The following is a 56441-nucleotide window of genomic DNA, read 5'->3' as shown; positions in this document are numbered from 1 at the left end:
CCGATACGGCTTCGCGCTCGATTCCAACGGCAGCATCGGCGACATCGCGGTGGCCGCGCCTTCGCAGGCGAAAATCGCAATCGCGATCAAAGGCAGGTCCGCGCACGCCGGCGTCAATCCGGAGGACGGCATCAGCGCCATCCAGGTCGCGTCCAAAGCCGTCTCCCGCATGCCGCTCGGCAGAATCGACGCGGAGACGACCGCCAATATCGGCCGTTTTGCCGGCGGCGGTCCGACCAATATCGTGTGCGATTACGTCACGCTGGAAGCGGAAGCGCGGAGCCTCGTGACCGAAAAGCTTCACCGGCAGATCGCCGCGATGCGCGAGGCGGTGGAATCGGCGGCGCGCGAGTTCGGGGCGGAAGCGGAATTCACGAGCGAAATCGTGTATCCGTCGTTTAGGTTCGCGGAGGACGACGAAGTGGTGCAGATCGCCAAGTCGGCGATCTCCCGCATTGGGGCGACGCCGAGAACGTTCAAATCCGGCGGCGGCAGCGACGCAAACATTTTCAACGGCAAGGGCGTGCCGACCTTGAACCTCGCGGTAGGGTACGAGCGCATTCATACGACGGAGGAACGGATCAAGGCGGACAATCTTGTCAAGACGGCCGAGCTTGTTCTCGCCCTTGCCGAAGAGGTTCTGAGCCGTAACCGGAATTGAACTGGGTGAGGGTTTCACAGAGTTTAGGCAGGTTTGCGTAGGTTTAGCCAGGTTTCGCCGGGTTTCGCCCGTGTGACGCGTTTGCACCACAATGACCCGGCGGTCCTGCGAGTTTGCGCAACTACAGCCCCGTCCCGTGCGGCTATACGAGTTACCGGGGCTTCCAATTGCCACAAAAGCAACTGCATGCGCGAAAAAAGGGAATTGAGCCGTACAATTGCTTTTTTTGCAACTACAGCCCCGTTTCGGCCGGCCCTCCGAGTTGCCGGACATTCTAATTGCCACAAAAGCAACTGCATGCGCGAAAAAGGGGGAAGGGGGCCAAGCAGTTGCTTTTTGCGCAACTAATTTCCCCAACAATCCTCGCAACCCCTGGAACGTATCCGGCACGCATAAACGTAATGGGCGATCCGGCATGCGAAAGGCGAGGACGAGTTTGCGGCCAGGCAAAGTCAAAAAGTACGCGTCGGTTGCCGACAGAGTCAAGCAGAAGCCGGAAAACGAATCGGACCGGATCTCGAGTTGGAGCCGTAAAGGACACGGACAAGGCACGAACGGGAACTAGAGGTGCAACCGAGAAACAACGGAGAGGAAACGGACGAATTTAGACAGGAGCCGGATCGGACCCCGGTCGGAACTGGATGGGACACGGACAGAACACGAACTAGACAGAACCGGGCAAAACGAAACGGAACCGAACAGGACGATCCTGCGCAACAGACGAGCCTGAGCGGACGGGATACCGGGAAAAAGGCGGATGGCGCCCGATACGGGGGAGTTAAGGTAAAATCCCGGACGAAAGAACGGATGCCGCTTGAGCGACCGCGCGCCACATGTTCCGGCGGCTTGCGAGGCGGCGGCAGAGAAGGGACAAGGGGCGGTCCTTCTTAATAGTGAACCTCCAATCTCACTTTTACGGTGATGGTTGGAGGTTCATTGTTCTTATATGGGGACAGGTTTTCCGGGTCAAACCGAATGCCCGGCGCTTGCGCCGCTCTCCGTCCGGGCGGTCAACTCCGACAAGGCGAACAGCAGCACGAGGAAAGAGGCGATGCCGAACGGCAGGTTGACGTAGAAGCACCAGCGCCAGCTTAAATCGTCGGCAATCAGCGTGCCGATCTGAGGCCCGGCGACGGACGACAGGCCGAAGACCGCGCCCATGACGCCGGACAGCTTGGCGGCATGCTTCGGATCGGCGAACAGGGTGAAAATAATCGAAAAGGCGATCGGCATGATCGAACCGGAGCCGATGCCCTGAACGACCCGGAACGCGATATATCGAGTCAATATATGGTTTTTGGGCTGGCAAAAACGGTTTTTGCGGACGGGCGATAGGCGTTTTGTTGTTTTGAAGCGCAATAAGCCATAAAAAAACCGCCTTCCGCCGCGAAGGGCGGGAGGCGGTTTTGCGCCTTTTGGCTCGAAGGACGAAATGCGGTTTGCGCCTTTCGGCTTTGCCGCACGGACATCAGGACCGGGAACGAATCTCCTGCCGCATGAACGTAACGTAGGAAGCGGCGAACACCAGCGCCGTTTCGGCGACGATCGCCGTCACCTGGGGCCAGATGAGCAGAAGGCTCTGCCCGAACGAGAGCGGCGCGTTGACGGCCAGGTACGCCTGATCCTGGGTGATGAACGGGTTCAGCGTTCTGACGTCGGGCAGCAGCAGCGTCGACGCCGCTTCCTGGAACAGGTACGCCGGCGACAGCCGCGACAGGAGCAGCAGGTTGTTTTGCTGGTCGATGTAGGCCTTCGAGTCCGTCAAATCGCCGGGCAGCGTCAAGTTGCCGATCAGGTTGACGATCATGCCGTAAAAGACCAGAAAGAAAATCCAGACCGCGATCCCGGACAGAGCGGACGTCGCCGACTGGCGGAAGCGGACCGAGAAGAAAATCGACAGGTTCAGCCACATGCCGACGTAGATGGTCGTGATGACCAAGGCGACGAAGACGCGCCAGAATTCCTCGGGCGTCGGCGGGAAGCCGATCGTGAACAGTCCCATCCCCATCACCAGAAAGCCCAGCGAGAAGATGACGACGGCGATCAGCAGCAAGCCCGCGACAAACTTGGCGACGAGGAAATCGTCGCGGTAGATCGGCTGCGACATCAGGCGGCTGAGCGTCCCTTTGTTGCGTTCGGAGTTGACCGCATCGAAGCCGAGCGCGATTCCGATCAGCGGCGCCAGAAACGACAAGAACGTCAGGAAGTTGGGCAGCGAGCCGTCCGATTCGGTAAACATGCGGAGAAACAGGAACGTCTCGCCGATGGACGAGTTGTTCGAGTTGTTCGCGCTGTTCGTGCCGTTTTTGAGCGCGGTAACCGCCGCATAGATGGAGCCGATGCAGGCGAGCGTGACGATCGACAGCAAGATGATAAAACGCCAGCTGCGGATATGGTCGCCGAATTCCTTCTGGACCATGACCCAAAACGGCGAAAGCGTTCGGGAGCCGGACTGCGTTTCGGCTTTGGCCGGACTGCGGCCGTCCGATCGCGAACGGAGCAGGCCGGTCCAAGAGGTGCGAAGCTTCTCAATCCACGCGCTCACGGCTTTCCCCTCCTTCGAAATAGCGGTGGTAAATATCGTCGAGTCCGTAGCGAACCGGCCTCAGTCCGTACAGCGAGGCGCCGTGCCCGACAACGGTTGAGGCCAGCTGCGGCGTAACGTCCGAGCCGCTGATGACGCGCACGGTAACGTATTTGCCTCCCGCCGCGGACGCGTTTGCGGGCGCAGCGCCGCCGGTCAAGGCGTCGGATTCGGTCAGGCCGACCTCCATGACCGTGTCGATCCGCTTCAGCGCTTCCTCCAATTCGGGGCTCCAGCCCGCCAGATCCATCTCGACTTTGTAGTTCGCCTTCGTCTCCAACTGGCGGGTCAGCTCGTCAAGATCGCCGACCGCGATGAGCTGGCCTCTGACGAAGATGCCGACCCGGTCGCAAATTTGCTGCACCTGATGCAGATGGTGCGAAGACAGCAGCACGGTCAGCCCTTCGTTGCGGCTCAAATCCCGGATCAGCACGAGCAGCTCCCGCACCCCTTCGGGGTCGATGCCGAGCGTCGGTTCGTCGAGGATAATGACTTCCGGCTTCTTGATCAGGACGTCGGCAAGGCCGAGCCGCTGCCGCATCCCGCGGGAATAGGCGCCAACCTTTTTGTGGGCGGCCGCCTCCAGTCCGACCCGCTTCAACAGCTCGAGCGCGCGCTCGCGCGCTTCCTTCTCCGGAATGAGGTTGAGCCGGGCCGTATAGATCAGGTTGTCAAGCCCGGAGCGGTCCTCGTAAAAGCCGACGTCGTCGGGCATATAACCGACGCGGCGCTTGACCTGTATCGGGTTGCGCGTGGCGTCGACGCCGCAGACGGTCGCCGTTCCCGAATCGGGCTCCGTCAGCCCGAGCATCATCAGGATCGTCGTCGTCTTGCCGGCGCCGTTCGGTCCGAGCAGACCGAAGATCTCTCCCGGGCGAATCGAGAGATCAAGCTTGTTTACGGCCGTAAAATCGCCGTATTTTTTCGTGAGCTGCGCCAGTTCGATGACGGGTTCCACCACCGGTTATCTCCTCCCGTATTTGCGGAACAGGGCGTAAATGCCCGCGAATACCGCAATGATAATGACGACGCCAATCCAGCCCCACAGGACGGACGTCTTGACCGTTACGCGAATGGCGGCTTCGGCCGTTTTCTCCGTGGACTGGGCGGTCATGCCGACCACGTAGTCGCCGGTAATCGAGCTTTTGGCGGATTTGATCGTGGCGGTAACCGGAACGGATTGGCCCGCTTTCAGCGAAGCGATGGTTTTCGGCTCGAACGTCACTTCCCAATCGGTCGGCGTCGTCGCCGTCAGGCTGACGTTGCTGAGGTCGGACGTGCCGGTGTTCTTCACGACCAGTTCCAGGTTGCGCGTGCCGCCGGCCGTAAGGCTCGTGCTGAGGCGCTCGTCGGAAGTCGTCAGTTGCAAGTCGTACGTGCCGGTAATGACCGCTTCCAGCGTCGCTTCGGCCGTCGTGCTGTTGTTCGTGGCGCGTACCGGGATTTTGTAGGTATCGGCTTTCGCGCTTTGCGCAGGCGTGATTTCAAGGGTGATGGATGTCGACGAGTTGGCGTCGACTTCGACGGCCGTCACGCTGTTGCCGCCGACCTTGAACGTCGCGGACCAGCCGGCGGGCGTTTCCGCCGAGAGCGCGTAGTTTTGCTTGTTTGCCGTCCGGTTGTTCAGCGTCAGGCTGTAGGTGAACGTCGAATCGGTATGGCCTTGCATGTTCACCTGATCGGTCGTCAGCTCGGATTTGTACGTGCCCTGCTCCGTTACGTTGATTTTCAAGCTGACCGAACCGAACGTTCCGGCGTTTACTTTGAAGAGATAGTCGCCTTTGTTCACTTCGTACGGGACGGTGATGGACAGGTTGACCGACTGCTCGTCCTGCGGCTTCACCGCGATTTGGCGAATCGGATGGCCGCCCGCGGTCAGCTCCGCCGTCCAGTCCGTGCCGCCCTTGTCGACCGAAAGGTCCGCGATTTGGATCGAATCGGTACCGTTCAGCAAATCGATGTCGTAGCTGATCGTTTCCCCCGGCGCGGCGGACAGGCTCGTATAAGGCGTGTAAATCTTGACCCCGCTTACGGCGAAGGCGGGCGCGGAGAAAGCGAGCAGGCTGATGCACAGCAGCACGGCGATCCCCGCCATCCGTTTGGTTCCGGTTTTGAACAAGTTGATCATGGCATTCGACCCCTCCCGAGGCTGTAATATTTTTTCATTGGGTATACGCGCCGAAACGGCGATCGGATTTAAGTCGGCCCTTGGCCGGCAGATAAAAATTTGATTAAAAACAGCTTAAAGGGAGGTAAAAATAGATCGGGCGACATTTTCAAAAAAAATCGTTTCTGCTATGAATGAAGTAGCGAACAGAAATAACGGGGGAGCGAAATGGAAACGATCGGGAATGCATCGGCTTCCGGGCTGGCGCAGTGCCTGCGGGAGATGAGCGAAGGCTCGCTGGAGGCGTTTGACCGTTTTTACGCTTCGGCCGTGCCTCTGATCCTGCCGATCGCGCTGAAGCTGCTCGGGGACCGGATGGAAGCGGAAGACGTGTGCCACGACGTGCTGCTTGCGGTCATCTCGCATCCGGACAAGTACGATCCGGCCCGGGGTTCGGTCGAGGCGTGGCTCGGCGTGCAGACCAAAAGCCGCAGTCTGGACCGGCTGCGCCGCAAAAAGAAGGTTCTGCTGCAGGAGCGGGTCGGCATGGAGGAAAAAAGCGAAAGCGCGCGCAACCGTTCGCCCGAAGAGACGGTGCTGTCCAAGCTGGAAGGAGAGGCGCTGCGCCGAGCGCTGCAGGACTTGCCCGGCATGCAGCGGAGAACGCTGGCCGAGGCGTATTTCGCCTCGCGCAGCCAGAGCGAACTGGCCGAAGCGTGGCAGGTGCCGCTCGGCACGGTCAAGTCGCGGATGCGCTACGGGCTCAACCATCTGAAACGGTCGCTGATCAAAATGGGCTGGGCGGAATCGGAGGGGAGGGCTTGCGATGGACAACCGGAAATGCGGAGTGCCGGAGGAAAGCTGGATTGATTATCATCTCGGGCGGTTGGCGCCGGCGCATAAGGCGGCGCTGGAGAGCCATCGCGAGACTTGTCCGGATTGCGCCGCCTGCTGCGAGGAATGGAGCCGGCTGCTCAGCCGGACGCCCGGACCCGAGCCGTCGCTGCGTCCGTGGCAAAGGCGCCTCTTGCGGACGGCCGTGCGGTGGCGCGGCCTAAAGGCGAAGCTGAAGCCCGGCTTCCGGCTGAAGCGGCCCGTCGGCGTGACGGCGATGCTGGGCGCCGCGATCCTGACCTGTGCGGTCTTGCTGCTGCATTTGCCGAAACAGGACCCAAAACTGCTCGACTCCCAGCGCTATGCGCAGCAACACGTGCCAAGCGGCGAAGCGGTGATGAACCGGCCGGATACGGTGATGTACAGATCGGGAACGGGAATCGGGGCGGCGCATGCGCCCTTGACGGGAGGAACGACGCAGACGGTATGGATTAACGTGCGGACCCGGGAGGTGTTCCTGCTGCTGGACGGCATGTTGCCGTCGGATAAGCTGGACGTGCAGGCCTGGGCCCTGATTCAGGGGCGGAAAGCGAATTTGGGCGTGCTGGAATTCAACGAGAACCACGCGCATCTGTACAGCAGGGGCGTTCGGCCCGAGCTGTGGGAGGCGATCGCGCTCACGATCGAGCCCAAGGGCGGAAGCGAATCCCCTACGGCGCCGGATGCGGCGGTGGTCGCTTATTTGCCGATGCCGTAACCTTTTGCCGCCTCACGGTTGCGGGCGGGAGAAGCGGATGCCGACAGCCAGTCGGCGAGCCGGGTTTCCCGGCCGTTTTGCCGCTTGGCCTGGCGGAGGGCATGCCGCACCTCCCACGCTTTGCCTACCCAATGAACGCGGTCCTGCGCCGTGTAACGCTTCAGCATAGCCATTCCTCCTGTACTTTGCCCGAACGGGAATAGGGGGCCAAAGGCAAATCGGCTTGCATTCCGTCGGACATGCCTTTATGTTGAAACTATGACGTTTTGCGCATTTTCATGACAGGAGGATATGGACAAATGGATCGAACGGATGCGAAGCGACATCCTTTTTATGAGGAAACGATAGAAACAAAGCCGATCTTCGAAGGACGAATGATCTCGCTGCAGGTGGATACGGTGCGGCTGCCGAACGGCGAAACCGCGACAAGGGAAATCGTCCGCCATCCGGGAGCGGTTGCCGTGTTCGCCTTGCTGGAGGGCAAGATGCTCGTCGTGGAGCAGTTCCGCAAGCCGCTTGAGCGGGTCGAGGTGGAAATTCCCGCCGGCAAGCTGGAACCGGGCGAGGATCCGGAGCAGGCCGCGCTGCGCGAGCTGGAGGAGGAGACCGGCTACCGGGCGAAGTCCATCCGGCATCTGCAGTCGTTTGCGACCGCGCCGGGCTTTACGGAAGAGGTCATCCATTTGTACTACACGGACGAGCTTACGCCCGGTAAAGTTCATCTGGATGCGGAAGAATTTTTGACCTGCGAAGCGATTACGCTGGAGCAGGCCGAAGCCTACATCCGCGAAGGCCGGATTTACGACGCCAAAACGCTGCTTGCCGTGCAGATGTGGCGCCTCAAGTCGCTGACGGGAGCGTTCTGAAGTGGCGGGATTAAGACGCGTCTTTGCCGATCTGCACGTGCACATCGGCAGCAGCGAGTCCGGCGACGCCGTCAAAATCAGCGCCAGCCGGAACCTGACGTTCCGCTCGATCGCGCAGGAAGCGTCGGAGCGCAAGGGAATCGAGCTGGTGGGCGTGATCGACTGCCATTCTCCGCCGGTGCAGGAGGATATCGCCCGCTGTCTCGACAGCGGCGAAATGGAGGAGCTTGAAGGCGGAGGCATCCGCTACCGCCGGACGGTCATTCTGCTCGGCTGCGAGCTCGAGATTCGGGAGCCCGGGGGCGGTCCGTTTCACCTGCTGGCGTTTTTGCCGACTTTCCGGGCGATGAAGGAATGGACCGAATGGCTGCGGCCGCGCACGGCCAACGTCAGGCTCAGCTCCCAGCGCGTTCGCGCGAGCGCGCGGGAAGTGCAGGCCGAGCTGATCGCGCGGGGCGGGAAGCTGGTTCCGGCGCATGTGTTTACGCCGCACCGGGGGCTGCTCGGCTGCGCGGCCGACCGGCTCGGCGCAAGGCTCGATCCCGGCGGCATCGCCGCCGTCGAGCTGGGCCTGAGCGCCGACAGCGACATGGCGGGCAGGCTGTCCGAGCTGGACCGCTATGCCTTCCTGACCAATTCCGACGCCCATTCCACCCGGATGATCGGCCGGGAATGCAACGAGCTGATGCTCAAGGAGCCTTCGTTCGCCGAATGGGCCATGGCGCTTTCCGGCGAGGGAGGGCGCCGCATTGCGGCCAATATCGGCCTGCATCCGCTGCTCGGCAAGTACCACGGTACGCAGTGCGCCTCCTGCCGAAGGCCGCTGCGGAAGGAGGAGGAGTCCGCCGACGCCTGCCCCGGCTGCGGAAGCAAACGGCTGATCCGGGGCGTAGCCGGCCGCATCGACCGGCTCGCCGACAGGGAAGCGGCGGTCCATCCGCCGCACCGCCCTCCGTACCGCCGCCAGGTTCCGCTCTCCTTCTTTCCGGGGCTCGGTCCCCGCACGTTGGACAAGCTGCTGGACGCTTTCGGCACCGAGATGAACATTTTGCATCTGGTCCCCGAGCATCGTCTTGCCGCCGTTGCGGGCGAAGCGATCGCCTCGCGCATCGTGCGGGCCCGAAGCGGCGACATCGACCTTGCCCCGGGCGCCGGAGGAACCTACGGCAAAGTCCGCGACGCATAAACCTTCCTTGTCCGACATACACATTAACAACAGCAAGGGTCGTCCAGGATGGGGAGGGAGCTTGGGTGAGCGTTCGTCCGTGGAGCCTGTCGGCGCGCGACAACCTGAACTTGTATGTGTTTATCGGCGTGCTGATGCTGACCGGCGCCGTATTCGGCGCGCTGCTTGTCAACGCGCTGACGTTCGAGCAGCAGCAGGGACTGGCGGACGAGCTGAACGCGTATTTGGCGAAAGTGGGAGATCCTTTGTCCTTGCAGGCCGGCGCGGCTTTTTGGGACCGGTTCGGCCTTTATTTCAAATGGCTCGGCTTGATCTGGCTGCTCGGGCTTTCCGTCATCGGGCTGCCGCTTGTGCTTGCGCTCGACTTTATGAAGGGCATGCTGATCGGCTTCACGGTCGGGTCGATCGTCCGGCAGCTGGAATGGAAGGGCGTCGCGGTCTCGCTTGCCGCCATAGCGCCGCAAAACGCGATCGTCGTCCCCGCGCTCATGATCGCCAGCGTTTCGGCTTCGCGCTTCGCCTACTACATCGTTCGCGAACGGCTGTTCCGGAAAAAAGGCAAGCTGCTTCCTCCGTTTCTGCAGCATACGGCCGTCGCGCTGACCATGCTGCTGCTGCTCGGCTGCGCGGCGCTGTACGAAGCGTACCTGTCCCCGATGCTGCTCGAACGCCTGACGGCAATCGTTCCGTCCGGAGCGGAAAGCGTTCCGCGTTAGCGCGAAAGATGCGGAAGACGGGCGATTCGTGCGGAATCCGCGCGAGGAAAGTTTGACTTCGCCAAGGGCCTCCCCCTATAATGGTAGCAAGTGCGCCGTTCGGCTGTAGGGGGAGAGACGATGGAAGCCCGAATTGAGAAAGTGAAACAACAACTGCAAGCGCAGGGCTACAAATTGACTCCGCAGCGGGAAGCGACTGTCCGGGTGCTCCTAGAGAACGAAGAAGACCATCTCAGCGCGGAAGACGTTTTTATGCTTGTAAAGGAAATTGCGCCCGAGATCGGCCTTGCCACGGTATATCGCACGCTGGAACTGTTGAGCGAAATGCATATCGTGGAAAAGCTGAATTTTGGCGACGGGGTTGCCCGTTACGATTTGCGCGCGGAGACGAACAAGCACCATCATCACCACTTGATTTGCGTGCAGTGCGGTTCCATGTCGGAGATTATGGACGACTGGCTGACCCCCCTGGAGGAACGGCTGGAGAAGGAGTACGGTTTTACGGTTCTCGACCACCGTCTCGATTTTCAGGGCATCTGCGCCAAGTGCAACGAAAAGCTGAAAGAACAGGAGGCTGGCGGCAGCTCGGAGGACAAGGTTTCTTCCGAGGTGTGAGCGGCCGGGGGATGCGGCAAAAGCGCCGAAAGCGCGATGCGGCATCCCTTTTAAATTTTACAGCAGCTTTCGGATGTCGCGCTCGATCCGCTCGGGCTTGACGATCGGGGAGTACCGCTTGACGATCCGGCCTTGCCGGTCGACGAGAAACTTCGTGAAATTCCATTTGATCGGCTTGGACCCGAGGAAACCCGGGGCCTGTTCCTTCAAATACCGGTAAAGCGGATGGGCGTCCGGGCCGTTGACGTCGATTTTCGCGAACAAAGGAAACGTCACGCCGTGGTTGATTTGGCACGTTTCCAAAATCTGCGCATTGTTCCCGGGCTCCTGGTTTTTGAACTGGTTGCACGGAAAGCCCAGCACGGCAAGCCCTTTGTCCGCGTACTGCTCGTGAAGCTTCTGCAGGCCTTGAAATTGCGGCGCGAATCCGCATTGCGTGGCGGTGTTGACGATCAGAAGCACTTGGCCTTCGTATTTCGCCAGCTTTTCCGGTTCGCCGCGAATCGTCCGGACTTCGAAGTCGTAAATCGACATGGTTTCCCTCCCCTAAAGAATATGATACAATAAAATTGTATAAAATTAAATTGGAAAGTCAAGAGCCGCCGGCGGGGACCGCCGAGGCTCCGCCATGCGGCTTTGTCATGCGTTCGGGAGGCAGAAATGAAACAGGATGAGCTTCTGAAGCTGGACAACCAGCTTTGTTTTGCGGTTTACGCGTGCACGAGGGAAATCACGAAGCTGTATACCCCTTTGCTGAAAGAACTGGGCCTCACGTATACCCAATACGTAACGCTGTTGGCTTTGTGGGAAAAGGACCGGGTCAGCGTAAAGGAGCTCGGTCAGCGCCTGTACCTGGATTCGGGGACGCTCACCCCGCTGCTCAAAAAGCTGGAATCCCAAGGCTTGGTCGCGAGAACGCGCGATAGCCGGGATGAGCGCAACGTGCTCATCTCCTTGACGGACGAAGGCAGGAAGCTGAAAGAGAAGGCCTGCGGCATTCCCATGGCGATCGTCCGCCAATTGGGCCTTTCGGCGGAGGAGGCGGAGAAGCTTCGGGATGATTTGGCGGATTTGTTGAACAAAATCCAGCTTCGCCATCAGCCGACCTGAAGCCCGCTGCCGCAAACCGGCCCGGCTCCGGCCGGCGGGCCAAGCGGCTGCACGAGAGCGGGTTCGGGCCTTTGAACAGGCGCCTCCATGACGCTTTTAGGCGTCGGAGGCGTTTTTGCTGCGCGCCGGCTTGGCGAAACGACGGCCCAGCTGCTCCGACATCGCCGAAGTCTTCCGCTTGAAGCGCGTTGAGCGCGGACGCTTGGTCTAGTCTTTCTCCCGCTTACATACGGTTGTACTAAAGCAAACCGGAGGGGAGGCGGACAGGTTGAAGGGAATTTCAAGCAGATGGGCGGAACGTCTGCAATTTACGCTCCTTTTTCTCGTCTTGACCGTGCTTATGCATCATTTGTTCGGTTGGATTCACACTTGGCTTTCGCCGGTCGATCCGTACAAAATTCCCGAAGGCGGGGCGGCCAAAGTTTTCCGGGCGGGAGGCGAAGAGGCCGGAACGTCGCCGGCGGATCGCCTCAAGCTGTTTTTTTGGCTGGGGGAATAGAGGGGGAAGGATTCCGCCTTCGGATGTGGAATAAAACACATTGCCGTCATGAACAACGGAAAGGATAACGGGGGATGCAAAACGAAATCGAAGCCTTTATCGGGGATTTGCAGGGAAGGGGATTGGCGGCCAATACGCTCGACGGGTACGGGAGGGATTTGCGCGATCTCGCCGGCGCGCTCAAGGCGCAAGGGATCGCCGACATTCGGGAGGTTCGTCCTTACCACTTGGCGGGCTATTTGCAAAAGCTTCGCGGACAAGCCCGCTCCAATGCGACGCTCTCGAGAAGAGTCGTGTCGATCCGGGCTTTTTTCCATTATCTGCAGTTGACAAAACGAATCGGGGAAAATCCCGCCCTGTCGCTGGAAGCGCCGAAGACGGAGCGGAAAGCGCCGCAGGTGCTCCCGGTGCATGAGGTGGAGAAGCTTCTCGAAGCGCCCCGGACGGACCATCCGGGCGGCATTCGCGACCGGGCGATGCTCGAGCTGCTGTATGCGTGCGGGTTGAGGGTGTCCGAACTGCTTGCGCTGAACGTGGAACATATCCGTCTTGACCTCGGATTTATCGTATGCGTCGGTCCGGGAGGCCGGGAGCGCATGGTGCCGATCGGTCCTGTCTGCGCGGAGTGGATGGCCAAATACTTGACGGAGGCGCGCCCGCAGCTGGTGCGGGAAGGCTCCGCCGAAACGGCTTTGTTCCTGAACCGTCTCGGCGGCCGAATGACGCGGCAGGGCTGCTGGAAGCTGATCAAGAAGATGGCGCGGGAAGCCGGCATTCAATCGGAGTTTACTCCGCATACGCTTCGGCATTCGTTTGCCGCGCATCTGCTTGCGGGCGGTGCGGATTTGCGCGCGGTGCAGGAGATGATGGGGCATGCCGATCCGGCCACTACGCAGCTTTATCAGCCGGCGGCCCGAATCCGGATCAAGGAAGAATACGAGCGTGCCCATCCTAGGGGCGCCGGATCTAAACAAGGGGGTAGAAACAGATGACGTTTCGACGCGTTGCCGTCATCGTGCTGGACAGCGTCGGCATCGGGGCGCTGCCCGACGCGGGCGCCTACGGGGATGCCGGAGCCAATACGCTCGGGCATATCGCGGAGCGGGTGCGCGACCTGCAGCTTCCGAATCTTCGCCGGCTGGGCCTGGCGAACATCGCCCCGATCGCCGATTGGGAGCCGGAGGCGCAGCCGGCCGCCTGCTACGGCAAAATGGCCGAAATCTCGGCCGGCAAAGATACGATGACCGGACACTGGGAACTGATGGGGCTGAAAATCGAGACGCCGTTCCGGACGTTTCCGAACGGATTTCCGGACGCGCTGATCGCGAAGTTCGAAGCCGAAACGGGCCGTTCGGTCATCGGCAACAAGGCGGCTTCGGGCACGGAAATTCTGGAAGAGCTCGGGGAGGAGCAGATGCGCAGCGGCTCCTGGATCGTCTATACGTCCGCGGACAGCGTGTTCCAGATCGCCGCGCACGAGGACATCATCCCGCTGGACGAGCTGTACAGCGCCTGCCGCACGGCGCGCAGGCTGACGATGCACGAGCCCTACACGGTCGGCCGGGTCATCGCCAGGCCCTTCGTGGGCAAGCGGGGCGCGTTCGTCCGGACGCCGAACCGGCACGACTACGCGATCAAGCCGCCGCAGCCGACGGTTCTAAACGCGCTCCAAAAGGGCGGCTACGACGTGATTGCGGTCGGCAAAATCAACGATATTTTCAGCGGAGAAGGCATTACGCGGGCCATTCCGACCAAAAGCAACGCGCACGGCATCGACGTCACGGTCCAAGAGCTGGCCAAGGATTTTCGCGGGCTGCTGTTTACGAATCTGGTCGATTTCGATTCGCTTTACGGACATCGCCGCGACCCGGTCGGCTACGCCCGCGCGCTGGAGGAGTTCGACCGCGCCGTGCCGGCGCTGCTCGAGCGGCTGGGCGACGACGATTTGCTCGTCATTACCGCCGACCACGGCAACGATCCCGTACATACGGGCACGGACCATACGCGGGAATACGTGCCGCTTCTGGCCTTCAGTCCGGCCGTCCGTTCGCCCCGCAGCCTGGGCGTCCGCCGCACGTACGCGGATCTGGCCGCCACGATCGCGGCCAATTTTAGCGTCACGGCTCCCGCATACGGCGACAGCTTTTTGAACGATATTCGATAAATAAGGGAGAGAGCCATAGGATGAGGTATTCCACGAAAAGCGTCGTCGACGAATCGGCGGCCTACATCGCGAAGCTCACCCCGCTCAAGCCTGAAATCGGCCTTATTCTCGGCTCGGGGCTCGGCGTGATCGGCGATGATATGGAGGACGCGGTTACGATTCCATACGGCGATATCCCGCATTTTCCGGTGTCGACCGTGGAAGGGCATGCGGGAGAGCTGGTGATCGGCAAGCTGCAGGGGCGCGCCGTGGCCTTGATGCGGGGGCGGTTCCATATGTACGAAGGCTACGAGCCGGAGCGCACCGCGCTGCCGGTCCGCGTGATGAAGGAGCTGGGCGTCCGGACGCTGCTTGTGACCAACGCGGCGGGCGGCGTCAATTTGTCGTATAAGCCGGGCGATCTGATGATCATCTCCGATCATCTCAATTTGACGGGGCGCAATCCGCTGGTCGGGCCGAACGACAACGCGCTCGGGGTGCGGTTTCCGGACATGTCCGACGCCTACGCCCGCAGGCTCCGGGAGATCGCCAAGGAGACGGCTGCGGAGCTGAACATTCCGGTGCAGGAAGGCGTGTATGCCGGGCTGCTCGGCCCCAACTACGAGACGCCGGCGGAAATCCGCATGCTCCGGGTGCTCGGCGCCGACGCGGTCGGCATGTCGACGGTATCCGAGGTCATCGTGGCCAAGCATGCCGGATTGGACGTGCTGGGCATTTCCTGCATCAGCAACATGGCGGCGGGCATTCTCGATCAGCCGCTGTCGCACGAAGAAGTGATGGAGACGACGGAGCGGGTCAAGTCCCGGTTCATCCAGCTTGTCATGGCGCTGCTGCCGAAGCTGTGACGCGGACGCCGTTTCGATGCCGGACGCAGGGTCCGGCGTTTCGTTCACGTTTAACCGACGGGTTTTACACGCTGCCGAAGGAGGCGAAAGCGCATGCGCATGGTGGAGATCATTCGGAAAAAAAGATCGGGCGCCGAGCTGTCGAGCGAGGAAATCCGGTTCGTGGTCGAAGGGGTCGTGTCGGGCGCCATTCCGGATTACCAGACGTCGGCTTGGCTGATGGCGGTTTGCTTCGCCGGGATGAGCGACCGCGAGACGGCCGAGCTGACGCTCGCCATGGCCGATTCGGGGGACCGGGTCGATCTGTCGGCCATTCGCGGCGTCAAGGTGGACAAGCACAGCACGGGCGGCGTCGGAGACAAAACGACCTTGATTCTGGGTCCCATGGTCGCCGCCTGCGGCGTGCCGGTCGCGAAGATGAGCGGGCGCGGACTCGGCCATACCGGCGGCACGATCGACAAACTGGAAGCGATCCCCGGCTTTCGCACCGAGCTCGACCGCGAGCGGTTCTTCGCGCAGGTGAATGAAATCGGCGTTTCCGTCATCGGCCAGAGCGGCAACATCGCGCCGGCGGACAAGAAGCTGTACGCCCTGCGGGACGTCACCGGAACGGTCGAGTCGATTCCGCTGATCGCCAGTTCCGTCATGAGCAAAAAAATCGCGGCCGGAGCCGATGCGATATTGCTCGACGTCAAGTTCGGCAGCGGCGCCTTCATGAAGACGCCGGAAGACGCCAGAGCGCTCGCGCGGGCGATGGTCGCCATCGGCCGGGAGGTCGGCCGGCGCACGGTGGCGGCGATTACCGATATGGATCAGCCGCTCGGCCGCGCCGTCGGCAACGCGCTGGAGGTGCGGGAGGCGATCGGCGTGCTGCGCGGCGAAGGACCGGACGATCTGCGCGAGCTGTGCCTCGAACTGGGCGGACATATGCTGGTGCTGGGCGGCCAAGCGGAAGACGCGGCCGGCGCCCGCCGGCGGCTCGAGGCGGCTCTCGCTTCGGGCGCGGCGCTTGAGAAGTTCGCCGCTCTCGTCAAGGCGCAGGGCGGCGACCCGGCGGTGGCGGAGCGGCCGGAGTCGCTGCTGCCGCAGGCCAAGCTGCGCCTTCCCGTTGCCGCCGCGGCGGACGGGTATGTGCACGGCATCGACGCGGAAAGCGTCGGCCTGGCTGCGATGCGTCTCGGCGCGGGCCGTGCGGCCAAGGACGATGCGATCGACTACGCGGTCGGCGTCGAGCTCGTCCGCAAGCGGGGCGAGCGCGTGCGGGCCGGGGACACGCTGGCGTATCTGCATGCGCAAGAAGACGGCGCAACCGCCGGCGAAGCGGCGCGGCTGCTGGCCGCGGCTTACCGGATCGGCGGGGAAGCGCCGGAGAAGCGGCCGCTGATCTACGAGATCATTTCGTAATCGTCGGCGGCAGGTTCGCGTACTCGGCAAAGGCCGGCGGTTAGCCTTTCGGATCGCGGACCGGCGCATGACGGGCAATCGGCCTAAAGCGCGGAAATTCGCCTCGAAATCTTTCGACCGTATGGAAATTCAGGAAAAAATGTAGTACGATAACGTTAACAAGTTTATATCCGGTTGGAGAATCCTTGGAGAAACCGCGGCGCCGTTCCCCGTCCTTTCGGGCGGGGCTGTTTAACCGCGGTTTCTTTTTATTTGGATTGGGGGGGCGATTGTATTGGACTTCGGTGCGCAGCGCATACTGCCCGCCGTCCGCAAGCTGAAGGATCTGGAGTCGCTGCTTCAGACTCAAGTCTCTTATATCGTGCTGCTCGGAGGCCACCTGGGGCAAATGGCACCGATCGTCAATCTGGCCCGTAGCCACGGCAAGCGGGTGCTGCTGCACGCAGACCTGATCGACGGACTTAAAAACGACGAATACGCGGCGGAGTTTTTGTGCCAGCAAGTCCGGCCGGCGGGCCTGATCTCGACGCGGGCTTCGACCATCCGGAAAGCGAAGCAGAACAAGCTGATCGCGATCCAGCGGCTGTTCTTGATCGATTCGAGCGCGCTCGAGCAAAGCTACGCGCTGATCGAGAAGACGCAGCCGGACTATCTGGAGGTGCTTCCGGGGATTATGCCGCAGCTCATCGCCGAAGTGAAAGCGAATTCAGGATTGCCGGTCATCGCCGGAGGCCTGATCCGCACCCGGCAGGATGCCGAGCGGGCGCTGGAAGCGGGAGCGGCGGCCGTGACCACGTCGCGGCGGGAGCTTTGGCAGCTTCCCTGACGACAGCCGAATGAATTCAGTTATGGTTGGCTGAAAGCCTTTTATCCGGCGCGGCCGAACAAAAAACGCAAACATGGGCAGAGGTGAAACGATGGACGCTTATATTCTTACGTTGGATCAAGGGACGACAAGCACGCGGGCGATGCTGATCGACCGGCGGGGCGCGGTCGTGAACGTCGCGCAGCAGCCGCTGGAGCTTCATTATCCTCATCCCGGCTGGGTGGAGGCCGACGCGGAACGGATCTTCGATTCGGCTGTCGCCGTCGTCCGCGAGGTGCTGGGCAAAACCGGGATCGGACCCGGACAAATCGCCGCCGTCGGCATCACCAATCAGCGGGAGACGACGGTTGTATGGGATAAGCAAACCGGCGTCCCGGTCCGCAACGCGATCGTGTGGCAGTCGCGGCAGACGGCGGAGATGTGCGAAGCGTTGCGCAAGGCGGGGTACGAGGAGACGATCCGCGCCAAGACGGGGCTTGTCCTCGATCCGTATTTTTCCGGGACGAAAATCGCCTGGCTGCTGGATCAGATTCCGGACGGCAGAGAGCGGGCTGCCCGCGGCGAATTGCTGTTCGGCACAATCGACACGTGGCTGATCTGGAAGCTGACGCGGGGCGCCGTGCATGCCACGGACGCGTCCAACGCTTCAAGGACGCTGCTGTTCAACATTCGCGAGCGCAGATGGGACGAGGAGCTGCTGTCCATTCTTGGCGTGCCGGAGGCGATGTTGCCCGAAGTGCGGCCGTCCTCCGGCAGCTTCGGCGAAATCGCCAAGGAGTGGTTCGGCGCCGCCATTCCGATCTCGGGAGTGGCCGGAGACCAGCAAGCGGCGCTGTTCGGGCAATGCTGCTTTGAGCGGGGCAGCGTCAAGAACACGTACGGCACGGGCTGCTTCATGCTGATGAATACGGGGGACGTTCCCATCGCCTCCAGCCACGGCCTGTTGACGACGATCGCCTGGGAAATGGACGGAAAGGCCGAGTACGCGCTGGAGGGCAGCGTTTTCATCGCGGGTGCGGCTTTGCAATGGCTGCGCGACGGACTCAAGATGATCGAATCCGCTCCGGAAGCGGAAATGTACGCCCGGCAGGTAAGCGGGACCGACGGCGTTGTCGTCGTCCCGGCGTTTGTCGGGCTGGGGACGCCGTACTGGGACAGCGAGGCCCGCGGCGCCGTATTCGGCCTGACCCGGGGAACGGAGCGGGCGCATTTCGTCCGGGCCGTATTGGAATCGCTGGCCTATCAGACCAAAGACGTGCTGGAAGCCATGGTGCGGGATTCCGGCTTTCCGCTGGCGTCGCTGTGCGCCGACGGAGGGGCTTCGGCGAGCGACTGGCTGATGCAGTTCCAGAGCGATCTGGCGGCGGTGCCGATCGAGCGTCCCGCCGAGAGGGAGACGACGGCGATGGGCGCCGCCTACTTGGCGGGCCTGGCCGCGGGATTCTGGAGCGGCAAGGATGAAATCAAGCGCTTGCGCGCGGTCGACCGGAAGTTCGTTCCGTCGATGCCCGCGGAAGAACGGGACCGGCTGTACCGCAACTGGCAGTTGGCCGTTCAGGCGACCATGGCATTCAAACCGCAATTGTAATATAATAATAGCGAACAAGTTCATATCCGGTTGGAGATCTTTTTGGAGAAACCGCGGTGTTCGTTCCCTGCCCGAATTCGGTGCCGGGAGGGTTTGCTGCGGTTTCTTTTTTTATTTCGAAAGGAGTCGAACAAAGATGAAATACCCGTTTTCCGTTACCCGTCGCAGCAGCATTCTGTCCGAAATGCAGGAGCAGACGGTCGATCTGCTCATTATCGGCGGAGGCATTACCGGCGCCGGGATCGCCCTGGATGCCGCTTCAAGGGGCATGCGCGCGGCGCTGGTGGAAATGCAGGACTTCGCGGCGGGAACGTCGAGCCGCTCGACCAAGCTGGTGCACGGAGGCCTTCGCTACTTGAAGCAGCTGGAGATCGGCGTCGTCGCCGAAGTGGGAAAAGAGCGCGCCATCGTCTACGAGAACGGCCCGCACGTCACGACGCCGGAGTGGATGCTGCTTCCGCTGTATGCCGGCGGCACGTTCGGGAAATTTTCCACGTCGCTCGGCTTGCGCCTGTACGATTATTTGGCCGGCGTCAAAAAAGAGGAACGCCGCCATATGCTCGGGCCGAACGAGACGCTCGCCAAGGAGCCGCTGCTGAAGCGCGACGGCTTGAAGGGCAGCGGCTATTACGTCGAATACCGGACGGACGATGCGCGGCTTACGATCGAGGTAATGAAAAAGGCGGCCGAGCTGGGCGCTCTTGCCGTCAACTACGCGCGGGCCGAATCGTTTATCTACGAAGCGGGTAAGCTCCGGGGCGCGATCGTTCGCGATCTGCTCGGCGGGGCGACGTATGCGGTCCGGGCGCGCGCGGTCGTGAACGCGACAGGGCCGTGGGTCGACGGGGTGCGGGAGATGGACCGCTCCAAGCGGGGCAAGACGCTGAGGCTGACGAAGGGCGTCCATCTCGTGTTCGACCAAGGGCGGTTTCCGCTGCGCCAGGCGATTTACTTCGACACGCCCGACGGGCGGATGGTGTTCGCGATTCCCCGCGACGGCAAGACGTACGTCGGCACGACGGATACCGATTACGCGGGCGATACGGCGCTGCCGCGCATGACCGAAGCGGACCGGAAGTATTTGCTGGACGCCGCCAATTATATGTTTCCGCAGCTTAAGCTGACCGCGGACGACGTGGAGTCGAGCTGGGCCGGGCTACGCCCGCTCATTCAGCAGGAGGGCAAGAGCCCGTCCGAAATCTCCCGGCGGGATGAAATCTTCGTGTCGGAATCGGGCCTCATCTCGATCGCTGGCGGCAAGCTGACGGGTTACCGCAAAATGGCGGAATCGGTCGTGGACGCCGCGGTCAAAACGTTGAGCGCGGCGGGCGAAGCGTCGTTCGGCCCGTCGCGCACGCGGGAGCTTCCGATTTCCGGCGGCGACGTCGGCGGGTCCGCCGGCTGGGAGCGGTACGCGGCGAAGGCGGCCGGCGAAGGGGCGAAGCTCGGCTTTGAGCCGGCGGATGCGGAGGCGATCGCGCGGCGCTACGGCTCCAACGCGTCCAAGGTGTTCGCGTACGCGGACCGGGCGCGGGAGCTGGAGAAGCGTTACGGGCTTCCCGTGCGGATCGGGGCGGAGCTGCTGTATGCGATCGAAGCCGAAATGGCCGCGACGCCCGCGGATTTTCTCATCCGGCGCACGAGCAGGCTGTTTTTCGATATCGCTTCCGTCCGCCGTTGGAAAGACCATGTCGCGGCCGCGATGGGCGGCGAATTGAACTGGACGGACGAGCAGCTTCACGCTTTCGCCGCCGAAATGGATAAGCGGCTGGAGGAGGCGACTCGCCCGGCGGCGGAATGACGGGCGGCAGCATGACGGGCGGCGGACCGGAATAAGGCTGGAATAATTTGTTCATCTCCGGGGAAAACTGTTTGGAAGCGAAAACCAAGCCATTACAAGTCTTTTCCGGAGGGGAACGAATCCACCATGAACGCATCTCGCAACCGTCCATGGACGCGAACGTTGGCGGCGGTGTTGTTGTCGGCGTCAACGGCCGTATTTGCGATCCAACCGAATCAAGCGTTGGCCGAGGAAGGCAAGGCCAATCCGAACCGTCCGCAGACCGAACTCGCCCAGTCCGCGCGTTCCGCGATTTTGATGGATGCGGACAGCGGAACCGTAATCTACGAGAAGAACAGCCAGGAGCCGCTGCCGCCCGCCAGCATTACGAAAATCATGACGATGCTGCTCGTCATGGAAGCGATCGACGAGGGCCGGCTCAAGCTGACGGATCCCGTACAGACCAGCGAGTATGCCGCATCGATGGGCGGTTCGCAAATTTTTCTGGAGCCCGGCGAACAGATGACCGTGGAGGATATGCTCAAAGGCGTGGCGCTCGCCTCCGGCAACGACGCGTCGGTTGCGCTTGCCGAGAAGCTCGCCGGCAGCGAGGAGGAATTCGTCAAGCTCATGAACGAGAAGGCGAAGGAGCTGGGCATGACGAATACGAAATTCGTCAACTGCAACGGGCTGCCGGCCCAGGGCCACGTCTCCTCCGCCCGGGACATCGCGCTGATGTCGCGGGAGCTGCTCAAGCATGAGGCCATTACGAAGTATACGGGCATGTACCAGGATTATTTGCGCAAGGATTCGCCCAAGCCGTTCTGGCTGGTCAATACGAACAAGCTGGTGCGCTTTTATCACGGAGCGGACGGGCTGAAGACCGGCTTTACGGGCGAGGCGAAATTCTGCCTGTCGGCGACGGCCCGCCGCGACAATCTGCGCCTGATCGCGGTCGTCCTGGGCGAGCCCGATACGAAAACCCGGAACGCGGAGGTTTCGAAAATGTTCGATTACGCGTTCGCCCAATTTACAAACGTGCCGATTTACAAGAAGGGCGACGTCATCGGAACGCTGAAGGTGGAGAAAGGGAAGAAGGCCAACCTTCCGCTTGTCGCGCAGCGTTCCTACAGCGTGCTGGTCCGCAAAGGCGACGCCGGATCGAACATCCGCCACGAGCTGGTGCTTGACAGCGGCGTAGTCGCGCCGGTGAAGGCCGGACAGCGGGTCGGCAAGGTGATCGTCTACCGCGGCCCCGAGGTGATGACCGAATTTGCGGTCGAAGCGCCGGAAAACGTCGGCCGCGCGGGCTGGTGGACGCTGTTCAAGCGTTCGGCCGGCAAGCTGTTCATGACAAATTGACCGGGCTTACGGGCGGTGCGACGGTTTGGCGTCCCCGCCTCTTTGCCGTATTTTGTCGCGTGGACAGGGGCTGCTTCTAGTTTTGTCGGAGGGCAGGAATGAAGCTTGCCGCCGTAGAATTGGGAGTGTAACAGCCGGGGAACAGCGCCGGGGAAGCTGGATGAGAGGAGAATCGGCATGAGTTTGCAAGTGGAGCTGGAGCAGCATCGCAACGTGCTCATCGTTCGCTTGAGAGGGGAATTGGATCACCATACCGCGGATATCGTCCGTTTCAAAATGGAGGATGCGATTTTGCGCGGCCGCTGCGAGCATGTGTTGCTCAGTTTGAAAGATTTGCAGTTTATGGACAGCTCCGGCCTTGGCGTCATTCTGGGCCGGTACAAGCTGATCAAAAGCCGCGGAGGCCGAATGGTCGTATGCGATACGCACGCGAACGTCAAGCGGCTGTTCGAACTGTCGGGTTTGTTCAAGATCATCTCCTTCTACGACACGGAACGTTCGGCGCTGGCCAGTCTGGAGGTCGTATCATGAGCGCAGCGAATAATTTTATGAAACTCTCGTTCGCAAGCCGTTCGGAAAACGAAGCTTTCGCGCGCGTTGCGGTCGCCGCCTTCGTTGCGCAGCTCGACCCGACGATGGAACAACTGAACGACATCAAGACGGTCGTGTCGGAAGCGGTGACGAATGCGATCATTCACGGTTACGAGAACGATCCGTCGGGGGTGGTCACCGTCGAAGCCGCAATCGAAGGAGACACCGTCTCGATTACGGTCAGCGACGAGGGACGGGGGATCGAGGACATCGAGTTGGCCCGCCAGCCGCTTTATACGTCGCGCCCCGAGCTGGAAAGGTCGGGGATGGGCTTTACGATCATCGAAAACTTCATGGACGAATTCGAAGTGGCCAGCGAACCGGGCAAAGGCACGCAGCTCCGGATGAAAAAGCGCATCGAATCCAAAAAAGCGTTGTACAATTAAAACCGCGCGGCAGGGGTTGGAAGCATGGAACGGGAAGCGAAGCGAACGTCGCCGCCGGGGTATCTGGACGATGCGGAAGTGAAGCGCCTGATTGCGCTCAGCCAATCCGGAGACAGCGCGGCGAGGGAAACGTTGGTATCGAACAATATCCGGCTTGTTTGGTCCGTCGTTCAGCGGTTCGCGGGACGCGGCTACGATGCGGAGGATTTGTTTCAGATCGGCTGTATCGGACTGCTCAAGTCGGTCGACAAATTCGACCTGGGATACGACGTCAAATTTTCCACCTATGCGGTGCCCATGATCATCGGCGAAATCCAGCGTTTTTTGCGGGACGACGGCACGCTTAAAGTGAGCCGGTCGCTGAAGGAGATGGCCAACCGCATCCGCAAGGCGAAGGACGAGCTGTCCAAGCGGCTCGGCCGCCAGCCGACGATCGGCGAGGTTGCGGAAGAGATCGGCACGACGCCGGAAGACATCGTCTTCGCGCAGGAAGCGAACAAGCCTCCCGCCTCCATCCACGAGACGGTGTTCGAGAACGACGGCGATCCGATTACGCTCATGGATCAGATCGCCGACGATACGCAGGAGAAATGGTTCGACAAAATGGCGTTGACCCAAGCGATCCAAAGCTTGAACGACCGGGAGCGGCTGATCGTGTTTCTGCGGTATTTCCGCGACCAGACCCAGTCCGAGGTCGCCAGCCGGCTTGGCATCTCCCAGGTGCAGGTGAGCCGGCTGGAGAAAAAAATCCTGCAAAACATCAAAGACCAAATCGCCCAATAACGGGCCGGGGACGCTTAGCCGAGCGCTTTGCGTCCCCGGCGTTTTTTTTGCGCCCGAACGTCTCATACTACAGAATATGTCTGCGCCGGCTGCGGCTGGCATTCCGACGCGAAAGATGCGGAAGGGAGGAGCAGCGGATGGATCAAACGATATATTTGCGTCTGCGGCGCCGGATCGTCGTGCCGCCGGAAGCGGAAATCACGCTCGGCGACGTCGCGGTCCTGGAAACCGGACCGGCGCTGAAGGAACGTCTTGCGTCTTTGCCTCTGCTGCGGGTAAAGCCCGCGGACGGCAGCCTGCTTGTCATCGACATGCTGCTGATCGTCCGCAAAATCCGCGAAGCATGGCCGGACGCCGTTGTGGAAACGTTCGGCGAACCCCATGTGCTGGTCGAGGTGGCGGATGGAGGCAAGGTGAAGCCGAGGCGGGCGCTCTTGGTCGTTGCCTGGCTCGTGCTGTTTTTCGGCTCCGGCATGACGATCATCAATTTTCATGCGGACGTGGACATGCCCGAAGTTCAGAAAAGAATCACCGAGCTGATGACCGGGAAGAGGGAATGGCACCCCTGGCTGTTTCAAATCCCGTATTCGCTCGGCCTCGGACTGGGGATGCTGCTGTTTTTCAACCGCCTGTTCCGGCGCAGGTTAAACGACGAACCGAACCCGCTCGAGGTGGAAATGTTCATGTATCAGGAAAACGTCAATCACTACGTCATTACCGAAGAGTACCGCAAACAACACGATGCCGAAGGCGGCCGGCGCCGTGCGTGAGCTGTTGGGCGGCATCGGCCTGGCCGTGGCCGGACTTGCGGGCGGGGTTGCGGTCGGGAGCGCTTTTGTCGCCCTGCTGATCGTGCTGGACGTCGTTCCCCGGCTCGTGCAGCTGACGCGCGCTTACCGGCGCTCGGCCGTTTTCGAATCGGCGCTGCTGCTGGGCACGTTGTACTGGAGCTCGGCCGATCTGTTCCGCTGGGTAACGCCGCTGCCCCGTTTGTCCCTGCTTCTGCCGTCCGCGCTCAGCGGCATCTTCGTCGGCATGATGGCGGCCGCCTTGACGGAAGTGCTCAACGTCATTCCGATTTTCGCCAAACGGCTCGGGCTGGACCGTTTTTTGTTCGCGCTGCTGATCGCGATGGTGCTCGGCAAGATGGCGGGATCAATCGTGGACTGGCTGCTTTTGCAGCCCAAATGAGACCGGAAAGGAAAGGGATTCGATGGAAACGACCGGGCAGGAAGACAAGAACATGGAGAAAAAGTCCTGGATGCCGGAGCCGAACGAGGGCTTATCCGGCGATAGGGACGGAATGCCGGCGCTGAAGCGGCCGAAGAAAATCGGGGAGCCGCCGCAGCAAGACGGGACTCCGAGAGAGGATGGGGGGGCGGACCGTCAGGCGGATGCCGGGAGGGCGGATCGTCAAGCGGATGCCGGGAAGGCGGAAAGGCAAGCGGATGCCGGCAAGCCCGGCGGAGGAGGCGGACAAACCGTGCAGGAGGTTCCGCCGGACGACCGAATCTCCCCGAACATGGACGAATGGACGAACCAGCTCCGCAAGCGCATCGGCCTGGAAATCAACTTCGACGTTCAGCTGCGGCAAATGACGTTCGGAGAGCGGAAGACGGGCATCCTTTTTCTCAGCTCGCTTGCGAAAGATACCTCGCTGACCGAAATCATAAAGCGCCTGACGTTTCTGGAGCCCGATTCGCTGAGCCAGGATGCGCTGGAATCTTTTTTCACCCACTACATCCCGGCGATCCAAGTCCGCAAATCCCGCTCGATGGCCGAAATGATCAACGACGTCATGATGGGCAACTCGGCCTTCTACGTGGAAGGCGAAGACACGGTCATGCTCATCGACGTCAAAAACTATCCGACCCGCACTCCGGACGAGCCGGTGCTGGAGAAGGTGGTGCGGGGAAGCAAGGACGGCTTTGTCGAAACGCTGCTCACCAACGTGGCTCTCATCCGCCGGCGGCTCCGCGATCCGAAGCTGCGGTTCGAAATCTTGAAAGTCGGCACGCGGACGAAGACGGACGTGGCGATCGGGTATATCGAGGATATCGCGGACCGCAATCTGGTCGAGTCGGTGCGCGACAAGATCAAGGCGATCAACATCGACGGCATTCCGTTGGCGGACAAGCAGCTTGAAGAAATGACCGTCAAGTCGGGCTGGAATCCGTTCCCGCTCGTGCGGTATTCGGAACGGCCCGACGTCGTCGCCTCGCATCTGCTGGACGGCAGCGTAACGCTGATCGTCGACACGTCGCCGAGCCTTGTCCTGCTGCCGACGACGTATTTCGATCTCGTGCAGCACGCCGAGGAAAACCGCCAAAGCCCGTTTATCGGCACGTATTTGCGGTGGGTGCGTTTTTTCGGCATGCTGGCGTCGGTGTTCATGCTGCCGCTTTGGTATCTGTACGCGCAGAATCCTCAGCTAAGACCGGGCTGGCTCTGGTTCATCGGCGCGGACAAACTCGGCGATCTGCCGCTGATTCTGCAGTTTCTGCTGGTCGAAGTCGGCGTCGACGTCATGCGGCTCGCCTCGGTGCACACGCCCGCTCCGCTTGTGACGGCGATGTCGCTGATCTCGGCCATCCTGATCGGTGACATCGCGGTGAAGACCGGACTGTTCATCAACGAGGTCATTCTGTACATGGCGGTTGCCGCGGTCGGCATGTTCGCTACGCCCAGCTACGAGCTCGGGATCGCCAACCGGATCGTGCGGATTGCGCTGCTGCTTTCCGCCTTTTTGTTCAACATTCCCGGGTTCGTGGTTTGCGCCACGCTGATTTTCGTCTCGCTGGTATTCGTGCGCTCCTTCAACGTGCCGTATTTGTGGCCGCTTGTTCCGTTTAACTTAAACGCCTTGCTGTCCGTCCTGTTCAGGCGTCCGCTGCCCAGAAACCGATATCGCCCTTCCATCAACCGGGTTCGGGACAACGAAAGGCAGCCGGGATAAGGCAAACGGACGGCACGCCTGACGGACGAATGCAAATGTTTTGGCATTTCCTCCATTTCCCCTCGCGGCGATTTTCGGATATACTCAGGGTAAATTGCGAATTTACCGGATTCGGGGCTCTTTGCGGTCCGGCCTGTCAATCCGAACTTTATTTGTCAAAGGGGAAATTCTTATGTATCTGCACGGAACGAGCCGTATCAACGAGCTGGGCCATCTGGAGATCGGAGGCTGCGACGTAACCGAGCTGGCGAAGCAGTTCGGAACGCCGCTTTACATTGTGGACGAAGCGCTTGTCCGTCAGCGCGCAAGAGAATATATCGAAGCCTTCCGCGCCACGGGGCTGCGTTTTCAGGTCGCGTACGCGTCCAAGGCGTTCTGCGTCATGGCGATGTGCCGCTTGGCCGAAGAAGAGGGCATGAGCCTCGATGTCGTGTCGGACGGCGAATTGTACACGGCGCTTCAAGCCGGGTTCCCGGCGGAGCGGATTCATTTTCACGGCAACAACAAGACGCCGCAGGAAATCGAGATGGCGCTTGACGCGAACATCGGCTGCTTTGTCGTGGACAACTTCGTCGAAATGCACATGCTGAACGCGCTCGCCGCGGAAAAGGGCAAGCAAGTGAACGTGCTGCTCCGCGTCACGCCCGGCGTCGAAGCGCATACGCACGATTATATTTCGACCGGCCAGCAGGATTCGAAGTTCGGCTTCGACGTCAGCAACGGCACCGCGCTGCGTGCGGTGGAGGAAACGCTGAAGCAGCCGCAGCTCAAGCTGCTGGGCGTGCATTCGCATATCGGCTCGCAAATTTTCGAGGTGGAAGGGTTCCGCATGGCCGTCGAGAAGGTTGCGGCGTTTTCCATCGAAGTGCGCGGGAAATTCGGCGTAACGTTCCCGGTCATCAATCTGGGCGGCGGCTTCGGCATCCGCTATGTCGAAGAGGATAAACCGCTGCCGGTCGCCACTTACGTAAAAGCGATCACCGACGCGATCGTTGACAATTTCAAGGCGAACGACTACCCGCTGCCGGAAATCTGGATCGAGCCGGGCCGGAGCATCGTCGGCGATGCCGGCACGACGCTTTACACGGTCGGCACGAGCAAAGACATCCCCGGCGTGCGCAAATATATCGCCGTCGACGGCGGCATGACCGACAATCCGCGTCCGGCACTTTACGGGTCCAAGTACGAAGCGGTGCTGGCCAACCGCTGCAACGACCCTGCGGAGGAAGTGGTATCCGTCGCGGGCAAATGCTGCGAAAGCGGCGACATGCTGATCTGGGACCTGAAGCTTCCCGCCGTCAAGCAGGGCGATCTGCTTGCCGTATTCTGCACGGGGGCGTACAATTATGCAATGGCCAGCAACTACAACCGGATTCGCCGCCCGGCCGTCGTCTTCGTGCGCGACGGACAGGCCGACCTGGTCGTGGCCCGCGAGTCGTTCGAAGACATTGTCGGCAACGACATCATCCCGGAACGTCTCCGGAAGCAGGCCGTAGCAAAGTAAACCCCAACGAGCGGAGAGGGAGAGGGAAATATGGCCAAGCAAGCGGTCATCACGCTGGAAGGCGGCAAAGAGGTCGTCATCGAATTGTTCGAAAAGGACGCTCCGGGCACGGTGGCGAACTTTGAAAAATTGGCAAACTCGGGATTCTACGACGGTCTTGTTTTTCACCGCGTCATTCCCGGCTTCGTTGCGCAGGGCGGCTGCCCGAACGGCGACGGCACCGGCGGGCCGGGGTATGAAATCCCGTGCGAAATCAACCCGAACAAGCACGAGCGGGGCAGCGTCGCCATGGCGCACCGCGGTCCGAATACGGGCGGCAGCCAGTTCTACATCGTCTATTCGCCGCAGCCGCATTTGGACGGCGTCCATACCGTGTTCGGCAAAGTCACGTCCGGCATGGAGCATGTCGACGCGTTCAAAGGCCGCGACAAAATGGAATCGGTTCGCGTCAGCGAAGTGGTGTGATGCGCGGCAAGCCCGCAAACGCTTCGGCCCGCGCCGTTTTCGGCGCCGGGGAGGTGTTGCGGGCTTTTTGGTTGGCCGACGGCGCTCGTCCTTCGCGGAGGTCGTTGCTGTACGGTTGCTGTACGGCTACCGGCTGTACGGCGATTGCCTGTCCGGCTGGACGACGTCTGCTTGTCCGGCAGCAGCTGCACGATGCTGCACGGTGTTTGCCTATTTGGGCCGCTGCACCATGGCTGGCTTTTGCACGGCGATTGCCTGTCCGGCTGCAGCATACAGTTTCACGGCCGGCTGTCCGCCCGCCGAAGTAGGCGCATGGCTGCCGTGGCTGTCGCGTCGTTCACTTTGCTGAAAAATAAGTGACTTTATAGCAATTGCAATGGCATGTTCTGCGGAAGGCCGCGTTTTAATTGCATTTAAGGCAACTAGAACCTGTCTCGAGCCGATAAAACCGTAAGGTCGGGCTTTTAATTGCCGTAAAAGCAACTGCATGCACGAACAAGCGGAATACCGGACAAATAATTGCGTTTGAGGCAATTAAAAATGGTGCCCGAACCTATCTGCAGAAACGCACCTAAAAAACGTGGGCGAAAAACGTGCCAGAAGAAACGTACCCGCAGAAACGTGCCGTAAGAAAAGCGCGTCAGCGGAAACGTGATCGGGTCGGCCCAAAAGAATTGATAATATTTTTCGATGAAACCGTTTGCGAAGCCCAAAGCAGGCGTTTCCGCTTTGACTGGGCTCTTGCAATTTGTGAAAACGAGTGGTAAACTTGCATTCAATCAGCGACTTACCTTCGGGGCGGGGTGCAATTCCCCACCGGCGGTGATCGGCGGTGCCAGCCGAGCGAGGCACTATCGGCGCAAAGCGGCCGTCGTCAGTCCGTGACCCGTCATCGCAGCTACCGGATAACCGGCGGGCGTGATGCGGTGGACCCGGTGCGAGTCCGGGACCGACAGTAACAGTCTGGATGGGAGAAGGAAGCGCAGCGCGGCCGAGCCGCGTCATTAGGCATGCAACCGATAACGCACGGGATATGCGCCGACTGCTGTCCTTAAGCCGGATCTTCTTGTTCTATTTTTCACAATAATGCGCGCAAAATATGATCAATGCACGAATGCTCGCAAAACATGGCAATACGCCACGTACATGACGTGGTAAGCGCGAATGCGAGCAAAATGCGCGATGCGCGCTAAACGGAATACGTGCAAGACGTGATCATACGCGCAAGATGTGCAGAACAGGATTCGAACGATCATGCGGGGCGGAATTCTGGCGATATCGTTAACGATTCGGAAGGAACTGCGGGTACAGGCCCGTTCCCGTTCCGAACGTTCCCGCATTCAAGGCGGACTGGCCGGACGACCGCCGTTAGGCCGTTTGCGTCGGGCGTTTGTCGGTTTTGCATTCGATGTCCGAAGATTTCCGGCTGGAGATGATTCGGTTCACATTTGCCTAATGCCGCGTAAATCGGAATCAAAACGCTGTGTGACAACCCCCGGGGCAGCGCCCTGGGGGTTTTTTGACGCTAATGCGGGCGCGCAAGCAGCATTAGCATTAGCTTTAGCAATTTCCGGGAGGAGCGGTGGGCATCCACGTAAGTCCGACGGACATCCAAGGAGGATTTATGGGCGACATCCGCGGCAGGCTGAAAGATCACATACCTAACGATTATGGCGGGCTAAAGGATCGCATCCCCAACGACTGCGCCGGCCTGAAAGACAGCATCAACGACGAGTATTATATGCGGCTCGCGCTGAATATGGCGGCTTCCGCCGCCGGTCAGACGGGCATCAACCCGATGGTCGGCTGCGTCGTGGTCAAGGAAGGGCGAATCGTCGGCATCGGCGCGCATCTCCGCAGAGGGGAGGCTCACGCCGAGGTGCATGCGCTCGATATGGCCGGCGCGGAGGCCCGAGGCGCCACCGTTTACGTGACGCTGGAGCCGTGCAGCCACCACGGCAAAACGCCGCCCTGCTGCGAGCGGCTCATCCGCGAGGGCGTTGCGCGCGTTGTCGTCGCGACGGCCGATCCGAATCCGAAGGTCGCGGGCAGAGGCATCGCCCGGCTTCGTGAAGAGGGCATCGACGTTCAGGTCGGTCTGCTCGAGGAGGAATCGCGCAGACTGAACGAAGCGTTCAACAAATACATCGTCACCGGCATGCCGTTTGTCACCGTCAAGACGGCCGTCACGCTCGACGGCAAAATCGCGACCCGAAGCGGCCACAGCAAATGGATCACGGGGCCCGAGGCGCGAGAAGCCGTGCACACGCTGCGCCACCGGAATAACGCCATCATGGTCGGCGTGGAAACCGTGCTGGCGGACGACCCGGAGCTGACCACGAGGCTCAGCGTGCCCGGGCTGCACCCGGTTCGGGTGGTCGTCGATTCGCGGCTGCGCATCCCCGATTCCGCCCGCGTGCTGAACGGCGAGGCGAAGACGGTCGTGCTGACGACGGAGAGCGCAGACGCCAGCCGAATCCGCCTGCTGGAGAGCAAAGGCGTCGAGGTGATTCCGTGCGGCGGCGGCCCGAAGGTCAATCTTGCCGCCGCGCTCGCCGAACTGGGGCGCCGGGAGATCGCGTCCGTGCTGGTCGAAGGGGGCGGCGTCCTGAACGGAAGCTTGCTCGAGGCGGGTCTGGTCGACAAGCTTATGCTTTTCTACGCGCCCAAACTGGTCGGAGGAGAAGCGCCTTCGGCGTTTGCCTTCCCAGGCCCCGAGAGGATGGGCGAGGCGATCCGGATCGAGCGGGTCGAAATCGAACGATTTGGCGACGATTGGTGCGTCAGCGGATATCCGGCCAAGACGTAACCATTCGCGCGGGGAAAGGAGGAATCGGCTTGTTTACGGGACTGGTCGAAGAAATCGGCACGCTGCGGCGCGTCCAGCGCCGCGGAGAGGCGATGGTGCTGACGATCGCCGCCAAGAAAGTGCTGGAGGACGTCAAGATCGGAGACAGCATTGCGGTGAACGGGGTATGCCTGACCGTCGTCTCGCATGATTCGGGCGCATTCACGGCGGATGTGATGCCGGAGACGTTCCGCCATACGAACCTGCACGAGCTGAAGCCCGGCGATCCGGTCAACCTGGAGCGGGCGATGCAGGCCGGCGGCCGTTTCGGCGGCCACATCGTGCAGGGCCATGTGGACGGCACGGCTACGATCGTCGGCCGCAAGCCGGAGGCGAACGCCGTCGTGTTTACCATCCGGCCGCACAACCCGGCCCTTCTCCGCCATATGGTTCCGCAAGGCTCGGTCACGCTGGACGGCACGAGCCTGACGATCGTATCGGCGGACCGGGAAGCCGAAACGTTTACCGTCTCCATCATCCCCCATACGTTGAAGGAAACGGTGATCCGATTCAAGCAGCCGGGAGATACGATGAATGTCGAATGCGATATTCTGGGCAAATACATCGACCATCTGCTCCGTCTCCGCGAAGGAGAACGGCCGGCTGAGCCCAAACCCCAACGGTCCGCAGGGGGATTGACGGAAGCGCTGCTGCGCGAATACGGCTTTTGACAACGGGTTCCCGGATCGGGACAGCACCAACGCAAAGGAGGACAACAAGATGGACGGTTTCCGGTTCAATACGATCGAAGAAGCGATGCGGGATTTGCTGCAAGGCAAGGCGATCGTGGTCGTGGACGACGAAGACCGCGAAAACGAAGGCGATCTGATCGCGCTTGCGGAGAAGGCAACGCCGGAAATCATCAATTTTATGATTACCGAAGGAAGAGGGCTCGTCTGCGTGCCGATTACGGAAGAACGCGCGGAAGAGCTTGACCTGCCGCCGATGGTCCAGCACAATACGGATTATCACGGCACCGCCTTCACCGTGTCCGTCGACGCGGTGACGACGACGACCGGCATCTCCGCGTTCGAGCGCGCGGAAACGGTCAAGGCGCTGATTGATCCCGCTGCGGGACCGTCGAGCTTCCGCAGGCCGGGGCACATGTTCCCGCTGATTGCCAAGAACGGCGGCGTGCTGCGCCGCGCCGGGCATACGGAGGCGGCGGTCGATCTTGCCCGCCTGTGCGGCTCCTATCCGGCGGCGGTCATTTGCGAAGTGATCAAGGAAGACGGAACGATGGCCCGTCTGCCGGATTTGATCGAGTTTACGCAGCAGCACGGGCTGAAGCTGATCACGATCCGCGATCTGATCCGCTACCGCAACGCAAAGGAAAAGCTGGTGAAGCGGGAAGTCGAGATCCGCCTGCCGACCGATTTCGGGGTGTTCCGGGCGATCGGCTATTCGAACGAGGTGGATAAAAAGGAGCACGTGGCGCTCGTCAAGGGGGAGATCGACGGTTCCCGGCCCGTTCTTGTCCGCGTCCATTCGGAATGCCTGACCGGCGACGTGTTCCATTCACACCGCTGCGACTGCGGACCGCAGCTCGAGGCGGCGCTCCGCCAAATTGAAGCGGAAGGCACCGGCGTGTTATTGTATATGCGGCAGGAAGGCCGGGGCATCGGCCTGCTCAACAAGCTTAGAGCCTACAAGCTGCAGGAGCAGGGATTGGACACGGTCGAAGCGAATATTAGACTGGGATTTGCGCCGGATCTGCGCGATTACGGCATCGGGGCGCAAATTCTGAAAGATATCGGCGTGCGCCAAATCCGCCTGCTCACGAACAATCCCCGCAAAATCAAAGGGCTCGAAGGATACGGACTGAGCGTTGTCGAACGCGTGCCGATTCAGATGAGCGAGAACGAGGACAACTCCCGTTACCTGCATACGAAGAAGGCCAAGCTCGGACACTTGTTTACGTTCGAAGACGAAGACGGCCGGAGCAAGCGGGAGGACATCGAACAAGACGAACCTATAACGGGCTTGACGCCGGAGAGAGGATGAATATAATATGGCAGTCGTATACGAAGGCAATCTGATTTCCCAAGGGTTAAAATACGGAGTCGTCGTCGGCAGGTTTAACGAATTTATTACGTCGAAGCTGCTCAGCGGCGCGCTGGACGCGTTCAAGCGCCACGGCGCGGGGGACGACGATGTGGAGATCGCCTGGGTTCCCGGCGCGTTCGAAATTCCGCTGATTGCCCAGAAGATGGCCGAAAGCGGCAAGTACGACGCGGTCGTCACGCTCGGCGCCGTCATTCGCGGTTCCACGCCGCATTTCGATTACGTTTCGAACGAAGTAGCCAAAGGCGTGGCGGCGATTTCGCTCAAAACCGGCGTTCCGACGATTTTCGGCGTGCTGACGACCGACAGCATCGAGCAGGCGGTCGAGCGGGCCGGAACGAAGGCCGGGAACAAAGGTTGGGAAGCGGCCGTCACGGCGATCGAAATGGCCAATCTGACGCGTGCGCTCAAGGGCTGAAGCGGCGTGAACGGGGCTTGCGGCACCGCGCGCCTTCTTTCAACGGAATGAAGACGCTTCGCAGGAAGGGTGACATAACGGCGTGACGGTGCTATACAAGCTGGAAACGTTCGAAGGACCGCTCGATCTGCTGCTTCACCTGATCGACAAAGCGGAAATCGACATTCAAGACATTTCCATCAGCGAGATCACGGATCAATATATGGCTTACCTGGAAGCGATGCAGGAGCTGGAGCTGGACGTGACGAGCGAGTTTCTCGTCATGGCCGCCACGCTTCTGTCGATGAAGAGCCGGCAGCTTTTGCCCAAGCCTCCGGTGACGGACGAGCCCTGGATGACCGTCGAGGAGGAGGGGGAGGATCCCCGCGAGGAACTGATCCGGAAGCTGATCGAATACCGGAAATACAAAGCGATCGCCAATCAGCTCCGCGAGCACGAATACGAGCGGAGCCGGGTGTTCACCCGCGAGCCCGTCGATTTGACCCCGTACATTCCCGACGTGAAAGTCAATCCGGTGCAAGGGCTCCATGTGGACGACCTCGTCCGGGCTTACCGCAAAGCGCTCCGGCGTGCGGCCGGACGCAACCGGGTCGCTTCGATCCACCGCGACGAAATTTCCGTCAAGGACCGCATTCGCGATATAATGGACGCGCTGAAACGGAAAGCGGCGGAAGGCGAGGGCAAGCTGCTGTTTTCCCAGTTGATCGGCGACCGGATGGACCGGACCGGGATCGTGGCGACGTTTCTGGCGATCCTGGAACTGATGAAGCGCCGCTGGGTGCACTGCCACCAGAACAGGCTGTTCGACGATATCGTCGTCGTGTGGACCGGAAAGGAGGGGGACGATGGATTATTCGACCTTGAAGTCGGTACTTGAAGGGCTGCTTTTCGTTTCCGGCGACGAAGGGATCAGCGTCAAGACGATGGCGGATGTGGTGGAGATGGACGCAGAAGTCGTGCTCGACGTGCTGCGCGATCTGCAAAGCGACTTTGTCCGGCAGAACAGAGGGCTTCGAATATCCGAAGTCGCGGGCGGCTTCAGACTGACGACGGCCCCCGAGCACGCGCCCTTCCTGCAGAAGCTTGCTTATTCTCCGGCCCGCTCCGCCCTTTCCCAGGCCGCATTGGAGACGCTGTCCATCGTGGCTTACCGGCAGCCGATCACCCGCGTGGAAATCGAGGAGATCCGCGGCGTGAAGGCCGACCGGCCGATTCAGTCGCTCATCGCCAAAGACCTGATCGAAGAGGTCGGGCGGGCCGATGCGATCGGACGGCCGATTTTGTACGGCACGACCAAAACGTTTCTCGATTACTTCGGCCTGCCCGATCTCGACCATCTGCCGGATCCGATGGTCGGCGAAGGGGAAGACGAGCTCGAGGAACGCACGAAGCTGCTGTTCGAACGGATCGAAGGCCGGCAGTTGACGATGGACGATTTGAACCGGGTATTGGACGACTCCGAAGCCGGATAATCGTTGAATCGATGCCAACGGTATGAACGGCATCCGCAATAGGCCATACTATTCCCAGACGAAAGGCGGGAAAAGTATGGCTTTTTGGGTTATTTTAGCGGTTGCGGCGGTGTTGTCGGCTGCGGTCCTGGCATGGTTTTCGCCGATACGTTTCCGCATCCGGTATTCGCGCAGCGGGCAGCAAGACCAACTGGTCATCATCGTTCGGGCCTTATTTGGAATCGTACAATTTCAATCGGCGATCCCTTCGATTATCGTCAAAGGATTCGACATCCTCTACCAGCAGAAGAACAAAAGCACAGCGGCGGGCCTCAAGACGAAAGACAAGCGGGACACCCGCCGGATCGGCTTCCGCACCATTCGCCGGATGGCCGCGAATTACCGCATGATGCTGGACTCCGTCCGGCAGTTCAAAACCTGGTTTCGCTCTACGATGCGGAAAGTGGAATGCACCCGGTGGCGGCTTGACATCGGGATCGGACTCGGCGATGCGGCATTGACCGGCGTAGCGGCCGGACTCGCCTGGTCGCTGCTCGGTTGCGCGGCGGCGGTCACGGGTCAGTTCGTTTCGCTTAAAGCCCATCCGCACGGAAGCGTGACGCCCAACTATCAAGGGGAGGAGCTGTCCATCGTGTGGGAAGCCGATTTTCGCATCCGGTTCGGGACCGTCTTGGCGTCGCTGGTCCTGCTTGGCAGGCGGACGGTCCGGCTTGCCAAGTTTGTGCGGGCGCTGCAAATCGGGCCGTCGAAACCCAAGCACGCCTAAAGCTCCGCCATTCATAAAGGTCCGCGCGGTAGAGCATCCTATGAGCGACGAACGTTTTTCGCAAGGAATCCAACCCCAAATGAAAGCAGGAGGAGGCACCAGCATGTCCGAACATCCCATAAAAGGTCTTATGCAAACCGCGATGGAAAATATTAAGGAAATGGTGGACGTCAGCACCATTGTCGGCGAACCGGTTCAGACGCCGGACGGCAGCGTCATTATGCCGATCTCGAAAGTCGGTTTCGGCTTTGCGGCCGGCGGCAGCGAGTTTCAGGTCTTTGAAGAAAACGGCCAAGACGCCCGTTCCGACGCCCATAACGCAACCGTCGCGCTCCCGTTCGGCGGCGGCAGCGGCGGCGGCGTTTCGATTACGCCGATCGCCTTCCTGGTCGTCGGCAACCAGGGCGTGAAAGTCGTTCCGCTGGACAATCAAACCCATCTGCTGGAACGGCTGATCGATGCCGCCCCGAAATGGGCCGACAAAATCCAGGAACTGATTCGCGACAGGAACAACGAAAAGCTGACCATCGAAACGTCGTCCTCGTCCAGGGACAGCCTGATGTAAAGTTCCGCGGCTGGACTTCGTGAAAGGGAAAAAACCGGCCGTCAGGCCGGTTTTTCAATGACGGTGCCGGAACTTACGTTTGTTTCCGATCCCGTCCGTCCGGCTTGGACATACTTTTGGACATGCAGACATACCTTTTAATCAAAGACGTCCGTTTCGGACGAAGAGGCCGACACCCGGTACAGGCAACTCAGGAGGCTCGCAGATGAAATACGCAGCAAGATCGATCCGACGTTATGCGCTTGGAGCCATGCTTATCGCGTTGCTGGCGTTTGCCCCGGCAATCGCGTATGCGCAAGGCCGAACGGCTAAGCCAAGCCCTTCCGGTCCGCCGCCGGCACCGGCAACCCACGCCAAAGCGGCGGCGCTTATCGACGTTCAGTCCGGCCGCCTTCTCGTCAGCCAAAACGGCGACGAAGAGATGCGCATCGCCAGCCTGACGAAAATTATGACCGCAATCGTCGCCGTCGAGCATGGGGACCTGCAAAGCATCGTTACCGTAAGCAAACGGGCTGCGGGCAAAGAAGGCTCTTCCATCTACTTGAGAGCCGGCGAGAAAATGAAACTGCTGGACATGCTTTACGGCCTGATGCTGCGCTCCGGAAACGACGCGGCGACCGCCGTTGCCGAGCATGTCGGCGGTTCGGTCGAAGGCTTTGTTTTTCTGATGAACCAAAAAGCCGAACAGCTCGGCCTGGAGCATACGCACTTCGCCAATCCGAGCGGCTTGGACCAGGAAGGACACTATTCGTCCGCTAACGATATGGCCAGGTTGACCGCGTATGCCTTGCATAACCCGGTATTCCGCGAAATCGTGCGCACCAAGGTCCGTACCGCTCCGAATCCGTACGAGCCATGGGATTACAAATGGGTGAACAAAAACAAAATGCTGCTTCAGTACGAAGGAGCGGACGGGGTCAAAACCGGCTATACGAAAAAAGCGCTTCGCTGTCTGGTCAGCTCGGCGACGCGAGGCGGCCAGCAGCTGGTCGCCGTCACGCTCAACGACGGGGACGATTGGCAGGACCACCGGAAACTGCTCGACTACGGATTCGCCGCTTATCCGCTGCAGCTCGTGATGGCAAAAGGGGAGTCCTTTGCCGGGTATCCCTACGTCGCGGTTGCGGACTTCAAGTATCCGTTCGCCGCAGGGGAGCGGGAGAAGCTGACCGCGCATTTTGTTCCGGTCGCATCGACAAGCGTGGCGTATGCCTTCGGCTACCGGGGAAAGCTTGAGTTCCGCCTAGGGGAACAGCCGATCGGATCGGTTGGGCTTGTGGCTCAAGCGCCTCCGGAGGACAAGAAAAAATAAATCGGCAACGATTTTTTTGAGGGGAGAGGACGGTTCCAATGGTCAACTGGATTTGGCTTGGGATGATTGTAGTCAGCGTAGCCTACGGCGCCGCGAACGGCCGCATTCAGCAAGTAACGGAAGCGGCCTTCAGCGGCGCGCAGACCGGCGTTACCGTTTGCTTCGGATTGATCAGCATCATGGTGTTCTGGCTCGGCATGATGCGCATAGCCGAAGCGTCCGGGCTTGTCGGCGCGTTGTCCCGGGCGGTTGCCCCCGTCGTCCGCTGGCTGTTTCCGGACGTGCCCCGGAACCATCCCGCCTTCGGCTTTATTTTATCGAATATGAGCGCCAATCTGCTGGGTCTCGGGAATGCCGCGACGCCGATGGGGATACGGGCGATGCAGGAACTGCAGAAGCTGAATCCCGACCCGTCCAAGGCAACGCCGGCGATGTGCACGCTGCTTGCGCTGAATACGGCCAGCATCACGCTTGTGCCGACGACGCTGATCGCCGTCCGGATGAATTTCGGCTCGGCGCATCCCGCCGATATTATTTCCTCGACGCTGCTTGCGACGATCGTCTCCACAGGCGCGGCCATTTTGGCCGACAAATGGTACAGAAGGCGCAGCGGCAGGCTGCCGCCGGTCACGATCGGCCCGGCTCAAACGGAAACCAAAGGAGGGTAAGCGATGCTCTCCTTTCTTCATGCGTTGTCCGCATGGGCGATCCCGATGCTTGTCGTGGCCATTCCGCTGTACGCCGCGTTCCGCAAAGTTCCCGTATACGAAACGTTCGTCGACGGGGCCAAAGACGGCTTCCAGACCGCGATCGGCATCATCCCGCATCTGGTCGGCATGATGACCGCGATCGGGATGTTCCGCGCTTCCGGGGCGCTCGACGCGCTCGTCGATCTGGTCCGGCCGTTTTTCGAACGGCTGGGCGTGCCCGGGGACGTGCTTCCGCTCGGCCTTCTCCGCCCGATTACCGGAGCGGGTTCGCTTGCGTTCACGACCGATCTGATCAAAGAGCACGGGCCGGATTCGATGATCGCCCGCATCGCTTCTACGATCCAGGGCAGCACGGATACGACGCTTTACGTCCTGACGGTCTATTTCGGCGCGATCGGCATCCGCAGGACCGGCTACGCGCTCAAGGTCGGCCTGTTTTCCGACGCGGTCGGTTTTTTCGCGGCTATCGCCGTCTGCCTGCTGTTGTTTTAAACCCTTCGTCCATGTATGATGAAGGGTGAGGTGAACTTCATTGGAACGATTGCAGAAAGTGCTCGCGGCCGCCGGCGTGGCTTCAAGGCGCAAATGCGAGGAACTGATCCGGGAAGGCAAGGTGACGGTCAACGGCGAGGTCGTGACCGAACTCGGGGCGAAAGCCGATCCGGAAAAAGACGAAATCGCGGTGAACGGAAGGCGGATTCAATCCGAGTCCAAAATTTATTTGATGTTCAACAAGCCCAAGGGCGTCATCACCAGCGTTTACGATCCGAAAGGCCGCCCGGTCGTGACGGACTACCTGAAAGGCGTAAGCGAACGGGTCTATCCGGTCGGCCGTCTCGACTACGATACGGAAGGGCTTCTTCTATTGACCAACGACGGGGAGCTCGCCCACAAGCTGATGCATCCGCGCCATCACGTTCCGAAGACGTATCTTGCCACCGTGGAAAAGGTGCCGCACGGCGAGGCGCTCGAGAAGCTGCAGCGGGGAATCCGGCTTTCGGACGGCATGACGGCTCCGGCCGAAGTCGAATATCACGACGTGGATCCGGACAAAAATCAGGCGACCATCCGCATTACGATCCGGGAAGGGCGCAACCGCCAGATTCGCCGCATGTTCGAAGCGATTCATCATCCCGTTATCCGGCTGAAGCGAATCGCGTTTGCGGGCCTTGCGCTGGACAATCTGCAGCGGGGCAAGTACCGCAAGCTGTCGGCCGAGGAAGTCCGCATGCTGAAAAATGCCGCAAGCGGCGCAGGCGAATCGTGATCAAAGTCACACAATGTTCATAACCGGAGGTCGAGGCGGTCGTCTCTGACCCCGGTATTTTCGTTATAATCAATTCGACGGTTCGGCGAAAACATGTACGGCGGTGAAAGCGTGAAACGTTACCGTAAGCCCATCCAGTATATTATTCTCGCTTTTGTTGTGCTTATCGGGGGATATGCGATCGGCCAGTCGTTTTTTAAAAAATCGACGGTGCTCAAAGCCGGCGAGGCTGCGCCCGAATTTACGCTGGCCGATTTGTCCGGGCAGACGCACCGGCTGGACGACTACAAAGGCAAGCCGCTCGTCCTGAATTTCTGGGGAACCTTCTGCCCTCCCTGCCGCGACGAAATGCCCGATTTGCAGCGCATTTACGAGAAATGGCAAGGCCAGGGGCTTCAGGTCGTCGGCATCAACCTGAGCGAAGACAGGATCAGCGTGCGCAGCTTCGCCAAGAGCTACGGCGTGAATTTTCCGATTTTGCTCGACAAAAACCGGAAAATCGAGCGGTTGTACGGGTTGAAAGAATATCCGACGACGTTTTTTATCCGCCCGGACGGAACCATTCAGGAAATCGCCGTCGGAGGACCGATGAGCGAATCCTTTATCGAACAGCGCGTCGAACGGCTTTTCCAGCCGTAATCGCGGCAAGGAGGCGTTAGCTCGATTGTTTCAGAACACGAAATGCGAATGCGGGCACCAGAACCCGACGGGAACGGTGCTGTGCGAAGCCTGCGGCAATCCGCTCGTCGACGATTTGCCGCCGGACAGTCCGCTCGAGATGCGTTACGACGGAGCCGCTCGCCGTTCGCAAAAGCAAAATCCGGATTTGATCGACCGGGTGTGGAACTTTTTTTCGTCCGTCAAGGTGGCCGTCTGGCTGATCGTCATCACCTTGATCGGCGCCGCGCTCGGCACCATTTATCCGCAGGAGAGCTCGTTTGTCAATCTGGACGATCCGGCTCAATATTACAAGGATACATACGGCACGTGGGGGATGATTTACCACTTCCTCGGCTTGTCGAGAACGTACGAATCGTGGTGGTTCATCGGCCTGCTCGTCATGATCGGCACTTCGCTCGTCATCTGCAGCCTCGACCGCGTGCTTCCGCTATACAAGGCGCTGTCGAAGCAGCAGGTCCGCAAGCATTTGAACTTTCTGCGGCGCCAGCAGACGGTGTATGAAACGACGCTTCAGACCGAGCCGGCGGAATGGGTGGAGAAGTTCGCCCGCGAGCTGAAGCGAAAGCGTTACCGGGTCTGGATCGACCGGAAGGACGGAATGGCGCTGCTCGCCGAAAAAAACCGGTTCAGCCGCTGGGGGCCTTACATTAACCATATCGGTCTGATCGTGTTCCTGCTTGCGGTGCTCGCCCGGGCCGTGCCCGCATGGCATATGGACAAATACGTTTCGCTCGATGAAGGGCAAATCAAGCAGATTCCGGATACGCCGTATTACGTGAAGAACGAAAAGTTCACGGTCGAATTTTATTCGGACGACGAGCTTCCCGAGCGGCTGAAAGGCACGCTGAGGCCGAAGCTTTACGAAACGAAGGCGACCCTTTACACCTGCACGGCCGACTGCGACGACCCGGTGAAAGACCCGGTGCTGGTGCCGGTGAAACAGCATAATATCCAGGTGAACAGCCCGCTGTCCTACAAAGGCCTGAAGCTGTACCAGTACAACTATGAAGAACGGATTCGGCTCATTTCCGTAAAGCCGATGCTGGTGGACAAGACGAACAATCGGTCCTACGGACCTTTCGAACTGCCGATGACCGATCCGCCATTGACTTATAAAGCAGGGCCTTATACGCTGAAATTGAGCGATGTTTATCCCGATTTCGGCCTGGACGAGCAGAACCGCCCGATGACCAAGTCGCGCGATCCGAACAATCCCGCTTTCGTATTCGTGGTGACGGGACCGGGGCTTGCGGCGGGCGGCGAAATGTACATTTATTTCCCGATGCCGTCGGCGGAAAACAAGAAGCTGCAGGACCAGCTCAACGAAAGCTTCCGCAAGCTGGGCAGCAATTCGGGACGTTTCGCTTTCGAAGTGAACGGCATGGAGAACGTCTCGTTCTCCCAATACACGTCGACCCTGAACGTCCGGGTGGACCGCGCGATGCCGTACATTTGGGTCGGAGCCGCCATTTCGATGATCGGCCTCGTGATGGGATTCTACTGGCAGCATCGCCGGATTTGGCTTCGGATCGACGGCCGCGCGCTTACTCTCGGGGCGCATACGAACAAGAACACGTACGGCATTCGGGCGGAAGTGGCGGCGGCGCTCGGCCGAACCGGCATCGCCGTCGAGCCGAAGGCGCTCGATAACAGGAGGAATAAACGTTGAACGACTGGCTGAATTTTAGCAGCAACGCCTTTATCGCAGCATTCTTTCTATACTGCGCGGCATTTATCGGGTATGCGATCGCGGTCGCGGGCAAAAGATGGAGCAACCGCGATCCGGAAGGCCATGCCAAGCGGTGGGGCCGCATCGGCTTTGCGCTGGCGGCGCTCGGCTGGCTCGCCCATTTGGCCTTTTTCTTTACGCGCTGGAAGGGCGGAGGCCATATTCCGACGAGCAACATGTACGAGTTCATGACCTTTCTCGGCATGGCGATCATGTTCGCGTTCATTATCGTGTATCTGATTTACCGCAAAGTATTACTCGGGGCATTCGCGGTCCCTTTGGTTATTATTATTATCGCCTACGCTTCGGTATTCCCGTCCGAGGTGCAGCCGCTCATACCGGCGCTGAACTCGATCTGGCTGAAAATCCACGTGACGACGGCCGCGCTCGGCGAAGCGTTCTTTGCCGTCGGCTTCGCCGCCGCGCTCGTGCATCTGATCCGGGTCGTCGACTACTCGCGGACGGACAAGGCCGGCCGCCGCGCGCAGTTCTGGACGGAATTCATGCTCGTCGTCATCGTCGTCGTGATCGGCTTTCTCGTCTCCGTCTTCGGCTTCCGCGCCGCGGGGTACGAAGCGCAGTTCCGGCAGGAGACCTTTCGGATCGACCTTCAGGGACAGGGAGAGACGATCGTGCAGACGGTCGAGTACGGTTTGCCTCCGATCGTGGCGCCGTACAACAGCGAGAAGCTGTCGATGGACCCCTTCCTCGGCCTGAAGGAGCCGCTGTTCGAGGCGCCTTCCTGGATGAACGGCGTCAATGCCGGACGGAAGCTGAACACGATTATCTGGTCGCTGATCAGCGGCCTGATCCTGTACGGCATCATGCGGCTGATCGCGCGCAAGCCGCTGGCGGCGGTCATTCACCCGCATTTGGACGGAATCGATCCGGACGATCTGGACGAAATTTCCTACCGCGCGATCGCCATCGGCTTCCCGGTGTTTACGCTGGGGGCGCTGATCTTTGCGATGATCTGGGCCCAGATCGCCTGGTCCAGGTTCTGGGGCTGGGACCCGAAAGAGGTTTGGGCTTTGATCACGTGGCTGTTCTACAGCGCCTATCTGCACCTGCGCCTGTCGCGCGGCTGGCAGGGAACGCGGTCGGCGTGGCTTGCCGTCGTCGGGTTTATCATCGTGCTCTTTACGCTGATCGGCGTCAACCTGGTCATTGCCGGTTTGCATTCCTACGCGGGAGTGTAAGCTAATAAGGAATCGGACATGCAATCGAACGGAGGGATTTGGTTATGGTGAGCCAAGCAGACAGCCGGATTCTGGTCGTGGACGACGAGGAGCGGATTCGCCGCTTGCTCAAAATGTATTTGGAGAAGGAGGGTTACACGGTCGAGGAGGCCGAGGACGGAGAGACGGCGCTCCGGAAAGCGCTCCAGGACAATTATGATCTGATTGTGCTCGATTTGATGCTGCCCGGCATGGACGGCATCGAGGTATGCACCCGTCTGCGCCAGAGCAAGGCCACGCCGGTCATCATGCTGACGGCGAAGGGCGAGGAAGTCAACCGGGTGCAGGGGTTCGAGGTCGGCGCCGACGACTATGTCGTCAAGCCGTTCTCCCCGCGCGAGGTGATCTACCGGATCAAGGCGATCTTGCGCCGCTCGTCGGCAACGGCGTTCCTGTCCAAAGAATTGAACGCTAGCAACAACATCGTGTTTCCGCACCTGGTCATCGAGCATGACGCGCACCGGGTGACGGCGGGCGGACACGAAGTCAATCTGACGCCGAAGGAATACGAGCTGCTGCATTATTTGGCCAGCTCGCCGGACAAAGTCTTTTCGCGCGAGGAGCTGTTGAAGGACGTATGGAACTACGACTTCTTCGGCGATTTGCGGACGGTGGACACGCACGTGAAGCGGCTGAGGGAAAAGCTGAACCGCGTTTCCGCCGAAGCCGCGGCGATGATCACGACCGTCTGGGGCGTCGGCTACAAGCTGGAGGTTAACAAATAAACGATGGCGATCTGGAGAACGGTAGTCGGTAAAATTTGGCTGACGATCATGGGCCTGGTCGCCGTCGTCATCTGCACCATCGGCTTGTTTCTGCTGCAATATATCGATATCACGTTCGAAAATTCGGTGAAGGTCAAACATTTGTTTACGGTTGCGGGGGCTGTCGGTTTTTTGCTGACAACCTTTTTCGCGTTTTTTCTGCTGACCAAAATTACCCAGCCGCTGCGCGAAATGAAAGAGGCGGCGGACCAAATCGCGCAGGGCGACTACACGGTGCGGGTCGCGATCCGCTCGTTGGACGAAATCGGCGACCTGGCCAACACGTTTAACCAGATGGCGTCCGAGATCGATTCGCTGATCCGCATTCTCGAGCACGAACGGGATCACCTGAGCAGCGTGCTGCGCAGCATGACGGATGCGGTCATCTCGTTCGATGCGGAAGGCGGCGTGATTTTGACCAATCCGCAGGGGCAGAACCTGCTCGAGGAATGGAACGACGTCGGCTGGGACGATGAAGACGGCCATGGCAAGGTCGGACGCGTGCCGGAGCCGCTGCTCGAATCGTTCCGCAGCGTGATTGCGCACGGCAAGGAAATGACGACCAAGCTCAACGTCAAAAACGAGGTCTGGTCCGTCGCCCTTACGCCGCTGGCGTCGACCAGCGGCATCCGCGGCGTGGTGGCGGTCATGCGCGATGTGACCGAGGAGCACCGGGTGGACAAGCTGCGCAACGACTTTGTCGCCAACGTGTCGCACGAAATTCGCACGCCGCTCTCGATGGTGCAGGGGTACAGCGAGGCGCTGCTGGACGACATCGCCGCCTCTCCGGAAGAGCGGCGCGAGCTGGTTCAGGTTATTTACGACGAGTCGCTGCGGATGGGCCGGCTTGTGAAAGATTTGCTCGATCTTGCCCGCATGGAAGCCGGCCATCTGGAAATGAATTACGAGAGGCTGGACATGAATGCGCTGCTGGGCAGGGTATACCGCAAATTCGCGGCCATGGCCAAGGAAAAAGGCATCCTCCTGGTGAAGTCGGAAGACGATGAAACGCTGGTGCTGGAATCGGCGGACAGAGACCGTCTGGAGCAGGTGCTGACCAATCTGCTGGACAACGCGATCCGGCATACGCCGCCTGGGGCCCGCATTCTCCTCGGGGCGAAAAAGATCGCTTCGCAAGACGGGGAGCAATTGGAAATTACGGTGCAGGATGAGGGGGAAGGCATTCCTCCGGAAGACTTGCCATACATTTTCGAGCGGTTCTACAAAGCCGACAAGGCGCGCAAACGCGAGTCCAGCGGCGGCACCGGACTTGGGCTTTTTATCGTCAAGACGCTTGTGGAAGCCCACAGGGGCAAAATACGCGTTCAAAGCAAGCCGGGCAGCGGAACGACGTTCACGATTACGCTGCCGGTAAGCGGCGATACCCGGCGCCAGGGTTAAGCGCTCCGCACGCTCGCCGGGCGGCAAACCGCAACAGGCGATTTGAATCCGATGGGGGAACAACCGGTGAGACTTCGAGCTTGGAAAGCCCGGCTTCGGGGAACGGGCGCAATCGGGCAGGACGATTTGAAACCGGAAGCGTACATCACGTTGTTTATTCACGGCTGCTTCCAGTTCGGAGCCTCGATGTCGGGTCTTTTTCTCAACCTGTACTTATGGCGCCTGACCGAAGACTTATGGATCAACGGCATGTTCAATATGATCGTGTACGGAATCACGCCTTTGGCGTTCGCCGCCGGCGGCTACATTGCGAAAAAGAAAGACCGGATGGTTACGTACCGTCTCGGCATCATGCTGATTGCGCTGTTTTACTTGTGCGTCATTTTCGCGCGGGAGCAGGTCGCGGCTTACTATCCGGTTTTCGCGCTGTTTAACGGAATCGCGCTGGGGCTCTACTGGACCGGTTATATCGTGCTCATGTACGATGTGACGAGCGAGCGGAACCGGGGCCGCTTTCTGGCGCTGAACCTGATCGTGTTCAACTCCGCCGGTCTCGCGGGGCCGGCGCTGTCGGGGCTGCTGATCGGACGGTTCGAAGGCTTGCAGGGGTATATCGTGACGTTCGCCGTCGCGTTTGCCATGTTTGCGCTCGCGTCCGCGTTCAGTCTGAAGATCGGTGCGCTGAAGCCGCGCCATCGCGCCTATTACCTGAAATATGCGGGCGGGATGATGAAGCGGAATCGGCTGTGGCTGAAATCGCTGTTCGGTTATTTTGTTCTCGGCCTGTTCCAGGGGATCATGCTGTTTTTGCCGAATATTTTGCTTTATCAGACGTACGGCCGGGAAGATTGGGTCGGGCTGCTTACCGTGCTTTTTGCGCTCATTACGATTGGAACCGCATTCACCGTATCCCGGCGAAAATCGCACGACCGCGTCCGGTCCGACGTATTCTGGTCCTCGCTGTTCGTGGCGGCCGCATCTTGCGTGCTTCTGATCGATGTCGCGTGGTGGACGGTGCTCGTCTTTATGGTCGTCTTTTCGATTTTTAATCCGCTGACGATCAATTCGTTAAACGTTTACTATTACAGGCTGATGGATGTTCTGCCGCTTAAAGGCCAGTTCCGGATCGAATCGGTGGTTATTCGGGAATTGTTTCTCAATATCGGGCGCGTGCTGTCGATTTATGCGCTGATCGTATTCGCGGACCGTCCCGATTCGGCGGCGCTGCCCGTCGTGCTTGTGGCAGCGTCGCTGCTGCAATTCGCCATCGTCGGTCTTGTCGGCGGCAAGGGCGGGAGCTTTAGGCCGGCGGCCGGAGCGGACAACGAAGCGCTGAAAGGCTAGGCGGATCGGCCAAACGCCGTCCGCGAACGAAAAAAGGTTGGGCAGGAGGAAGCAAGCTTCCACCCGCTCAACCTTTTTTAAATGTCGTCCATTCAGATCAGTTGAACTTCCTTTGCCTTGACGAGATCCGGAAGCTGTTCAAGCTGCGCCAGAACGTCTTTCGGGACAGCCTTGTCGACGCCGAGCACCATGATCGCGGCGCCGCCGACGATTTTGCGGCCGACCTGCATCGTCGCGATATTGATGTCGTTCGTGCCGAGCAGGGTGCCGACGCGGCCGATAATGCCCGGCTTGTCGTTGTGCGAGATCAGCACGTGATGCCCTTGCGGTTCGACGTCGACCGGGTACTTGTCGATTTGCGTGATCCGGGCGCCGAAGCCGTTGAGCAGGGCGCCTGCGACCATGCGCTCTTCTTTGGCCGAACGCAGCGTAACCGTCACAAGGTTCGTAAAGCCTTTGCTTGCGGTCGACTGGTTGACGACGATGTTGACTTCGCGTTTTTTGGCCAGGTGCATGGCGTTGACCGCGTTGACCTGTTCGGCGCCCAGATGATAGGACAGAACGCCTTGGACGATATGGCGGGTCAGCGGCTGCGTATCCACGTCCGCAAGTTCGCCTGCGTAGCCGACGACGATCTCCTTGACGGGGCCTTCGGTGATTTGCGCCGCGAAGCTGCCGAGCTTGCGGCCGAGCAAGAAGTACGGCTCAAGCTTGGCCAGCACGTCGGCGGGAACCGCCGGCATATTTACGGCGTTCTTGTACGGTTCGCCGCGCAAAATGTGCAGAAGCTGCTCGGATACGTCGATGGCCACGTTCTCTTGCGCTTCGACGGTCGAAGCGCCGAGGTGAGGCGTCACGATGATTTTCGGATGCGACAGGAACGGATGATCCGGCTTCGGCGGCTCTTCCTCGAAGACGTCGAAGGCGGCTCCCGCCACGATGCCGGCGTCGATCGCCTCGACGAGCGCCTTCTCGTCGATAATGCCGCCGCGGGCGCAGTTGATGATCCGCATGCCGGGCTTCATGACCGCGAATTGTTCCTTGCCGATCATGTGCCGGGTTTCCGGCGTCAGCGGCGTATGCACGGTAATGAAATCCGCCGTCCGAATCACTTCGTCAACCGAGGCGAGCTTGACGCCGAGCTTTTGCGCGCGGTCTTCGGTCAGGAACGGGTCGTAGCCGAGCACGGTCATGCCGAACGCCTTGGCGCGCGTCGCGACTTCGCTGCCGATGCGGCCCATGCCGAGCACGCCGAGCACCTTGTTGCGAAGCTCGACGCCGACGAACGATTTGCGGTCCCATACGCCGCTGACGGTCTTCTGGTAAGCTTGGGGGATGTGGCGGGCAAGCGCCATCATCATGGCGAAGGTATGTTCGCAGGTTGTAATCGTGTTGCCGTCGGGAGCGTTGATGACGATGATGCCCCGCTTCGTCGCCGCCTCCAGGTCGATATTGTCCACGCCCACCCCGGCGCGGCCGATGACTTTCAGCTTTTTGCCGGCGGTCATGATCCGCTCGGTTACCCGGGTTTGGCTGCGGACGAGAAGCGCGTCGTATTCGCCGATCACGGCGACAAGCTCGTCTTCGCTCAGACCGATCCGCTTGTCGACGGAGATATCGGGCGCTTCCACAAGCTGCGAGATCCCCAAATCGCTGATCGGATCCGATACCAATACTTTGAACATGAATAATCCCCCTAGTTTCGATGTAGGCAATATTGAAAACACCCTCAATCGGTCCTCCGACCGCCAACTTACGGCCGAACGGTACGTTGAGGGTGGACTTAAGCGGGTCGTTATTCAAAGCATTCTTATTTTAATGCAATCGGACAGCCGAATGCAATGGTCAAACCGCAACAAAACGACGAACATCGACGTAAATTTACTTGTCGGGATAGAAGAACGGAAGCTGGGGCAGCAGTTGATCGGCATAAAACCGGTTCTTCAGTTGCAGGAAGTCGGCGTCGCGCACGGCCTCCGTCCGGGTCAAGAGCTCCGCAACGGCCCCCACCGTTTTCAGCTTCATCTTCCCGGCTTGGCCGGAAGCGATGAAGGCGTCGATGCGGGCGGTCAAATCTTGCGGCAAATAATTGCTCAAAAGTCCGTTCTCGCTCAAAAATTCGGCGGAAAGCTCGTTCCGGTTGACCAGGGGCAGCGATTTCCACGAGGTCAGATCGACTTTTGTGTAGTGCTTCTTGGTGTCGCTGATGTCCGGATCGATGGCGGCCGCCCATTTGACCATCGAGGCGAAATATTTTTCCTGCGCGGACAACCCTTGCTTGACGGCCTCCTTGTAATAGGCGTCTTCGGCGATTTTGCCCAGCAGGACGCTGGCGGTTCCTTCGTTGGCGGAAGCGGCCAGCGAGTCGAAGCTGTTCGCGAACAGCTTGAGGCTCTTGAGATAGCCGGTCTGCGCTTCCAGCAGAAGCGGCGACACCGGCGGGATGTAGGCGACTTTGGCCGACTTGTATTTGGCGTTCGCCGATTTGGACAGCTCCTTGAGGGAAGCGGAGCGGTCGGCGGCCGCGTCCGACAGCCATTTCTGTTTCGCTTCCGTCCATTCGGTCATGAATTCACGATATGGCGAAAATACGGTATGATAAAAAGATACCAGGTCTTGCTGCTGGTAGGCGGTTTCCGAAGCGGGCTTGGCGGTTGCGGACGCGTTTTTCTTTTCGTAGCGCATTTCGGTTCTTTCGGTTCCGACCATCACCCCGTAGAAGAAAGCTCCTACCGCGACGATCAGCAGAAACAGGAATCCAAGCGCAAGCATGAGGTCGGTGCGAGTCAGTCGTTTCTCCATCGGTTGCTCCTTTTAGTACGTTATTGAACGGGTTTTGTTTTGCAGGTCAAGCAACAAAGCACGGCAACGAAACTATTCCGAATTCCGCAGAGGTATCATGAAAAAATTCGATTTCCGCAAGATCAAAATTCGCAAAGTAACCGTCGATCAGCTCGACGACCGGATGCTGCTCGTCAATTTGTACTTGACCCAACTCTTTACTTTTATTATCGGATGGTTGTGGGTGTTTTTGCAGGGCCGAAACGCGATAAATTTGTTCGCTCCGCCCGCTTCCGCCGATTTCGCGCTATGGGCCGCCGCTTTGGCCGCCGCCGTAATCGCCTTCGACCTCGGCATTTCCCGGTGGGTGCCGGAAGAAGCGATGGACGACGGAGGGGTCAACGAACGGATCTTCCGCAAGCGCCCGATCTGGCATATCGCGTTGATTTCTCTGGTTGTCGCCATTTGCGAGGAACTGCTGTTCCGCGGCGCGATTCAGAGCAGCATCGGGCCTTATTGGACAAGCATTTTATTCGCGGCCATTCACGTCAGGTATTTGCGCCACTGGATTCCGACGGGGATGGTGTTCGGAATCAGCTACGGACTCGGGTTGTTGTACGAATTTGCCGGCACCCTCTGGGCGCCGATCATGACGCATTTTCTCTTCGATTTCATCATGGGGCTGATCATTCGTTTACGGAGGGACTTGCAGCAATGAAAGAAAGCGACCATTCTTCGGTATGGGCGCGCTACAAGGAAGCAAAGCGAATCGCGCTCGGGCAAGAGGCGAATTCGAAGGAAGACGAGTCGGCTTTGACGCTGGAGGAGCTGGAGGCTTTGATCGCGAAAACGGCCGAAATGTCCGGCATTCCGGAGACCGGCCTGCCGCCTCGGTCCGAGGTGCATGAGTCGGCCAGGAAAAGCTATTCCCGCTGGTTCTACCGGACGCTCGTCGCGCTTTTTACCTGCCTTGTCGTCTTCATGTTCTGGCTGGGCAAACAATATTACAGCGAATAAGCAGGGGCGGAACGGCAGAGAGGGCGCTGTAGTTGCTATAGCGGCAACTGCAGCGCCCGATTTCGTACGTGCCCCCGATTTAAGTGCCATAGCGGCAATTAAATCGGGCACACGGCTCGCCGAGCGGTTGTGCGAAAATTTCCATGCTCGTTAATTTCCCGCTTCGTCCAGCTCGATAGCCGCCGGATCGACAAAGCCGTAGCCTTTCTTCTCCAGCTCCGTCAGCAGCCGGTCCAGGCCCTCCGCGGTCCAGGGCAGCTCGTGCATCAAAATGTTGCTGCCGGCGTGCAACTGGCTCAGGACGTTGTCGATAATCGCCTGCGGCTTGTCCTTGATGTCGTCCCCGGTCATTTCCCAATCGAGCGATCCGTTCGACCACGTCATGTAGAGCAATCCGTATTCCTTGGCGACAGCGCGCGTCACGTCGCTTCCGGAAGCGTGAGGCGGGCGGAAGAAGACGGGCGCTTTGCCGGTCAGGTTTTGAACCGCTTCCTGCACGCGGCCGATCTGCTTGCGGACGACTTCCGGTTTTTCTTTGCCCAGCTTGATATGATCCCACGAATGGTTCCCGATAGCATGCCCGCGCTTGTCGATTTCCTTAAGCAGTTCGGGATTTTCCTGAACCCTGAAGCCGTTTACGAAAAAAATCGCCTTCGCCTTATGCTTGTCCAGACTGTCCAAAATCGGATCGAGCGTATCCGCGCTTTTGGGGCCGTCGTCGAACGTCAGCAGCACCACTTTGCGTTCGGTCTTCTGCGGATCGATGGGCACGATATCGTAATTTTTGTTCATTTTGTAACGTTTCGGAACCTCGGCAGGGGCCGGATTCGCGCTGGCGGTTTCCGTCTCATCGGAGCCTGTCGCCTCCTTCTGTTCGGAAGGAGAGGGCAAAGCTTCGGAAACATCCGCCGGCCGCCCGCTTATGGAGGGCGATGCTTCCGGAGGAGCGGCCGCGCGGCTTGCGCACGAAGCGAGAGCGAGGGCCAGAGTAGAAGCGGACAAGACGATCATCCATCGTTTCATGGTTTCAATTCCTTTTTTGTCCTAGTCGTGTTTTCGTATTCCATCTTACCATAAGCCCGGCGCGCGTTGGCGCGTTCCTTCTTCCTTTTTTTGATGGAGCATGTCCGGCATGGTTGCGAGCCACACTAACGTTGTCAATACCCGCTTAAAGCGGGTTGCAAATCGAACAGAGGAGGGATGAACGTGAGATTCGCAACGTTTCTGATCGGCGGTCTGGCGGGGGCCGCGGCCGTCATGATGATCCAACGGAACAGCCGCGTCATGGCGATGGCCGGAATGGCGGGCCAAACCCTGAAGCGTAAAGCGGGAGAAATGATGAAGGACGAGGCGTTCGGCCGTTTTTTTCAGTCCAGGACCGGACGCGAACGCGATTCCGAGGCTAAGGCGTTTCGCGACCGCGATGCGTCCGGCATGGACGGGCTTCAGCAGGTGGCTCATTTGGCCGCGCAGGACTCGGAAGTGAAACGGAACGTGAACGAAATTCTGGACGAACATGCCAAAAAAACGAATTAAAGCCGCTAAAGCTCCGGGAAGATCGCCGGGGAAAACATGCGGCAGGGAAAGCGGCACGATCCTCTTCAAAAATCGGAGGAAAGGGCCGCTTTTTTTTGCGTTTCGGTGTTTTTTCCTAGTGCATTTCATGTGAAGAAGTGATAACATGTTGTAAAACAGATTTCAATCACACATTATATGCCGCATCATACGCTGTTATCACCCATCGTGTGGGGAAGGAGGATCCTGTCATGAGGATGGAACGGCTGAGCCAAGACAAGATAAGGATTTTCCTTACGTTTGACGATTTGACTGAACGCGGAATCCAGAAAGAAGACATGTGGCGGGAAATCCCGAAAGTGCACGAGCTTTTCAGCGAGATGATGGATCAAGCTTACAACGAACTCGGCTTTGACGCCTCCGGACCCCTTGCCGTCGAAGTATTCGCAATGCCTGCTCAGGGCATGGTCGTCATCGTGACGCGAGGGAAGCTGGACCGGGAAACGGATCCGTCCGCTGAAGAGGAACTGGACGAAGACGTTTATGAAATGGAAGTTACGCTCGAGCAGAGCGATGCCATCATATATCGTTTCCGCGACATTGAGCACGTGATCGGCGCAGCCATAACGATGGCCGGCCGGCTCACCGACGAGGGAAGACTGTACCGCTACCAGGACGACTGGGTGCTTTGCTTCGATCCGGCCGGCTGGGAAAACAACGCCTACCAGGCCTTGATCGCCGTGCTTGCGGAATACGGCGAAGCGTCCACGGTGACGCCGGCGGTATTGGAAGAATACGGCCAAGTGGTCATCCCATCCCAAGCGGTCAAGACGCTTGCCGAACACTTTGGCTGATCCTGAAATTCTTGTCTTGGGCAAAAACGGCTTCCTGCGGGAAGCCGGAAACGGGCATTTTCCGGATGACGGCGACGTTGTCCGGGGAATGTCCGTTTTTTGCTGGAAATCGGATGCCTGAAAAGTCGTGACGTTGTATAATGGTGTTCAAGAGAGGGGGGGAGAACGAAAGGGTGACGGGTTTCTCGCTGCTGGCTGCCGCTGTTGCGCCAGGACTTGCCTTGCTCGCTTATTTTTACTGGAAAGACCGTTATGACGCGGAACCATTGTCGATGGTCGTGAAGCTGTTTCTGACCGGCGTCCTGATTGTGCTGCCGATTATGATCGTCCAGCGCGCCCTGACGCTGTGGCTGGGTGAATCGCCGTTTCTGTTCTCCTTCGTCATATCGTCCGGCGTGGAAGAATTTTTCAAATGGTTTGTCCTGTTCCACATCATTTACAACCATACCGAATTCGACGAACCCTACGACGGCATCGTGTATTCCACCGCCGTCTCGCTCGGGTTCGCCACCCTCGAGAACGTGATGTACGCTTTTCTCGAACCGATCACATTCGGCTCTTTGCTCGCGCGGGCGCTGCTTCCCGTATCCGGGCATGCCTTGTTCGGCGTCTTTATGGGATATTCGCTCGGCAGAGCCAAGTTCGCCCAGGGCAACCAAATCCGTTGGAACCTGTGGATGGCGTTTCTGCTGCCCTGGTTCTGGCACGGCTTGTACGATTTTCTCATGATGACGGTGCCGCAGGACTGGATCTGGGTCATCGTTCCGTTCATGTTTTTGCTTTGGCTGCGCGCCATCCGCAACGTGAATCGCGCCAACGCGGTATCGCCCTTCCGCTTGCTCAATCGGGACGATGAGGTTAAATCGCTGGCGACACGGCCATACTCTGAATAACCCCAATCATGCAAGGAGTTGGCGCTTGTTCCATGTCGACCGAACGGGTGAAAGTCGTGATCCGCTGCAAGCAATGCGGCGAAAGATACGTGCTGAGGGGCCGCAAAGAACGCGGCCGCATCGACACCGGCTTCAAACAATGCATCTGCAACAATACGGACGAGTTTGAAATTATCGAAGAATAGCCGTGCATAAAGCCGATCTCTTTGTCCCACACTAACCGCAACAAGCAGTCTGGGAAAGAAAGGGGTCGGCTTTCGCATGTATGCACGACTTAGCTCGGTGTTATTTCCAATCGCGGTTCTGATGCTCGTCGGCTCGCTCTTGTGGGGATACCAAGAACATCAGGAGAAAAACGCGATTCTGATCAAAGCGGAAAACCAATATCAACGGGCGTTTCACGATTTGACCAACCATTTGGGCAAGCTTCACGACGAACTCGGACAATCGCTGGCCGTTTCGGCTGCGTCTCAAGGCATGCAGCGGAAAAGCCTTGTCAACGTATGGCGGTTGACCAGCGAGGCGCAAAACGAAATCAATCAGCTGCCGCTGGCTTTGCTTCCGTTCAACAAAGCGGAGCAGTTTCTTTCGCGGATTTCCGATTTCGCTTACCGCACGGCGGTCCGGGATCTGACCAAGCAGCCGCTGACGAAGGAAGAGACGAAAACGATGAAGTCGCTTTATGCGAAGGCGGCGGACATCAATCGGGAAATGGACAAGATCAGAGACGCGGTTCTTACGGACCGGCTTCGCTGGATGGATGTCGAAGTGGCGATGGCGAGCAAAAACGATCCGCACGACAACACGATCATCGACGGTTTCCGCGCGGTAGACAAGAAAATCGCCTCTTACCCGGAAAACGACTGGGGGCCTTCTTCACAGTCGCCCAACCGGAAGCGCACGCTGGAGGCTCTGTCCGGCAAGCCCGATGCGACGGAAGAGCAAATCAGGCAAAAAGCGCTCTCGTTCGTCGGCCCGACGCTTCATGCGGAGGCCGGACATGAGGTGACCGTCTCCGCCAACGGCAAGGGGACCGACATGCAGACGTATACGGTTACGATCAAAAACCGCAACGGCGGCAACGTCCAGCTGGATTTTACCCGCAAGGGCGGGGAACTGCTCTGGATGATGAACACGAGGCCGGTTAAAGAACGCAAGCTGAACTTCGCGCAAGCCCGGACCAAGGCTGCGGAGTATTTAGACCGTCACGGGTACGGGAAGATGACTCCGGTGACCTATGACGAATACGATCACGTGGCGGTGTTCACGTTCGTGCGGGAGCAAAACGGCGTGAGAATCTATCCGGACAAAGTAACGGTACGCGTTGCGTTGGACAACGGGGAGGCGGTCGGGCTGCAGGCTTCGGATCACGTTTTTGCCGCCAAAACCTTGTCGGCCGGAAAGCCGAAGCTGAAAATGGAAGAGGCACGCCATGTGCTGAATCCGGATTTCGAGGTGCAGGATCACCACCTGGCCGTCATTGAGAACGAAGAGGAAAAGCAGGTGCTCTGCCACGAATTCACCGGCAGAATCAACGGCAACCGGTACCGGATTTACATCAACGCAAATACCGGACTCGAAGAGGAAGTCGAGAAAATACCGGACTCCGCGAAGGCGATTTTACGCTGATCCCGGTTGCAGGCCGCCCGCTGGGGCTGTCCCAAAAGCAAAATAATGGCGGTGCAAGGGGGGTATCCCTGCACCGCTGTTTGACTTTTCCTTGTGCTGCGTGTTTATACTTTTCAAGGCCTCAAGCCCTTCACGATCCAGGCAGCGTCGTTTTCTTCCCGGCCATACCCGGCGTCCGCGATGTCCGTTACGGCAGTTTGCCGAGGGCGGCTAAGAGCTATTTTGAATGATGAACGGGAGGGTGCACAAGAGGGTGGCGGCGCAGGGAAGAGGGTAGGTAACGGACAGACAATCCGTTGATATGAACGAAACCTGTCAACCATTCTGTGGGCAGCCTTGTTTTTGGCGCACCTAAATAGAGCCTGTCAAGCGTTTTTCTTTACAGGCGACTCCATTTGCCCATACTTTCAAGGTCACCCGGCATTTTTGCCGGGCCTGCCTTACGGCGAGTAACGGGGTGCAGGGGGTTGTACTCCCTGCGTTTCCCCTTTAGGGGACGGAAGGGGGGATTCTTCCTTAGCTCAGAGGCAAAAGCAATACGTTGGTCGGCAAGCTGATATTCGTGGTTTCACACACATTTTTCA

At 59.7% G+C, this 56441-nt stretch carries 60 protein-coding genes and 1 riboswitch (1 of these 61 running past the window's edge); of the genes, 50 read left to right on the top strand and 10 right to left on the bottom strand.

Annotated elements, in window-relative coordinates; genetic code table 11:
- Window positions 1-661, top strand: the 3' portion of a protein-coding gene (locus tag F560_RS0114785) for a M20/M25/M40 family metallo-hydrolase (protein WP_019006523.1). The gene continues 479 nt to the left of window position 1, outside the view; only the last 661 of its 1140 coding nucleotides appear in the window; its start codon lies beyond the left edge, outside the window; the stop codon is at window positions 659-661.
- A 966-nt stretch (window positions 662-1627) separates the two neighbouring features.
- Here F560_RS0114785 and F560_RS0114775 read toward each other — a convergent pair.
- The 4 genes from F560_RS0114775 to F560_RS0114760 form a co-directional block, all read right to left on the bottom strand.
- Window positions 1628-1948, bottom strand: coding sequence for an MFS transporter (locus F560_RS0114775; RefSeq protein WP_245554854.1), 321 nt, complete (start codon window positions 1946-1948; stop codon window positions 1628-1630).
- Between the two features lie 181 nt (window positions 1949-2129).
- A complete protein-coding gene (locus tag F560_RS0114770; RefSeq protein WP_019006520.1) occupies window positions 2130-3206 on the bottom strand; it encodes an ABC transporter permease in 1077 nt (358 codons plus the stop codon).
- Window positions 3190-4203, bottom strand: coding sequence for an ABC transporter ATP-binding protein (locus F560_RS0114765; RefSeq protein WP_019006519.1), 1014 nt, complete (start codon window positions 4201-4203; stop codon window positions 3190-3192). The genes F560_RS0114770 and F560_RS0114765 overlap by 17 nt, the downstream gene beginning before the upstream one ends.
- Window positions 4204-4209: 6 nt before the next feature.
- Window positions 4210-5373 (bottom strand): COG1470 family protein, encoded by a 1164-nt coding sequence (locus tag F560_RS0114760; protein WP_019006518.1) that lies wholly within the window; start codon window positions 5371-5373, stop codon window positions 4210-4212.
- A gap of 207 nt (window positions 5374-5580) precedes the next feature.
- On the opposite strand from F560_RS0114760, the gene F560_RS0114755 reads away from it, so the two are divergent.
- Both F560_RS0114755 and F560_RS0114750 read left to right on the top strand, forming a co-directional pair.
- Window positions 5581-6222, top strand: a complete 642-nt coding sequence (locus F560_RS0114755) for an RNA polymerase sigma factor (RefSeq protein WP_019006517.1) — start codon at window positions 5581-5583, stop codon at window positions 6220-6222.
- Window positions 6179-6943, top strand: coding sequence for an anti-sigma factor (locus F560_RS0114750; protein ID WP_019006516.1), 765 nt, complete (start codon window positions 6179-6181; stop codon window positions 6941-6943). The genes F560_RS0114755 and F560_RS0114750 overlap by 44 nt, the downstream gene beginning before the upstream one ends.
- Here the strand turns inward: F560_RS0114750 and mciZ are convergent.
- The gene (gene mciZ, locus F560_RS0114745) at window positions 6925-7110 is read right to left on the bottom strand and encodes a Z-ring formation inhibitor MciZ (protein ID WP_019006515.1); all 186 of its coding nucleotides are present in this window, start codon (window positions 7108-7110) and stop codon (window positions 6925-6927) included. The genes F560_RS0114750 and mciZ overlap by 19 nt on opposite strands.
- A gap of 132 nt (window positions 7111-7242) precedes the next feature.
- Here mciZ and F560_RS0114740 point away from each other — a divergent pair, with 132 nt between their 5' ends.
- From F560_RS0114740 to fur, 4 genes are all read left to right on the top strand, one after another.
- Window positions 7243-7809: an NUDIX hydrolase gene (locus tag F560_RS0114740; protein ID WP_019006514.1), complete on the top strand. Its 567-nt coding sequence runs from the start codon at window positions 7243-7245 to the stop codon at window positions 7807-7809.
- Window position 7810: 1 nt separating this feature from the next.
- Window positions 7811-8995, top strand: a complete 1185-nt coding sequence (locus F560_RS0114735) for an endonuclease Q family protein (RefSeq protein ID WP_019006513.1) — start codon at window positions 7811-7813, stop codon at window positions 8993-8995.
- A 65-nt stretch (window positions 8996-9060) separates the two neighbouring features.
- Window positions 9061-9711, top strand: a complete 651-nt coding sequence (spoIIM, locus tag F560_RS0114730) for a stage II sporulation protein M (RefSeq protein WP_019006512.1) — start codon at window positions 9061-9063, stop codon at window positions 9709-9711.
- A 120-nt stretch (window positions 9712-9831) separates the two neighbouring features.
- The gene (gene fur, locus F560_RS0114725; protein WP_019006511.1) at window positions 9832-10326 is read left to right on the top strand and encodes a ferric iron uptake transcriptional regulator; all 495 of its coding nucleotides are present in this window, start codon (window positions 9832-9834) and stop codon (window positions 10324-10326) included.
- 57 nt (window positions 10327-10383) lie between these two features.
- Here the strand turns inward: fur and F560_RS0114720 are convergent, their stop codons facing one another.
- Window positions 10384-10860: a glutathione peroxidase gene (locus F560_RS0114720; protein WP_019006510.1), complete on the bottom strand. Its 477-nt coding sequence runs from the start codon at window positions 10858-10860 to the stop codon at window positions 10384-10386.
- Between the two features lie 126 nt (window positions 10861-10986).
- Between F560_RS0114720 and F560_RS0114715 the strand changes: the two genes are divergently transcribed.
- The 18 genes from F560_RS0114715 (at window position 10987) to F560_RS0114625 (ending at window position 28589) form a co-directional block, all read left to right on the top strand.
- Window positions 10987-11436, top strand: coding sequence for a MarR family winged helix-turn-helix transcriptional regulator (locus tag F560_RS0114715; protein ID WP_019006509.1), 450 nt, complete (start codon window positions 10987-10989; stop codon window positions 11434-11436).
- Window positions 11437-11704: 268 nt separating this feature from the next.
- Entirely contained in the window at window positions 11705-11935 is a 231-nt protein-coding gene (locus tag F560_RS0114705) for a DUF4227 family protein (RefSeq protein ID WP_019006507.1), read from the top strand.
- Between the two features lie 74 nt (window positions 11936-12009).
- Entirely contained in the window at window positions 12010-12927 is a 918-nt protein-coding gene (locus F560_RS0114700; protein WP_019006506.1) for a site-specific tyrosine recombinase, read from the top strand.
- The gene (locus tag F560_RS0114695; protein WP_019006505.1) at window positions 12924-14099 is read left to right on the top strand and encodes a phosphopentomutase; all 1176 of its coding nucleotides are present in this window, start codon (window positions 12924-12926) and stop codon (window positions 14097-14099) included. The genes F560_RS0114700 and F560_RS0114695 overlap by 4 nt, the downstream gene beginning before the upstream one ends.
- Before the next feature lie 20 nt (window positions 14100-14119).
- Entirely contained in the window at window positions 14120-14944 is an 825-nt protein-coding gene (locus F560_RS0114690) for a purine-nucleoside phosphorylase (protein WP_019006504.1), read from the top strand.
- Window positions 14945-15037: 93 nt separating this feature from the next.
- A complete protein-coding gene (locus tag F560_RS0114685; RefSeq protein WP_019006503.1) occupies window positions 15038-16348 on the top strand; it encodes a pyrimidine-nucleoside phosphorylase in 1311 nt (436 codons plus the stop codon).
- A 274-nt stretch (window positions 16349-16622) separates the two neighbouring features.
- Window positions 16623-17174, top strand: coding sequence for a glycerol-3-phosphate responsive antiterminator (locus F560_RS0114680; RefSeq protein WP_019006502.1), 552 nt, complete (start codon window positions 16623-16625; stop codon window positions 17172-17174).
- Window positions 17175-17265: 91 nt separating this feature from the next.
- The gene (gene glpK, locus F560_RS0114675) at window positions 17266-18762 is read left to right on the top strand and encodes a glycerol kinase GlpK (protein WP_019006501.1); all 1497 of its coding nucleotides are present in this window, start codon (window positions 17266-17268) and stop codon (window positions 18760-18762) included.
- Window positions 18763-18898: 136 nt separating this feature from the next.
- On the top strand, window positions 18899-20563 hold the full coding sequence (locus tag F560_RS0114670) for a glycerol-3-phosphate dehydrogenase/oxidase (protein ID WP_019006500.1): 1665 nt from the start codon (window positions 18899-18901) through the stop codon (window positions 20561-20563).
- A 126-nt stretch (window positions 20564-20689) separates the two neighbouring features.
- Window positions 20690-21904 carry a D-alanyl-D-alanine carboxypeptidase family protein gene (locus F560_RS0114665; RefSeq protein WP_019006499.1) on the top strand — a complete coding sequence of 405 codons (1215 nt, stop codon included), beginning with the start codon at window positions 20690-20692 and terminating at the stop codon, window positions 21902-21904.
- Window positions 21905-22081: 177 nt separating this feature from the next.
- Complete coding sequence (gene spoIIAA, locus F560_RS0114660) at window positions 22082-22435, top strand: anti-sigma F factor antagonist (RefSeq protein WP_019006498.1); 354 nt, start codon at window positions 22082-22084, stop codon at window positions 22433-22435.
- On the top strand, window positions 22432-22881 hold the full coding sequence (spoIIAB, locus tag F560_RS0114655) for an anti-sigma F factor (RefSeq protein WP_019006497.1): 450 nt from the start codon (window positions 22432-22434) through the stop codon (window positions 22879-22881). Before spoIIAA ends, spoIIAB begins: the two co-directional genes overlap by 4 nt.
- A 24-nt stretch (window positions 22882-22905) precedes the next feature.
- Window positions 22906-23664, top strand: coding sequence for an RNA polymerase sporulation sigma factor SigF (gene sigF / locus F560_RS0114650; RefSeq protein ID WP_019006496.1), 759 nt, complete (start codon window positions 22906-22908; stop codon window positions 23662-23664).
- A gap of 137 nt (window positions 23665-23801) precedes the next feature.
- Window positions 23802-24434 carry a stage V sporulation protein AA gene (locus F560_RS0114645; RefSeq protein ID WP_019006495.1) on the top strand — a complete coding sequence of 211 codons (633 nt, stop codon included), beginning with the start codon at window positions 23802-23804 and terminating at the stop codon, window positions 24432-24434.
- Complete coding sequence (locus F560_RS0114640) at window positions 24406-24855, top strand: stage V sporulation protein AB (RefSeq protein ID WP_019006494.1); 450 nt, start codon at window positions 24406-24408, stop codon at window positions 24853-24855. Before F560_RS0114645 ends, F560_RS0114640 begins: the two co-directional genes overlap by 29 nt.
- A 22-nt stretch (window positions 24856-24877) precedes the next feature.
- Window positions 24878-26620, top strand: a complete 1743-nt coding sequence (locus tag F560_RS23350; RefSeq protein ID WP_019006493.1) for a spore germination protein — start codon at window positions 24878-24880, stop codon at window positions 26618-26620.
- A 172-nt stretch (window positions 26621-26792) separates the two neighbouring features.
- Window positions 26793-28124, top strand: coding sequence for a diaminopimelate decarboxylase (gene lysA, locus F560_RS0114630; RefSeq protein WP_019006492.1), 1332 nt, complete (start codon window positions 26793-26795; stop codon window positions 28122-28124).
- A 30-nt stretch (window positions 28125-28154) separates the two neighbouring features.
- Window positions 28155-28589 carry a peptidylprolyl isomerase gene (locus F560_RS0114625; RefSeq protein WP_019006491.1) on the top strand — a complete coding sequence of 145 codons (435 nt, stop codon included), beginning with the start codon at window positions 28155-28157 and terminating at the stop codon, window positions 28587-28589.
- A 464-nt stretch (window positions 28590-29053) separates the two neighbouring features.
- Here the strand turns inward: F560_RS0114625 and F560_RS0114620 are convergent, their stop codons facing one another.
- Complete coding sequence (locus tag F560_RS0114620) at window positions 29054-29368, bottom strand: hypothetical protein (RefSeq protein WP_156829005.1); 315 nt, start codon at window positions 29366-29368, stop codon at window positions 29054-29056.
- Window positions 29369-29374: 6 nt separating this feature from the next.
- A riboswitch (FMN riboswitch) is annotated at window positions 29375-29572 on the top strand.
- Between the two features lie 641 nt (window positions 29573-30213).
- Here F560_RS0114620 and ribD point away from each other — a divergent pair.
- From ribD to F560_RS0114530, 18 genes are all read left to right on the top strand, one after another.
- A complete protein-coding gene (ribD, locus tag F560_RS0114615) occupies window positions 30214-31398 on the top strand; it encodes a bifunctional diaminohydroxyphosphoribosylaminopyrimidine deaminase/5-amino-6-(5-phosphoribosylamino)uracil reductase RibD (RefSeq protein ID WP_019006489.1) in 1185 nt (394 codons plus the stop codon).
- Between the two features lie 29 nt (window positions 31399-31427).
- The gene (locus F560_RS0114610) at window positions 31428-32108 is read left to right on the top strand and encodes a riboflavin synthase (RefSeq protein ID WP_019006488.1); all 681 of its coding nucleotides are present in this window, start codon (window positions 31428-31430) and stop codon (window positions 32106-32108) included.
- Between the two features lie 49 nt (window positions 32109-32157).
- Entirely contained in the window at window positions 32158-33441 is a 1284-nt protein-coding gene (locus F560_RS0114605) for a bifunctional 3,4-dihydroxy-2-butanone-4-phosphate synthase/GTP cyclohydrolase II (RefSeq protein WP_019006487.1), read from the top strand.
- A 7-nt stretch (window positions 33442-33448) separates the two neighbouring features.
- Entirely contained in the window at window positions 33449-33919 is a 471-nt protein-coding gene (gene ribH / locus F560_RS0114600) for a 6,7-dimethyl-8-ribityllumazine synthase (RefSeq protein ID WP_019006486.1), read from the top strand.
- A gap of 82 nt (window positions 33920-34001) precedes the next feature.
- Window positions 34002-34796, top strand: coding sequence for a segregation and condensation protein A (locus tag F560_RS0114595; RefSeq protein ID WP_019006485.1), 795 nt, complete (start codon window positions 34002-34004; stop codon window positions 34794-34796).
- Window positions 34765-35391 (top strand): SMC-Scp complex subunit ScpB, encoded by a 627-nt coding sequence (gene scpB / locus F560_RS0114590; protein ID WP_019006484.1) that lies wholly within the window; start codon window positions 34765-34767, stop codon window positions 35389-35391. Before F560_RS0114595 ends, scpB begins: the two co-directional genes overlap by 32 nt.
- 76 nt (window positions 35392-35467) lie before the next feature.
- Window positions 35468-36157 (top strand): DUF2953 domain-containing protein, encoded by a 690-nt coding sequence (locus F560_RS0114585; protein ID WP_019006483.1) that lies wholly within the window; start codon window positions 35468-35470, stop codon window positions 36155-36157.
- A gap of 103 nt (window positions 36158-36260) precedes the next feature.
- Window positions 36261-36722, top strand: a complete 462-nt coding sequence (gene ytfJ / locus F560_RS0114580) for a GerW family sporulation protein (protein WP_019006482.1) — start codon at window positions 36261-36263, stop codon at window positions 36720-36722.
- Window positions 36723-36927: 205 nt separating this feature from the next.
- The gene (locus F560_RS23345) at window positions 36928-38034 is read left to right on the top strand and encodes a D-alanyl-D-alanine carboxypeptidase family protein (RefSeq protein WP_019006481.1); all 1107 of its coding nucleotides are present in this window, start codon (window positions 36928-36930) and stop codon (window positions 38032-38034) included.
- 38 nt (window positions 38035-38072) lie between these two features.
- Window positions 38073-38702, top strand: coding sequence for a nucleoside recognition domain-containing protein (locus tag F560_RS0114570; RefSeq protein WP_019006480.1), 630 nt, complete (start codon window positions 38073-38075; stop codon window positions 38700-38702).
- Window positions 38703-38705: 3 nt separating this feature from the next.
- On the top strand, window positions 38706-39236 hold the full coding sequence (locus F560_RS0114565; RefSeq protein ID WP_019006479.1) for a spore maturation protein: 531 nt from the start codon (window positions 38706-38708) through the stop codon (window positions 39234-39236).
- Window positions 39237-39276: 40 nt separating this feature from the next.
- Window positions 39277-40011 carry a pseudouridine synthase gene (locus F560_RS0114560; RefSeq protein ID WP_019006478.1) on the top strand — a complete coding sequence of 245 codons (735 nt, stop codon included), beginning with the start codon at window positions 39277-39279 and terminating at the stop codon, window positions 40009-40011.
- 111 nt (window positions 40012-40122) lie between these two features.
- Window positions 40123-40650: a redoxin domain-containing protein gene (locus F560_RS0114555; RefSeq protein WP_026298300.1), complete on the top strand. Its 528-nt coding sequence runs from the start codon at window positions 40123-40125 to the stop codon at window positions 40648-40650.
- 25 nt (window positions 40651-40675) lie between these two features.
- On the top strand, window positions 40676-42361 hold the full coding sequence (gene resB, locus F560_RS0114550) for a cytochrome c biogenesis protein ResB (protein ID WP_019006476.1): 1686 nt from the start codon (window positions 40676-40678) through the stop codon (window positions 42359-42361).
- A complete protein-coding gene (gene ccsA, locus F560_RS0114545; protein ID WP_019006475.1) occupies window positions 42358-43620 on the top strand; it encodes a cytochrome c biogenesis protein CcsA in 1263 nt (420 codons plus the stop codon). Before resB ends, ccsA begins: the two co-directional genes overlap by 4 nt.
- Before the next feature lie 44 nt (window positions 43621-43664).
- A complete protein-coding gene (locus F560_RS0114540; RefSeq protein ID WP_019006474.1) occupies window positions 43665-44384 on the top strand; it encodes a response regulator transcription factor in 720 nt (239 codons plus the stop codon).
- A gap of 3 nt (window positions 44385-44387) precedes the next feature.
- The gene (locus F560_RS0114535) at window positions 44388-45824 is read left to right on the top strand and encodes a sensor histidine kinase (RefSeq protein WP_019006473.1); all 1437 of its coding nucleotides are present in this window, start codon (window positions 44388-44390) and stop codon (window positions 45822-45824) included.
- Window positions 45825-45890: 66 nt separating this feature from the next.
- Window positions 45891-47168 (top strand): MFS transporter, encoded by a 1278-nt coding sequence (locus F560_RS0114530; protein ID WP_245554852.1) that lies wholly within the window; start codon window positions 45891-45893, stop codon window positions 47166-47168.
- A 92-nt stretch (window positions 47169-47260) separates the two neighbouring features.
- On the opposite strand, the gene serA is transcribed toward F560_RS0114530, so the two are convergent.
- Window positions 47261-48853 (bottom strand): phosphoglycerate dehydrogenase, encoded by a 1593-nt coding sequence (gene serA, locus F560_RS0114525; protein WP_019006471.1) that lies wholly within the window; start codon window positions 48851-48853, stop codon window positions 47261-47263.
- A gap of 196 nt (window positions 48854-49049) precedes the next feature.
- Window positions 49050-49970, bottom strand: coding sequence for a hypothetical protein (locus F560_RS0114520; protein WP_019006470.1), 921 nt, complete (start codon window positions 49968-49970; stop codon window positions 49050-49052).
- Between the two features lie 97 nt (window positions 49971-50067).
- Between F560_RS0114520 and F560_RS0114515 the strand changes: the two genes are divergently transcribed.
- Together F560_RS0114515 and F560_RS0114510 are read left to right on the top strand one after the other, a co-directional pair.
- Window positions 50068-50667 carry a CPBP family intramembrane glutamic endopeptidase gene (locus tag F560_RS0114515; protein ID WP_019006469.1) on the top strand — a complete coding sequence of 200 codons (600 nt, stop codon included), beginning with the start codon at window positions 50068-50070 and terminating at the stop codon, window positions 50665-50667.
- Window positions 50664-50966: a hypothetical protein gene (locus F560_RS0114510; RefSeq protein ID WP_019006468.1), complete on the top strand. Its 303-nt coding sequence runs from the start codon at window positions 50664-50666 to the stop codon at window positions 50964-50966. Before F560_RS0114515 ends, F560_RS0114510 begins: the two co-directional genes overlap by 4 nt.
- 150 nt (window positions 50967-51116) lie before the next feature.
- Here F560_RS0114510 and F560_RS0114505 read toward each other — a convergent pair whose 3' ends face one another.
- Entirely contained in the window at window positions 51117-51989 is an 873-nt protein-coding gene (locus F560_RS0114505; protein WP_019006467.1) for a polysaccharide deacetylase family protein, read from the bottom strand.
- A gap of 183 nt (window positions 51990-52172) precedes the next feature.
- On the opposite strand from F560_RS0114505, the gene F560_RS0114500 reads away from it, so the two are divergent.
- The 5 genes from F560_RS0114500 to ypeB all read left to right on the top strand — a co-directional run bounded on the left by F560_RS0114500 (window position 52173) and on the right by ypeB (window position 55857).
- A complete protein-coding gene (locus tag F560_RS0114500) occupies window positions 52173-52502 on the top strand; it encodes a hypothetical protein (RefSeq protein ID WP_019006466.1) in 330 nt (109 codons plus the stop codon).
- A gap of 230 nt (window positions 52503-52732) precedes the next feature.
- Window positions 52733-53335: a genetic competence negative regulator gene (locus tag F560_RS0114495; protein WP_019006465.1), complete on the top strand. Its 603-nt coding sequence runs from the start codon at window positions 52733-52735 to the stop codon at window positions 53333-53335.
- Window positions 53336-53508: 173 nt separating this feature from the next.
- The gene (gene prsW / locus F560_RS0114485) at window positions 53509-54228 is read left to right on the top strand and encodes a glutamic-type intramembrane protease PrsW (protein ID WP_019006463.1); all 720 of its coding nucleotides are present in this window, start codon (window positions 53509-53511) and stop codon (window positions 54226-54228) included.
- 32 nt (window positions 54229-54260) lie between these two features.
- On the top strand, window positions 54261-54413 hold the full coding sequence (locus F560_RS25960) for a hypothetical protein (protein WP_019006462.1): 153 nt from the start codon (window positions 54261-54263) through the stop codon (window positions 54411-54413).
- 76 nt (window positions 54414-54489) lie between these two features.
- Window positions 54490-55857 (top strand): germination protein YpeB, encoded by a 1368-nt coding sequence (gene ypeB / locus F560_RS0114475; RefSeq protein WP_026298297.1) that lies wholly within the window; start codon window positions 54490-54492, stop codon window positions 55855-55857.
- Window positions 55858-56441 lie beyond the last annotated feature (584 nt).

Source organism: Cohnella laeviribosi DSM 21336, from assembly GCF_000378425.1.
Taxonomy (GTDB): Bacteria; Bacillota; Bacilli; order Paenibacillales; family Paenibacillaceae; genus Cohnella; species Cohnella laeviribosi.
This window is presented reverse-complemented; position numbering and strand designations above follow the sequence as displayed.

What these genes read in the sequence shown, in the direction of transcription:
- F560_RS0114760 (WP_019006518.1), bottom strand. Translation starts at nt 5,373, where the DNA reads ATGATCAACTTGTTCAAAACCGGAACCAAACGGATGGCGGGGATCGCC.
- F560_RS0114755 (WP_019006517.1), top strand. Translation starts at nt 5,581, where the DNA reads ATGGAAACGATCGGGAATGCATCGGCTTCCGGGCTGGCGCAGTGCCTG.
- F560_RS0114750 (WP_019006516.1), top strand. Translation starts at nt 6,179, where the DNA reads ATGGACAACCGGAAATGCGGAGTGCCGGAGGAAAGCTGGATTGATTAT.
- mciZ (WP_019006515.1), bottom strand. Translation starts at nt 7,110, where the DNA reads ATGCTGAAGCGTTACACGGCGCAGGACCGCGTTCATTGGGTAGGCAAA.
- F560_RS0114740 (WP_019006514.1), top strand. Translation starts at nt 7,243, where the DNA reads ATGGATCGAACGGATGCGAAGCGACATCCTTTTTATGAGGAAACGATA.
- fur (WP_019006511.1), top strand. Translation starts at nt 9,832, where the DNA reads ATGGAAGCCCGAATTGAGAAAGTGAAACAACAACTGCAAGCGCAGGGC.
- F560_RS0114720 (WP_019006510.1), bottom strand. Translation starts at nt 10,860, where the DNA reads ATGTCGATTTACGACTTCGAAGTCCGGACGATTCGCGGCGAACCGGAA.
- F560_RS0114715 (WP_019006509.1), top strand. Translation starts at nt 10,987, where the DNA reads ATGAAACAGGATGAGCTTCTGAAGCTGGACAACCAGCTTTGTTTTGCG.
- F560_RS0114700 (WP_019006506.1), top strand. Translation starts at nt 12,010, where the DNA reads ATGCAAAACGAAATCGAAGCCTTTATCGGGGATTTGCAGGGAAGGGGA.
- F560_RS0114695 (WP_019006505.1), top strand. Translation starts at nt 12,924, where the DNA reads ATGACGTTTCGACGCGTTGCCGTCATCGTGCTGGACAGCGTCGGCATC.
- F560_RS0114690 (WP_019006504.1), top strand. Translation starts at nt 14,120, where the DNA reads ATGAGGTATTCCACGAAAAGCGTCGTCGACGAATCGGCGGCCTACATC.
- F560_RS0114685 (WP_019006503.1), top strand. Translation starts at nt 15,038, where the DNA reads ATGCGCATGGTGGAGATCATTCGGAAAAAAAGATCGGGCGCCGAGCTG.
- glpK (WP_019006501.1), top strand. Translation starts at nt 17,266, where the DNA reads ATGGACGCTTATATTCTTACGTTGGATCAAGGGACGACAAGCACGCGG.
- F560_RS0114670 (WP_019006500.1), top strand. Translation starts at nt 18,899, where the DNA reads ATGAAATACCCGTTTTCCGTTACCCGTCGCAGCAGCATTCTGTCCGAA.
- F560_RS0114665 (WP_019006499.1), top strand. Translation starts at nt 20,690, where the DNA reads ATGAACGCATCTCGCAACCGTCCATGGACGCGAACGTTGGCGGCGGTG.
- spoIIAA (WP_019006498.1), top strand. Translation starts at nt 22,082, where the DNA reads ATGAGTTTGCAAGTGGAGCTGGAGCAGCATCGCAACGTGCTCATCGTT.
- spoIIAB (WP_019006497.1), top strand. Translation starts at nt 22,432, where the DNA reads ATGAGCGCAGCGAATAATTTTATGAAACTCTCGTTCGCAAGCCGTTCG.
- sigF (WP_019006496.1), top strand. Translation starts at nt 22,906, where the DNA reads ATGGAACGGGAAGCGAAGCGAACGTCGCCGCCGGGGTATCTGGACGAT.
- F560_RS0114645 (WP_019006495.1), top strand. Translation starts at nt 23,802, where the DNA reads ATGGATCAAACGATATATTTGCGTCTGCGGCGCCGGATCGTCGTGCCG.
- F560_RS0114640 (WP_019006494.1), top strand. Translation starts at nt 24,406, where the DNA reads ATGCCGAAGGCGGCCGGCGCCGTGCGTGAGCTGTTGGGCGGCATCGGC.
- F560_RS23350 (WP_019006493.1), top strand. Translation starts at nt 24,878, where the DNA reads ATGGAAACGACCGGGCAGGAAGACAAGAACATGGAGAAAAAGTCCTGG.
- lysA (WP_019006492.1), top strand. Translation starts at nt 26,793, where the DNA reads ATGTATCTGCACGGAACGAGCCGTATCAACGAGCTGGGCCATCTGGAG.
- F560_RS0114625 (WP_019006491.1), top strand. Translation starts at nt 28,155, where the DNA reads ATGGCCAAGCAAGCGGTCATCACGCTGGAAGGCGGCAAAGAGGTCGTC.
- ribD (WP_019006489.1), top strand. Translation starts at nt 30,214, where the DNA reads ATGGGCGACATCCGCGGCAGGCTGAAAGATCACATACCTAACGATTAT.
- F560_RS0114605 (WP_019006487.1), top strand. Translation starts at nt 32,158, where the DNA reads ATGGACGGTTTCCGGTTCAATACGATCGAAGAAGCGATGCGGGATTTG.
- ribH (WP_019006486.1), top strand. Translation starts at nt 33,449, where the DNA reads ATGGCAGTCGTATACGAAGGCAATCTGATTTCCCAAGGGTTAAAATAC.
- scpB (WP_019006484.1), top strand. Translation starts at nt 34,765, where the DNA reads ATGGATTATTCGACCTTGAAGTCGGTACTTGAAGGGCTGCTTTTCGTT.
- F560_RS0114585 (WP_019006483.1), top strand. Translation starts at nt 35,468, where the DNA reads ATGGCTTTTTGGGTTATTTTAGCGGTTGCGGCGGTGTTGTCGGCTGCG.
- ytfJ (WP_019006482.1), top strand. Translation starts at nt 36,261, where the DNA reads ATGTCCGAACATCCCATAAAAGGTCTTATGCAAACCGCGATGGAAAAT.
- F560_RS23345 (WP_019006481.1), top strand. Translation starts at nt 36,928, where the DNA reads ATGAAATACGCAGCAAGATCGATCCGACGTTATGCGCTTGGAGCCATG.
- F560_RS0114570 (WP_019006480.1), top strand. Translation starts at nt 38,073, where the DNA reads ATGGTCAACTGGATTTGGCTTGGGATGATTGTAGTCAGCGTAGCCTAC.
- F560_RS0114565 (WP_019006479.1), top strand. Translation starts at nt 38,706, where the DNA reads ATGCTCTCCTTTCTTCATGCGTTGTCCGCATGGGCGATCCCGATGCTT.
- F560_RS0114540 (WP_019006474.1), top strand. Translation starts at nt 43,665, where the DNA reads ATGGTGAGCCAAGCAGACAGCCGGATTCTGGTCGTGGACGACGAGGAG.
- F560_RS0114535 (WP_019006473.1), top strand. Translation starts at nt 44,388, where the DNA reads ATGGCGATCTGGAGAACGGTAGTCGGTAAAATTTGGCTGACGATCATG.
- serA (WP_019006471.1), bottom strand. Translation starts at nt 48,853, where the DNA reads ATGTTCAAAGTATTGGTATCGGATCCGATCAGCGATTTGGGGATCTCG.
- F560_RS0114520 (WP_019006470.1), bottom strand. Translation starts at nt 49,970, where the DNA reads ATGGAGAAACGACTGACTCGCACCGACCTCATGCTTGCGCTTGGATTC.
- F560_RS0114515 (WP_019006469.1), top strand. Translation starts at nt 50,068, where the DNA reads ATGAAAAAATTCGATTTCCGCAAGATCAAAATTCGCAAAGTAACCGTC.
- F560_RS0114510 (WP_019006468.1), top strand. Translation starts at nt 50,664, where the DNA reads ATGAAAGAAAGCGACCATTCTTCGGTATGGGCGCGCTACAAGGAAGCA.
- F560_RS0114505 (WP_019006467.1), bottom strand. Translation starts at nt 51,989, where the DNA reads ATGAAACGATGGATGATCGTCTTGTCCGCTTCTACTCTGGCCCTCGCT.
- F560_RS0114495 (WP_019006465.1), top strand. Translation starts at nt 52,733, where the DNA reads ATGAGGATGGAACGGCTGAGCCAAGACAAGATAAGGATTTTCCTTACG.
- F560_RS25960 (WP_019006462.1), top strand. Translation starts at nt 54,261, where the DNA reads ATGTCGACCGAACGGGTGAAAGTCGTGATCCGCTGCAAGCAATGCGGC.
- ypeB (WP_026298297.1), top strand. Translation starts at nt 54,490, where the DNA reads ATGTATGCACGACTTAGCTCGGTGTTATTTCCAATCGCGGTTCTGATG.